Annotated in this window: 54 protein-coding genes (2 of these 54 running past the window's edge); 26 read left to right on the plus strand and 28 right to left on the minus strand. The window is 72.9% G+C overall.

Annotated features, from left to right (window positions below; translation table 11 throughout):
* Both ACZ5CW_RS12820 and polX read left to right on the plus strand, forming a co-directional pair.
* Window positions 1-1,704: the 3' portion of a pPIWI_RE module domain-containing protein gene (locus ACZ5CW_RS12820; protein ID WP_468600403.1), read on the plus strand. The gene continues 1,167 nt to the left of window position 1, outside the view; 1,704 of the gene's 2,871 nt are visible here — the last part of the coding sequence; the start codon falls outside the window, past its left edge; its stop codon occupies window positions 1,702-1,704.
* A gap of 263 nt (window positions 1,705-1,967) precedes the next feature.
* A complete protein-coding gene (polX, locus tag ACZ5CW_RS12825) occupies window positions 1,968-3,695 on the plus strand; it encodes a DNA polymerase/3'-5' exonuclease PolX (RefSeq protein ID WP_468600405.1) in 1,728 nt (575 codons plus the stop codon).
* 9 nt (window positions 3,696-3,704) lie between these two features.
* Here the strand turns inward: polX and ACZ5CW_RS12830 are convergent, their stop codons facing one another.
* The 3 genes from ACZ5CW_RS12830 to ACZ5CW_RS12840 are packed head-to-tail and all read right to left on the minus strand — an operon-like array spanning window position 3,705 to window position 6,474.
* The gene (locus tag ACZ5CW_RS12830; RefSeq protein ID WP_468600407.1) at window positions 3,705-4,835 is read right to left on the minus strand and encodes a CapA family protein; all 1,131 of its coding nucleotides are present in this window, start codon (window positions 4,833-4,835) and stop codon (window positions 3,705-3,707) included.
* A 10-nt stretch (window positions 4,836-4,845) separates the two neighbouring features.
* Window positions 4,846-6,150: a phosphoribosyltransferase family protein gene (locus tag ACZ5CW_RS12835; protein WP_468600409.1), complete on the minus strand. Its 1,305-nt coding sequence runs from the start codon at window positions 6,148-6,150 to the stop codon at window positions 4,846-4,848.
* A 12-nt stretch (window positions 6,151-6,162) separates the two neighbouring features.
* Entirely contained in the window at window positions 6,163-6,474 is a 312-nt protein-coding gene (locus ACZ5CW_RS12840) for a dsRBD fold-containing protein (protein ID WP_468600411.1), read from the minus strand.
* A gap of 172 nt (window positions 6,475-6,646) precedes the next feature.
* Between ACZ5CW_RS12840 and ACZ5CW_RS12845 the strand changes: the two genes are divergently transcribed.
* Window positions 6,647-7,030: a YchJ family protein gene (locus ACZ5CW_RS12845; protein WP_468600413.1), complete on the plus strand. Its 384-nt coding sequence runs from the start codon at window positions 6,647-6,649 to the stop codon at window positions 7,028-7,030.
* Window positions 7,031-7,107: 77 nt separating this feature from the next.
* Here the strand turns inward: ACZ5CW_RS12845 and ACZ5CW_RS12850 are convergent, their stop codons facing one another.
* Entirely contained in the window at window positions 7,108-7,809 is a 702-nt protein-coding gene (locus ACZ5CW_RS12850; protein WP_468600415.1) for a FadR/GntR family transcriptional regulator, read from the minus strand.
* A gap of 140 nt (window positions 7,810-7,949) precedes the next feature.
* Here ACZ5CW_RS12850 and ACZ5CW_RS12855 point away from each other — a divergent pair, with 140 nt between their 5' ends.
* From ACZ5CW_RS12855 to ACZ5CW_RS12870, 4 genes are read left to right on the plus strand one after another with little or no spacing between them, the layout of a single operon-like run.
* A complete protein-coding gene (locus tag ACZ5CW_RS12855) occupies window positions 7,950-8,468 on the plus strand; it encodes a gluconokinase (RefSeq protein WP_468600417.1) in 519 nt (172 codons plus the stop codon).
* 38 nt (window positions 8,469-8,506) lie between these two features.
* On the plus strand, window positions 8,507-9,904 hold the full coding sequence (locus ACZ5CW_RS12860; protein ID WP_468600419.1) for a GntT/GntP/DsdX family permease: 1,398 nt from the start codon (window positions 8,507-8,509) through the stop codon (window positions 9,902-9,904).
* Between the two features lie 13 nt (window positions 9,905-9,917).
* On the plus strand, window positions 9,918-10,679 hold the full coding sequence (locus ACZ5CW_RS12865; protein ID WP_468600421.1) for an SDR family oxidoreductase: 762 nt from the start codon (window positions 9,918-9,920) through the stop codon (window positions 10,677-10,679).
* Between the two features lie 14 nt (window positions 10,680-10,693).
* Entirely contained in the window at window positions 10,694-11,719 is a 1,026-nt protein-coding gene (locus ACZ5CW_RS12870) for an L-idonate 5-dehydrogenase (protein ID WP_468600423.1), read from the plus strand.
* Window positions 11,720-11,730: 11 nt separating this feature from the next.
* Here the strand turns inward: ACZ5CW_RS12870 and ACZ5CW_RS12875 are convergent, their stop codons facing one another.
* The 4 genes from ACZ5CW_RS12875 to ACZ5CW_RS12890 all read right to left on the minus strand — a co-directional run bounded on the left by ACZ5CW_RS12875 (window position 11,731) and on the right by ACZ5CW_RS12890 (window position 14,534).
* Window positions 11,731-11,901 carry a hypothetical protein gene (locus ACZ5CW_RS12875; RefSeq protein WP_468600425.1) on the minus strand — a complete coding sequence of 57 codons (171 nt, stop codon included), beginning with the start codon at window positions 11,899-11,901 and terminating at the stop codon, window positions 11,731-11,733.
* Between the two features lie 183 nt (window positions 11,902-12,084).
* Complete coding sequence (locus ACZ5CW_RS12880) at window positions 12,085-12,711, minus strand: cytochrome b/b6 domain-containing protein (RefSeq protein ID WP_468600427.1); 627 nt, start codon at window positions 12,709-12,711, stop codon at window positions 12,085-12,087.
* Complete coding sequence (locus ACZ5CW_RS12885) at window positions 12,695-13,423, minus strand: molybdopterin-dependent oxidoreductase (protein ID WP_468600429.1); 729 nt, start codon at window positions 13,421-13,423, stop codon at window positions 12,695-12,697. Before ACZ5CW_RS12885 ends, ACZ5CW_RS12880 begins: the two co-directional genes overlap by 17 nt.
* Before the next feature lie 136 nt (window positions 13,424-13,559).
* On the minus strand, window positions 13,560-14,534 hold the full coding sequence (locus ACZ5CW_RS12890) for a hypothetical protein (RefSeq protein WP_468600431.1): 975 nt from the start codon (window positions 14,532-14,534) through the stop codon (window positions 13,560-13,562).
* A 386-nt stretch (window positions 14,535-14,920) separates the two neighbouring features.
* Between ACZ5CW_RS12890 and ACZ5CW_RS12895 the strand changes: the two genes are divergently transcribed.
* Genes ACZ5CW_RS12895 through ACZ5CW_RS12910 form a run of 4 tightly spaced genes read left to right on the plus strand, consistent with a single transcriptional unit; the run spans window position 14,921 to window position 17,108 of the window.
* On the plus strand, window positions 14,921-15,817 hold the full coding sequence (locus ACZ5CW_RS12895; RefSeq protein WP_468600433.1) for a DMT family transporter: 897 nt from the start codon (window positions 14,921-14,923) through the stop codon (window positions 15,815-15,817).
* Between the two features lie 50 nt (window positions 15,818-15,867).
* On the plus strand, window positions 15,868-16,383 hold the full coding sequence (locus tag ACZ5CW_RS12900; RefSeq protein ID WP_468600435.1) for an NUDIX hydrolase: 516 nt from the start codon (window positions 15,868-15,870) through the stop codon (window positions 16,381-16,383).
* Between the two features lie 21 nt (window positions 16,384-16,404).
* Window positions 16,405-16,797, plus strand: a complete 393-nt coding sequence (locus ACZ5CW_RS12905; RefSeq protein WP_468600437.1) for a YidH family protein — start codon at window positions 16,405-16,407, stop codon at window positions 16,795-16,797.
* Window positions 16,785-17,108, plus strand: coding sequence for a DUF202 domain-containing protein (locus ACZ5CW_RS12910; protein ID WP_468600439.1), 324 nt, complete (start codon window positions 16,785-16,787; stop codon window positions 17,106-17,108). The genes ACZ5CW_RS12905 and ACZ5CW_RS12910 overlap by 13 nt, the downstream gene beginning before the upstream one ends.
* A gap of 4 nt (window positions 17,109-17,112) precedes the next feature.
* On the opposite strand, the gene ACZ5CW_RS12915 is transcribed toward ACZ5CW_RS12910, so the two are convergent.
* A complete protein-coding gene (locus ACZ5CW_RS12915; RefSeq protein ID WP_468600441.1) occupies window positions 17,113-18,063 on the minus strand; it encodes an NADP-dependent oxidoreductase in 951 nt (316 codons plus the stop codon).
* A gap of 113 nt (window positions 18,064-18,176) precedes the next feature.
* On the opposite strand from ACZ5CW_RS12915, the gene ACZ5CW_RS12920 reads away from it, so the two are divergent.
* The 6 genes from ACZ5CW_RS12920 (at window position 18,177) to ACZ5CW_RS12945 (ending at window position 24,524) form a co-directional block, all read left to right on the plus strand.
* The gene (locus tag ACZ5CW_RS12920; RefSeq protein WP_468600443.1) at window positions 18,177-18,476 is read left to right on the plus strand and encodes a hypothetical protein; all 300 of its coding nucleotides are present in this window, start codon (window positions 18,177-18,179) and stop codon (window positions 18,474-18,476) included.
* A gap of 162 nt (window positions 18,477-18,638) precedes the next feature.
* Window positions 18,639-19,661 (plus strand): phosphotransferase family protein, encoded by a 1,023-nt coding sequence (locus ACZ5CW_RS12925; protein ID WP_468600445.1) that lies wholly within the window; start codon window positions 18,639-18,641, stop codon window positions 19,659-19,661.
* Between the two features lie 6 nt (window positions 19,662-19,667).
* Window positions 19,668-20,882: an acyl-CoA dehydrogenase family protein gene (locus tag ACZ5CW_RS12930; protein WP_468600447.1), complete on the plus strand. Its 1,215-nt coding sequence runs from the start codon at window positions 19,668-19,670 to the stop codon at window positions 20,880-20,882.
* Window positions 20,883-21,021: 139 nt separating this feature from the next.
* Window positions 21,022-22,707 (plus strand): helix-turn-helix domain-containing protein, encoded by a 1,686-nt coding sequence (locus tag ACZ5CW_RS12935; protein ID WP_468600449.1) that lies wholly within the window; start codon window positions 21,022-21,024, stop codon window positions 22,705-22,707.
* Window positions 22,708-22,944: 237 nt separating this feature from the next.
* Entirely contained in the window at window positions 22,945-24,306 is a 1,362-nt protein-coding gene (locus tag ACZ5CW_RS12940) for a type III PLP-dependent enzyme domain-containing protein (protein ID WP_468600451.1), read from the plus strand.
* Window positions 24,307-24,317: 11 nt separating this feature from the next.
* Window positions 24,318-24,524 (plus strand): hypothetical protein, encoded by a 207-nt coding sequence (locus tag ACZ5CW_RS12945; RefSeq protein WP_468600453.1) that lies wholly within the window; start codon window positions 24,318-24,320, stop codon window positions 24,522-24,524.
* 18 nt (window positions 24,525-24,542) lie between these two features.
* Here the strand turns inward: ACZ5CW_RS12945 and ACZ5CW_RS12950 are convergent, their stop codons facing one another.
* Genes ACZ5CW_RS12950 through ACZ5CW_RS12960 form a run of 3 tightly spaced genes read right to left on the minus strand, consistent with a single transcriptional unit; the run spans window position 24,543 to window position 27,612 of the window.
* Entirely contained in the window at window positions 24,543-25,136 is a 594-nt protein-coding gene (locus ACZ5CW_RS12950) for a TetR/AcrR family transcriptional regulator (protein WP_468600455.1), read from the minus strand.
* A 26-nt stretch (window positions 25,137-25,162) separates the two neighbouring features.
* Entirely contained in the window at window positions 25,163-26,842 is a 1,680-nt protein-coding gene (locus tag ACZ5CW_RS12955; RefSeq protein ID WP_468600457.1) for a class I adenylate-forming enzyme family protein, read from the minus strand.
* Complete coding sequence (locus ACZ5CW_RS12960; protein WP_468600459.1) at window positions 26,839-27,612, minus strand: SDR family oxidoreductase; 774 nt, start codon at window positions 27,610-27,612, stop codon at window positions 26,839-26,841. The genes ACZ5CW_RS12955 and ACZ5CW_RS12960 overlap by 4 nt, the downstream gene beginning before the upstream one ends.
* Before the next feature lie 170 nt (window positions 27,613-27,782).
* On the opposite strand from ACZ5CW_RS12960, the gene ACZ5CW_RS12965 reads away from it, so the two are divergent.
* A complete protein-coding gene (locus ACZ5CW_RS12965) occupies window positions 27,783-29,003 on the plus strand; it encodes an exo-beta-N-acetylmuramidase NamZ family protein (RefSeq protein ID WP_468600461.1) in 1,221 nt (406 codons plus the stop codon).
* Window positions 29,004-29,085: 82 nt separating this feature from the next.
* Window positions 29,086-30,387, plus strand: a complete 1,302-nt coding sequence (locus ACZ5CW_RS12970; RefSeq protein ID WP_468600463.1) for a serine-threonine protein kinase — start codon at window positions 29,086-29,088, stop codon at window positions 30,385-30,387.
* Between the two features lie 18 nt (window positions 30,388-30,405).
* Here the strand turns inward: ACZ5CW_RS12970 and ACZ5CW_RS12975 are convergent, their stop codons facing one another.
* A complete protein-coding gene (locus tag ACZ5CW_RS12975; protein WP_468600465.1) occupies window positions 30,406-33,192 on the minus strand; it encodes a penicillin acylase family protein in 2,787 nt (928 codons plus the stop codon).
* Between the two features lie 209 nt (window positions 33,193-33,401).
* Between ACZ5CW_RS12975 and ACZ5CW_RS12980 the strand changes: the two genes are divergently transcribed.
* Together ACZ5CW_RS12980 and ACZ5CW_RS12985 are read left to right on the plus strand one after the other, a co-directional pair.
* Window positions 33,402-34,004 (plus strand): hypothetical protein, encoded by a 603-nt coding sequence (locus ACZ5CW_RS12980; RefSeq protein ID WP_468600467.1) that lies wholly within the window; start codon window positions 33,402-33,404, stop codon window positions 34,002-34,004.
* Between the two features lie 101 nt (window positions 34,005-34,105).
* Window positions 34,106-34,810 carry a 3-keto-5-aminohexanoate cleavage protein gene (locus ACZ5CW_RS12985; protein ID WP_468600469.1) on the plus strand — a complete coding sequence of 235 codons (705 nt, stop codon included), beginning with the start codon at window positions 34,106-34,108 and terminating at the stop codon, window positions 34,808-34,810.
* On the opposite strand, the gene ACZ5CW_RS12990 is transcribed toward ACZ5CW_RS12985, so the two are convergent.
* The gene (locus ACZ5CW_RS12990) at window positions 34,780-35,514 is read right to left on the minus strand and encodes a hypothetical protein (RefSeq protein ID WP_468600471.1); all 735 of its coding nucleotides are present in this window, start codon (window positions 35,512-35,514) and stop codon (window positions 34,780-34,782) included. The two genes, ACZ5CW_RS12985 and ACZ5CW_RS12990, sit on opposite strands and share 31 nt — an antisense overlap.
* Window positions 35,515-35,681: 167 nt before the next feature.
* On the opposite strand from ACZ5CW_RS12990, the gene ACZ5CW_RS12995 reads away from it, so the two are divergent.
* Window positions 35,682-36,749 carry an RNA ligase (ATP) gene (locus ACZ5CW_RS12995; RefSeq protein ID WP_468600473.1) on the plus strand — a complete coding sequence of 356 codons (1,068 nt, stop codon included), beginning with the start codon at window positions 35,682-35,684 and terminating at the stop codon, window positions 36,747-36,749.
* A 90-nt stretch (window positions 36,750-36,839) separates the two neighbouring features.
* On the opposite strand, the gene soxR is transcribed toward ACZ5CW_RS12995, so the two are convergent.
* Window positions 36,840-37,298: a redox-sensitive transcriptional activator SoxR gene (soxR, locus tag ACZ5CW_RS13000; protein ID WP_468600475.1), complete on the minus strand. Its 459-nt coding sequence runs from the start codon at window positions 37,296-37,298 to the stop codon at window positions 36,840-36,842.
* A gap of 104 nt (window positions 37,299-37,402) precedes the next feature.
* Here soxR and ACZ5CW_RS13005 point away from each other — a divergent pair, with 104 nt between their 5' ends.
* Complete coding sequence (locus ACZ5CW_RS13005; RefSeq protein ID WP_468600477.1) at window positions 37,403-37,864, plus strand: MaoC family dehydratase; 462 nt, start codon at window positions 37,403-37,405, stop codon at window positions 37,862-37,864.
* 70 nt (window positions 37,865-37,934) lie between these two features.
* On the opposite strand, the gene ACZ5CW_RS13010 is transcribed toward ACZ5CW_RS13005, so the two are convergent.
* The 3 genes from ACZ5CW_RS13010 to ACZ5CW_RS13020 all read right to left on the minus strand — a co-directional run bounded on the left by ACZ5CW_RS13010 (window position 37,935) and on the right by ACZ5CW_RS13020 (window position 40,160).
* Window positions 37,935-38,558, minus strand: coding sequence for a TetR/AcrR family transcriptional regulator (locus ACZ5CW_RS13010; RefSeq protein ID WP_468600479.1), 624 nt, complete (start codon window positions 38,556-38,558; stop codon window positions 37,935-37,937).
* Between the two features lie 103 nt (window positions 38,559-38,661).
* A complete protein-coding gene (locus ACZ5CW_RS13015) occupies window positions 38,662-38,949 on the minus strand; it encodes a YiaA/YiaB family inner membrane protein (protein WP_468600481.1) in 288 nt (95 codons plus the stop codon).
* Window positions 38,950-39,008: 59 nt separating this feature from the next.
* The gene (locus ACZ5CW_RS13020) at window positions 39,009-40,160 is read right to left on the minus strand and encodes an acyl-CoA dehydrogenase family protein (protein ID WP_468600611.1); all 1,152 of its coding nucleotides are present in this window, start codon (window positions 40,158-40,160) and stop codon (window positions 39,009-39,011) included.
* A gap of 90 nt (window positions 40,161-40,250) precedes the next feature.
* Here ACZ5CW_RS13020 and ACZ5CW_RS13025 point away from each other — a divergent pair, with 90 nt between their 5' ends.
* The 3 genes from ACZ5CW_RS13025 to ACZ5CW_RS13035 all read left to right on the plus strand — a co-directional run bounded on the left by ACZ5CW_RS13025 (window position 40,251) and on the right by ACZ5CW_RS13035 (window position 42,805).
* Entirely contained in the window at window positions 40,251-40,892 is a 642-nt protein-coding gene (locus ACZ5CW_RS13025; RefSeq protein WP_468600483.1) for a TetR/AcrR family transcriptional regulator, read from the plus strand.
* 55 nt (window positions 40,893-40,947) lie between these two features.
* The gene (locus tag ACZ5CW_RS13030; protein WP_468600485.1) at window positions 40,948-41,661 is read left to right on the plus strand and encodes an ArsR/SmtB family transcription factor; all 714 of its coding nucleotides are present in this window, start codon (window positions 40,948-40,950) and stop codon (window positions 41,659-41,661) included.
* Between the two features lie 169 nt (window positions 41,662-41,830).
* Window positions 41,831-42,805 (plus strand): DMT family transporter, encoded by a 975-nt coding sequence (locus tag ACZ5CW_RS13035; protein ID WP_468600613.1) that lies wholly within the window; start codon window positions 41,831-41,833, stop codon window positions 42,803-42,805.
* Between the two features lie 119 nt (window positions 42,806-42,924).
* Here the strand turns inward: ACZ5CW_RS13035 and ACZ5CW_RS13040 are convergent, their stop codons facing one another.
* The 10 genes from ACZ5CW_RS13040 to ACZ5CW_RS13085 form a co-directional block, all read right to left on the minus strand.
* Entirely contained in the window at window positions 42,925-44,007 is a 1,083-nt protein-coding gene (locus ACZ5CW_RS13040; protein ID WP_468600487.1) for a Zn-dependent alcohol dehydrogenase, read from the minus strand.
* A gap of 15 nt (window positions 44,008-44,022) precedes the next feature.
* The gene (locus ACZ5CW_RS13045) at window positions 44,023-45,411 is read right to left on the minus strand and encodes an aldehyde dehydrogenase family protein (RefSeq protein ID WP_468600489.1); all 1,389 of its coding nucleotides are present in this window, start codon (window positions 45,409-45,411) and stop codon (window positions 44,023-44,025) included.
* Between the two features lie 104 nt (window positions 45,412-45,515).
* Window positions 45,516-46,856, minus strand: a complete 1,341-nt coding sequence (locus ACZ5CW_RS13050) for an ABC transporter ATP-binding protein (protein ID WP_468600491.1) — start codon at window positions 46,854-46,856, stop codon at window positions 45,516-45,518.
* A gap of 229 nt (window positions 46,857-47,085) precedes the next feature.
* Complete coding sequence (locus ACZ5CW_RS13055) at window positions 47,086-47,772, minus strand: class F sortase (protein WP_468600493.1); 687 nt, start codon at window positions 47,770-47,772, stop codon at window positions 47,086-47,088.
* Entirely contained in the window at window positions 47,759-48,442 is a 684-nt protein-coding gene (locus ACZ5CW_RS13060; RefSeq protein ID WP_468600495.1) for a hypothetical protein, read from the minus strand. Before ACZ5CW_RS13060 ends, ACZ5CW_RS13055 begins: the two co-directional genes overlap by 14 nt.
* 102 nt (window positions 48,443-48,544) lie before the next feature.
* On the minus strand, window positions 48,545-49,780 hold the full coding sequence (locus ACZ5CW_RS13065; protein WP_468600497.1) for an MFS transporter: 1,236 nt from the start codon (window positions 49,778-49,780) through the stop codon (window positions 48,545-48,547).
* A 23-nt stretch (window positions 49,781-49,803) separates the two neighbouring features.
* A complete protein-coding gene (locus ACZ5CW_RS13070; protein ID WP_468600499.1) occupies window positions 49,804-51,240 on the minus strand; it encodes a CitMHS family transporter in 1,437 nt (478 codons plus the stop codon).
* A gap of 124 nt (window positions 51,241-51,364) precedes the next feature.
* Window positions 51,365-53,596: a molybdopterin oxidoreductase family protein gene (locus ACZ5CW_RS13075; RefSeq protein WP_468600501.1), complete on the minus strand. Its 2,232-nt coding sequence runs from the start codon at window positions 53,594-53,596 to the stop codon at window positions 51,365-51,367.
* 153 nt (window positions 53,597-53,749) lie between these two features.
* Window positions 53,750-54,367, minus strand: coding sequence for a TetR/AcrR family transcriptional regulator (locus ACZ5CW_RS13080; RefSeq protein WP_468600503.1), 618 nt, complete (start codon window positions 54,365-54,367; stop codon window positions 53,750-53,752).
* Between the two features lie 64 nt (window positions 54,368-54,431).
* Window positions 54,432-54,689: the end of a hypothetical protein gene (locus tag ACZ5CW_RS13085; protein WP_468600505.1), read on the minus strand. 294 nt of this gene lie beyond the right edge of the window; only the last 258 of its 552 coding nucleotides appear in the window; its start codon lies off the right edge, out of view; its stop codon occupies window positions 54,432-54,434.

The raw sequence follows: 54,689 nt of genomic DNA on the forward strand, positions 1-54,689 counted from the left end.
AGTGCGTACGCGCGGCCGCCCAAGAAGCAGCTCAAGAAGCTGACGTCCATTCCCAAGAACATGGAAGAGAAGGATCCCGAAGAGCGCGCGGTCATCCTGGACCAGCGTGAGCTGAACGCGGCCCACAACGCTCAGGTTCTGCGGGCACGCCTGGCCGAAGCCCTCGAAAGGGAAGACCTCACCGCGGTCGTGCTCCACCAGAACGATGCCATCCGCGATCAGATGATCGCAGCGGCGGAAATGGGGCTGGGGCTGGCCGGGCACCGGCACGCGCAAGGCCCCGATACCTGGGTGTGGGAGGCGGAGGAGCTGACCGTCCGGCTGCACGCGCGGCCCCTGGGCGCTCTCGGCGCACCGCTGGGAGGCGACAGCGTGCCGCGCCGGGGGCAGGAGCACGACAAGGCCATCGAGGAGCGCCGTATCGGTGTCGCGCGGGCCATGGCCGCCTTGCGGGAAGCCGTACCCGGGGTGCGGCTGGCCTTCGTGGAGCTCGACGGGCAGGATGCCTTCCGCCACGCCAAGCGACGGACCGACCCCAAGCACGCGATCCGCCTCGGCTGCGCGGACGCAGGCCTGGTGACCCAGTTCATCCGTCCACCAGACCCGGATGCGGAGACGGAGGAGGCTCTCGCCGATGCTGGTCTGCGTGCCGCCGCGGCCTGGTCGGACGGCCTGCGCCAGACCGGTATGCGGCTGGTGCCCCAGCACACGCTCGGTGACACGCTCATCCCCGCGAACCTGAACCAGGTGGCCTTCCACCTCGTGGAACGCCGCCTTGACGGGCCCACAGGCAAGCAGCAGTTCACGCCGATCGCGGTGCTCATCCGACCGGGCGCGAAATGCGTGCTGGGCAAGTCGGCCGACATGCACGCATGGGTGCCGTACCCCGAACTCCTCAAGTCTTTGACGGGAAGGGTCGAAGGCAAGAAGAACAGCGCGGAGCAGTCGGCCCTCATGGCGGCCTTCGTCAAGAAGACTCTCGCGCAGCTGCGCAGTACCCCGACGCTCGTTCTGACCCACGCCCAGGACGTCCGGAAGCGCTGGCCATGGCTGAGGAACGACGGGCTGGAACGGGACAGGCTCGGCCTCGACGGGGGTCCCGTTCAGCGGATCGGTCTGTACGGCAAGCAGCTTCGTATCGTTCGGATCGCCGATGGCAGCCGGGACGAAACGGCACAGTGCTGGGCCGAGGCGGAGGAACGCTCTCCCAAGTTGGAGGGCCAGCAGCGTGGGGGCATCGCGATGGGGCTGTGGCGGCCCGGAGTGCGGGGTGACTCGGACCGCGTCTTCTACAGCACGACCGGCAAGTCCGGCTCGCAGCCAAATCTCACCAACGACGACGCCAAACTCACTCCGCACACCAACGCCTCGGGCAACAACGCCTACCGGCCGACGGCGAACGCCTGGAATCCGGACCTCCTCGAACTGACCGTTGCGTGCCTTCAGCCCGGTGACGATGCGGAGGCATGGGCCGCATTCGTCCACCAGCAGCGTTTCAGCGAGGACTACCGTGCTGGTCGCGAGGGGTTGGCTCTGCCCTTGATCCTCCATCTCGCGCGACTCGCGGACGATTACGCTCTGCCTCACGAGATCGAGGAGGCTTTGGACCCGACGGAGCCCCAGGCTGCGGCCGCGCCGGACGACGCTCTGTCGGGCCAGCTGGCCTTCGACTTCGACCTCGATGACGGGGATGACGACGAATGAAGCTTCCCGCTGAGGAGTCGAGGGAGTCTCACCCCTCGTCTCCTCAGCGGGTAAGGCCCCTACTACCTCAGGGGCGTAGGTGCGGGTTCAATAAATGCATATGCATGTTCTCGGGGAGTGATCTTGCGGGCCGCGGGAACCTCAACATCAATTGGCTCTGTTGCGCCTGGTCAAGGGAACTCGTGAACGACCCACCAGCGAGGCCCCCGCTCTGCGGGGGCCTTTCGCGTGCCCCGGCGACCGGGGCTTCCTAGACTTGAGGGGTGGCTCGGCGCAACGAGGAGGTCGAGGCGCTCCTGCGGGAGTACGCCGACCTCGTCGCGATCACGGGAGGCGACGCCTTCAAGGCGCGCGCCTACGAGAAGGCGGCGCGTGCCATCGGCGGCCATCCCGCCGACATCGCGCGGATGGACGCCGAGGGGCTCAGGGAGATCCCGAACGTGGGCCGGTCGATCGCCGAGAAGGTGGTCGAGTATCTGAGCACCGGGAAGATGGCGGTGGTCGAGGAGCGCCGGGCCGCGATCCCGGCCGGGGTGCGGGAGCTGATCACGATCCCCACCCTGGGTCCCAGGAAGGCGCTGCGGCTCTACGAGGACCTGCGCATCTCGTCGGTGGACGAGCTGGCCGCGGCCATCGACGCGGACGCGCTGGCCGACCTGAAGGGCTTCGGCGAGAAGACGCAGGAGAACATCCGGCACGGCATCGAGCTGCTCCGGCAGGCGGGCGCCCGGGTGCCGCTGGCGTCGGCCCTGGGGACGGCCGAGGAGATCGTCGCCGCGCTGTCCGGGGTGCGGGGCTGCGAGCGCTGTGCCTACGCCGGTTCGCTGCGGCGTGCGCGGGAGACCGTCGGGGATCTCGACGTGCTGGTCGCGGCGGAGCGGTCGGCGCCGTTCATGGCGGCGCTGTGCGAACTGCCGGCCACCGCCGAGGTGATCGCGCGGGGCACGAAGAAGACGTCGGTGCGCACGGCCGAGGGGCTCCAGGTCGACCTGCGGGTGCTGCCGCCCGAGTCGTGGGGCGCCGGGATGCAGTACTTCACCGGTTCCAAGGCGCACAACATCCGTACCCGCACCATCGCGGTGCACCAGGGGCTGAAGCTGTCGGAGTACGGCCTGTTCGACACCGAGAGCGGGGAGGCGGTCGCGTCCCGGACCGAGGAGGAGGTGTACGCCCGGCTGGGGCTGTCGTGGATCCCGCCGACGCTGCGGGAGGACCGCGGGGAGATCGAGGCGGCGCTGCGCGGTGAGCTGCCCGAGCTGGTGACCGAGCGGGACATCCGTGGTGACCTGCACACCCACACCGACCTCACGGACGGGCTCGCCCCGCTGGAGGCGATGGTGGAGGCGGCCGCCGCGCGCGGTTACGCCTACTACGCGGTCACCGACCACGCGCCGAATCTGTACATGCAGCGGATGACCGAGGAGAAGATCCTCGCGCAGCGGGAGCGGCTGCGGGAGCTGGACGGCGCCCATCGCCGGATGCGGCTGCTGCACGGCACGGAGCTGAACATCGGCCCGGACGGAGAGGTGGACTGGCCAAAGGAGTTCCTGGCCGGTTTCGATCTGTGCGTGGCCTCGCTGCACTCCCACTTCGACCAGGGCCGCGCGGCCATGACCAGGCGGCTGGTGCGGGCCTGCGAGCACCCGTACGTCAACGTCATCGGGCATCCGACGACCCGGCTCATCGGCAGGCGGCCGGGGGTCGACGCCGACTGGGAGGAGGTGTTCGCGGCCTGCGCGCGCGCCGGCACCGCGCTGGAGGTCAACGCCCAGCCGGACCGGCTGGACCTGTGCGACGAGGACATCCTGCGGGCCAGGGCGTACGGGGTGAGGTTCGCGGTGGACTCCGACGCGCACTCCGTCCCGCACCTGGCGCAGCTGCGCTACGGCGTCGGCACCGCGCAGCGCGGCTGGCTCACCCGGGACGACGTGATCAACACCTGGCCGCTGACCCGGCTGCGCAGCTTCCTGCGCAAGGGCGGGCGGCGCTGACGCCCGGCCTCACAGCGGCGCGTCCGCCCGCAGGGGCCGTACCGTGAGTGTGCCGGTGTCCCCGTGCTCGACCCGGGTGCCGAGGGCGCGGGCGTGGCGGTCGAGGACGCCGCACAGCCAGGCGGTGTCCTCGGCACGGGCGTGCTCCAGGCGCAACCGGCGTGCCTGGAGCGGCACCATGCGTACACGGGTCAGCCGGCCGGTGCCCGGCTCGACCGACACCAGGTACAGCAGCCGCAGGTCGTCGCGGTAGCGCCGGTAGCCGCCGATGCCCTCGTAGTCGTCGACGAGGTCGCCGCAGCCGTACAGGACGAGCCTGCCCCGGTAGACCTCCGGCGGGCGCGGATGGTGCGAGGAGTGCCCGTGGACGACGTCGACGCCCGCGTCGACGAGCGCGTGGGCGAAGCGGACCTCGCCGCGGGAGACGGCGTAGCCCCAGTTGGGGCCCCAGTGGACGGACGCGACGACGATGTCGCCGGGCCGCTCGACCTGCCGCAGGCGGTCGGCGAAGTCCGCCGCGGCGGCCGCGGTCGGCGCGGCCACCAGGGCCACGCCGGGCCGTTCGGCGGTGGCGGCCCAGCTGGGCGGGATCCCGCTGGAGGGCATCCCGAAGGCGAAGACCAGGACGCGGCCGGCCGGTCGCAGCGGGACGACCGCCGGGCGGTGGGCCGCGACCGCGTCCCGGCCGGCTCCGGCGGTGCGCAGGCCGGCCGCCGCCAGGGAGTCCAGCGTCTCCTCGAGTCCGCGCGGCCCGAAGTCCAGCACGTGGTTGTTGGCGAGGACGCAGACGTCGGGCCGGGCCGCGGCGAGGCTGGGCAGGTTGGCCGGATGCATCCGGTAGTGGACGCCCTTGCCGGGCGCGAAGTCGCCGTCCTGGGTGACGGCCGTCTCCAGATTGATCACCCGTACGTCGGGCGCGGCACGCTCCAGGACGGGCAGGGCCTCGCCCCAGGGCCAGGTGTGGTCCACGGGCCGGGGTATCGGTCCGTTCGCGGCCTCCGCGAGGGCGACGTAGTCCCGGGCGTCGTGCACGTAGTCCTCCCGCAGGGCGGGAGCGCCGGGGTGCGGGAGGATCTGGTCGACCCCTCTGCCGAGCATGACGTCACCCGCGAGGCACAGGGTGACGGCTTCCTCCCGCATGGCTGCCGCACTAGACGTGCGCGGGTGCCATGTGGTCCGTGAACCAGTCGCGGGCCAGTTCGGTCACCCTCTCCAGCGTGCCGGGCTCCTCGAAGAGATGGGTGGCACGGGGGACCACCTCGAGCCGGTTCTCGCACCGGAGCCGGGCCTGTGCCTCCCGGTTGAGTTCGAGCACCAGCGGATCGGCGCCGCCGACGACGAGCAGGGTGGGTGCCGTGACGGCGGCGAGCCGAGGTCCGGCGAGATCGGGCCGGCCGCCGCGGGAGACGACCGCGGCGGGCCCCGCGGAGGGGTCGGCGGCGGCCCACAGCGCGGCGGCCGCGCCGGTGCTGGCGCCGAAGTACCCGACGGGGAGCCCCTCGACGTCGGGTTCCTCGCGCACCCAGCGGGTGGCGTCCAGCAGCCGGGCGGCCAGCAGCGCGATGTCGAAGACGTTGCCCCGGTCGGCCTCCTCGGCGTCGGTGAGCAGATCGAACAGCAGGGTGCCGAGCCCGGCCCGCTGCAGGCCCTCGGCCACGAACCGGTTGCGGGGGCTGTGCCGGCTGCTGCCGCTGCCGTGGGCGAAGGCCACGAGGCCGGTGGCGCCGTCGGGCACGGTGAGGTGTCCGCCCAGCCGTACGGCACCGGCCGTGACCGTCACCTCCCGGCCGGTGGATCCGGCGCCCGCGGTGCGCCGGTGGCGGCGTGCGGCCTGCCGCAGGCAGGCGGTGACCTCCTCGTCGTCGACCTGGGCGAAGTCGGCGTAGAACTGGCCGACGGCGGCGAAGTCCCACGGGGTGTCCAGGCAGACCAGCTCGTCGGCTTCCGTGCCCAGCCGGCGGGCGAAGCTCCTCGGGGCCACGGGGACCGCCAGCACGATGCGGGCCGCGCCGCGGGCGCGGGCGATCCGGCAGGCGGCCCGCGCGGTGGAACCGGTGGCCACTCCGTCGTCCACCACGAGGGCGGTCCGGCCGGCCACGGAGAGGGGGGCGGTCTCACCCCGGTAGCGCGCGGCCCGATCCAGCAGGACCCGGCGTTCGCGTTCCTCGACCCGTGCGAGGTCCGCCTCGCCGACCCCGGTCCCTCTGAGCACCTCGTCGTTGATCACGCGTACGCCGTCCTCGCCGATCGCTCCCATCCCCAGCTCCGGCTGGTACGGCACGCCCAGTTTCCGCACCAGGCAGATGTCAAGGGGGGCGTCGAGCGCCTCGGCGACCTCGGCGGCGACCGGCACACCTCCGCGCGGCAGCCCCAGCACCACCACGTCCTGGCCCCTGAGGTACTCCAGGCGGGCGCCGAGCCGCCGTCCCGCTTCGAGACGGTTCCTGAAGTGCACGGTGGGGCTCCTTCACTCCCGGGGCAGCCACAGCGGCGCCGGGCCCTCCGTCTCGGCGGCTCCCGTCGCCTTCATGTCCCCGTCGGCGGCCCGCAGCAGCATGCGGCCCATGGCGATGAGGGCACGTCCGGCGGCGAGTTCGTCGCCGATGTCCGGCATCGCCGGGTCGTAGGGGTTGCGGCGGGCCTCCGCGTGGCTCTCCATGACGTTGTCGCCGGTGTCCAGGATGATCCGGGCCGTGGTGTCCGGGTCGTGCTCGGACAGGTACAGGTTCAGCCGCCACTCCTTGACGGCCGGGGGACGGCTGCTCACGGGTCGGGTCATCGTCGGCCACCTCGCTCCGCGGGTCGTGCCGCGAGGGGCCGCCGGTCGTCGCCGGTCCGTCGCGGCTGGTCACGCGGTTCCCCGCGCCCCTGGGGGCGCGGCGACTGCGCCCCTTCCACTGTGCACCCGGTCCGAGGCGGACGCCTCCCCTGGTGGGGGCAGAATGAGGGCCATGACCACGCGCCTCTGCCCCTGCGGGCTCGCCCAGTCCTACGACGCCTGCTGTGGCCGCTTCCACGCGGGTTCGGCCGCCGCGCCGACCGCGGAGGCGCTGATGCGGTCGCGGTACTGCGCCTTCGTGAAGGGGGACGCGGGGTATCTGCTGCGGACGTGGCACCCCCGGACCCGGCCGGAGCGGCTGGACCTCGATCCCGGGATGAAGTGGACCGGTCTGGAGATCCTGGACGGCACCGACGGGTCGGCCTTCCACACCACGGGGACGGTGACCTTCCGGGCCTCCTACCGCGGCGGTTCGCTGCTGGAGCGGAGCCGGTTCGAGCGGGTGGAGGGGGCGTGGGTGTACGTCGACGGGGACTTTCCCGAGGAGCGCGGGTGACGACCGCCCCAGGTGTGCTGTCCGGACGGCACACCTAGGGGGCTTCGCCGGATCAGCCCGGGTCCGAACGAGACCGCCTAGGGCGCCAGGATGTCCAGTTCCTGGAGGGCGCCCACGGTGATCTCGCGGGTCAGTTCCTCCGCGCGGACCGCGTCGCCCGCGCGGACCGCCTCAGCCACCCGCACGTGCAGGGTGACGGCCGCCGGGTCGGGGTCCTCGAACATGACCTCGTGATGGGTGCGGCCGGTCAGGACCTCCGCGACGACGTCGCCGAGGCGGGCGAACATCTCGTTGCCCGACGCGGCGAGGATGACCCGGTGGAAGGCGACGTCGTGGACCAGGTACGCCTCCAGTCTGTGGCCGCGTGAGTTGGCCACCATGCCGAGCGCGCACTCGGTGAGTTCGGCGCACTGCTCGGCGCTGGCGTGCTTGGCGGCGAGGCCCGCGGCGACCGGTTCGATCGCGGACCGCAGCACGGTGAGGGAGCGCAGCTGGTGCGGGCGGTCGGCGCCGGCCAGACGCCAGCGGATGACCTGCGGGTCGTAGACGTTCCACTCGGCCTTCGGGCGGACGGTGACGCCCACCCGGCGGCGGGACTCGACCAGGTGCATGGATTCGAGCACGCGGACCGCCTCGCGCATCACGGAGCGTGACACCTCGAAGTGCTGGGCGAGTTCGTCGGTGCGCAGCACGCTGCCCGGCGGGTACTCGCCCGCCGTGATCGCGGGGCCGAGGGTGTCCAGTACGTGGCCGTGCAGCCCTCGGCCCGGTGTGCTCATGCACTCAGCGTACGGCCTGGATCACAGAGACAAAAAGTCAGACTTATATGTCACACACTCTTGAATTCGTCGTACCTAATGCGTTTCAGTGTGGCGACGCCGATGTGGCGTCGGATGTCGAGGAAGACAGCGAGGCAGTGATGCGTACCCCCCAGGTCCTCGTCGTGATGGGCGTCGCGGGGACGGGCAAGACCACGATCGGTCCCTTGCTCGCCGCGCGACTGGGCGTGCCGTACGCCGAGGGCGACGACTTCCACCCGAAGGCCAACATCGACAAGATGTCGGCCGGGATCCCGCTCGACGACAGCGACAGGTGGCCGTGGCTGGACGCCATCGGGCACTGGGCCCACGGGCGGGCCGGACTCGGCGGGGTGGTCAGCAGCTCGGCGCTGAAGCGGTCCTACCGTGACCGGCTCAGGGCCGTGGCTCCCGGAATCGTGTTCGTGCATCTCACGGGCGACCGGAAGCTGATCGAGGACCGGATGAGGGAGCGACGGGGGCACTTCATGCCGACGGCGCTGCTGGACTCCCAGTTCGCGACGCTGCAGCCCCTGGAGCCGGACGAGGCGGGCGTCGCCGTCGACGTCAGCGGCGGCCCCCAGGAGATCACCGAACGCGCCGTGCAGGCGCTGGCCGCGCTTTCCCTCGCATCCGAGTAACACCTCACCCCCGTCCCCCCGTTTCGCAAGGGAACCCCGTGACCAGACTCAGCGTCGAGATGCTGGCAGCGGACGCGCCTCCGCCGATCACCTCCGCCGGACACGCCCAGCTGGGCATCGCCGTCCTGGTGGGCATCGCCGTGATCGTCCTGCTCATCACCAAGTTCAAGCTCCATGCCTTCCTGGCCCTGACCATCGGGTCACTGGTGCTCGGAGCGGTCGCCGGAGCACCGCTCGACAAGGCGATCGTCAGCTTCACCACCGGGCTCGGCACCACCGTGGCCGGCGTCGGCGTCCTGATCGCGCTCGGGGCGATCCTGGGCAAGCTGCTCGCCGACTCCGGAGGCGCCGACCAGATCGTCGACACGATCCTCGCCAAGGCCGGCGGGCGCACCATGCCCTGGGCGATGGTGCTGATCGCCTCCGTGATCGGCCTGCCGCTGTTCTTCGAGGTCGGCATCGTGCTGCTGATCCCGGTCGTACTGATGGTCGCCAAGCGCGGCAACTACTCCCTGATGCGCATCGGCATCCCCGCCCTCGCCGGTCTGTCCGTGATGCACGGCCTGATCCCGCCGCACCCCGGCCCGCTGGTCGCCATCGACGCGGTCGGTGCCAACCTGGGCGTGACCCTGGCGCTCGGCATCCTCGTCGCCCTACCCACGGTGATCATCGCCGGTCCGCTGTTCTCGAAGGTCGCGGCCCGCTGGGTCGACGTCCCGGCCCCCGACCGGATGCTGCCGCAGCGCCCCTCGGAGGAGCTGGAGCGCCGTCCCGGCTTCGGCGCGACCCTCGCCACCATGCTGCTGCCGGTGGTGCTGATGCTGGCCAAGGCGCTGGTGGACATCGTCGTCGACGACACCGCCGACGCCACCCAGCGCGTCTTCGACCTCATCGGTTCCCCGCTGATCGCCCTGCTGGTCGCCGTGCTCGTCGGATTCTTCACGCTGGGCCGGCCCGCCGGGTTCAGCAAGGAGCGGCTGCAGCAGACCGTCGAGAAGGGTCTGATGCCCATCGCCGGCATCCTGTTGATCGTCGGCGCCGGCGGCGGCTTCAAGCAGACGCTGATCGACTCCGGTGTGGGCCAGATGATCCTGGACATCTCCAAGGACTGGTCGATCCCGGCGCTGCTGCTGGCCTGGCTGATCGCGGTGGCGATCCGGCTGGCGACCGGCTCGGCGACGGTGGCGACGGTCTCGGCGGCCGGTCTGGTGGCGCCGCTCGCGGCCGACATGTCGACCACCCACGCGGCCCTCCTCGTGCTGGCGATCGGTGCCGGCTCGCTCTTCTTCAGCCATGTCAACGACGCGGGTTTCTGGCTGGTGAAGGAGTACTTCGGGCTGAGTGTCGGACAGACCGTCAAGACCTGGTCGGTGATGGAGACGATCATCTCGGTGGTCGCCGGAGGCCTGGTCCTGCTGTTGTCCCTCGTGATCTAGGAGCGGTACGGCGATGACGGCTCACCCCCTCTTCGACATCGGCGGCCGTACGGCCCTGGTCACGGGCTCCAGCCGGGGCATCGGCCTCGCGCTGGCCCGGGGCCTGGCCGAGGCCGGCTGCACCGTCGTCCTCAACGGACGCGACGGCGACCGCCTGGCCGAGGCCGCGGCGGACCTCCCCGGTGACGTCCGCACGGCGGTGTTCGACGTGACCGACGGCCCGGCCGTGGCCGCCGGGATCGCCGACGTCGAGGAGCGGGTGGGCCCGCTCGACATCCTCGTCAACAACGCGGGCATGCAACTGCGCGCCCCGCTGCTGGAGTTCACCGACCCCGACTGGCACCGCATCCTGGACACCAACCTCACCAGCGCCTTCCTGGTCGGCCGGGAGGCCGCCCGGCGGATGACGGAACGCGGCCACGGAAAGATCATCAACATCTGCTCGCTGCAGAGCGAGGTGGTCCGGCCGGGCATCGCGCCGTACGCGGCGACCAAGGGCGCGCTGAAGATGCTCACCAAGGGCATGTGCGCGGACTGGGGACCCCATGGCGTCCAGGTCAACGGACTCGGGCCCGGCTACATCGAGACCGAGCTGACCCGGCCGCTGGTCGAGGACGAGGAGTTCAGCACGTGGGTGCGCGGGCGCACCCCGGCCGGCCGCTGGGGCCGTACCGAGGACCTCGTGGGCGGGCTGCTCTTCCTCGCCTCGCCCGCGGCGGACTTCGTCGGCGGGCAGGTGCTGTACGTCGACGGCGGCATGACGAGCGTGTTGTGAAAGGGGCGGCGGGCATGCTGGGTTGCGTGATCCACGGCGCGGGCGACCTGCGGGTGGCGGAGCTGCCGGCCCCCGAGCCGGGTCCCGGCGAGGCGCTGGTGGCCGTCCGGTACGGCGGGGTGTGCGGGTCCGATCTGCACTACTGGCGGCACGGCGGGGTCGGGGACTTCCGGCTCCGGGAGCCGATGGTGCTCGGGCACGAGGTGGTCGGCACGGTGGTCTCCTACGGTCCCGGGGCCACCGGTCCCGAACCGGGGACGGCGGTCGCCGTGCACCCGGCCACGCCGTGCGGGGTCTGCCCGGAGTGCGCCGACGGGCGGGCCAACGTCTGCCGCGACACACGGTATCTGGGCAGCGCGGCCCGCTTCCCGCACGTACAGGGCGGCTTCGCGGCCCAGGTGGCCGTACCGGCGCGGCAGTTGAGGGTCGTGCCGGACGGACTCGGGCTGCGGCGGGCCGCGCTCGCCGAGCCGATGGCGGTGGCGCTGCACGCGGTGCGGCGGGCCGGGGACGTGTCCGGCCGGCATGTGCTGGTGACCGGGGCCGGGCCGATCGGGTGCCTGGTGGTCGCGGCGGCGAAGGCGGCCGGTGCGGCGCGGGTGACGGTGACCGACCTGGTACCGCAGGCGCTGCGGTACGCGGCCGTCGCCGGGGCCGACACGCCCGTACGGGCCGACGACCCGGACGACTCCGGGTGGCCGCAGGAGGTGGACGTGGCCGTCGAGGCGTCGGGGGTGGCGGCCGGTCTCGACACGTGCCTTCGGCTGGTGCGGCGCGGGGGTGTGGTCGTCCAGCTCGGGATGCTGCCGCCGGGGCAGAGCCCGTTCGCCGGGAACCTGGTGGTGAGCCGGGAGATCGAGCTGCGCGGGGCGTTCCGGTTCGCCGCCGAGTTCGACGAGGCGCTGGAACTGCTGGCGGCCCGGGCGGAGTTCGACGGGCTGGTCAGTACCGTGGTGCCCGTGACGGATGCCGAGGGCGCGTTCGCGCTCGCCGCCGACCGGGCACGGTCGTGCAAGGTGCTGCTGGACTTCGCCGGCTGAGCCGCGCCCGCCTAGTGGACGATGCGGGCGACCGCCCCGTCCTCGGGGTTCCCGTACGCCGAGATGAGCTGCGCGTCGCTCATGCGGTCGACTTCCTCGCTTCGCCGGACGGGGAAGATCACGTGGGCGTCCTTGTCGGTCCAGTACTCGACGACGCGGAGGGTGTCGGTGGCTCGGCTCATCCTGTGCTCCCTTGTGGCGCGTGGGGTTCAGGGTGCTTCCTCGCCCGCCGAAGGGTCAACAGGAATCGGGGCTTCCATTTTCCTTTCTGGAAGCGTAGGTTCCGCTTACCCCGCGTCGGCGCCCCACGAGGCGCCGTCGGCCCGCCGGTCCCGGGACGGCGGGCCGCGCGGGGGCCAAAGCCATCAGGGACGCCACAAGGGGTGCTCCCGCTCCGCCCACTCCCTCGTCACCGTCCCCGTCCGCAGCCCCCTTCTCGCCTCCGGGTCACCGAGGGCCATGCCGATGTGACCCGCGAGGACCACGCCGATGGTCAGGGCCAGCCAGTCGTGGACGAACGTGGCCGAGGTCCGCCACATCAGCGGCGTGAGGCGGGTGAACCACATCATCAGGCCCGTGCCGAGCATGACCAGCGTCGCCCCGGCGATCCAGGCCGCGTAGACCTTCTGGCCGGCGTTGAACTTCCCGGCCGGGCGCGAGGCGTGCCGTCTGTCGCGGCGCAGGGCGGCGCGCAGCCAGAGCCGGTCGTGCGGGCCGAAGCGGTTCAGGAAGCGCAGGTCGGTGCGGAAGGCGCGGGAGGCGAGGCCCAGCAGGACGGGCACCGGCAGCGCGAGGCCCGCCCACTCGTGGACGCGGACGACCAGTTCGCGGCGGCCGACCATGACCGCCAGCTGCGGGATGTACAGGAACGCCGCGGTCACCACGCACACGCCCATCAGCGCCGCCGTCGTACGGTGCACCCACCGCTCGGCCCGGCCGAAGCGGCGGACCCGGGCGCCCGGCGGTGCCGTGGTCTCAGCTCGTAGGCTCATCGGTCCGTCCGTTCGAGCGGCCGACCCAGGCGTCGACGTCGTATCCGCGGTCCTCCCAGTAGCCGGGCGTGACCCGGTCGGTGACCGTGATCCCGGACAGCCATTTGGCGGACTTGTAGAAGTACATCGGGGCGACGTAGAGACGGACCGGGCCGCCGTGGTCGTGACCGATGTCCTTGTCCTGCATGCGCAGGGCGACCAGCACGTCCGGGCGGCGGGCCTGGTCCAGGGTGAGGCTCTCGGTGTAGGTGCCGTCGAAGCAGGTGAAGCGGAGCGCCTTGGCGGAGGGGCGGACCCCGGCGGCGTCCAGCAGGCGGGAGAGGCGGACGCCCTCGAAGGGGGTGCCGGGAACCCGCCAGCCCGTGACGCACTGCACGTCCCTGACCAGCCGGGTCCGTGGCAGGGCGCGCAGTTCGGCGAGGGTGTAGCCGCGCGGGTGGTCGACCAGTCCGTCGATGGTGAGGCGGTAGTCGGCGGCACTTCTGTGCGGGACGGAAGCGGCGACGGAGTAGTAGCGGAAGCCGCCGCCGTTGGGCAGCAGGCCGGTCAGACCCGTGGGGTCCTGGCCGGCGACGCTGCCGAGGAAGCCTTCGAGGCCGCGTTGGAGCGGGGGCGCGGCGATGACGCCGAGCGCGCCCAGGCCGAGGGTGCCGAGGAAGACGCGGCGACCGATCGGCCGGCCGTCCCGCTCCTCGGGTTGTTCGGGGTTCACGTGTTCATTCGAGCACTCGGGGCCCTGCGGGGCCAGGGATCGGGGTCGCCGGTCAGATTTTCGTCATCACTTCTCGTCTGCTCTCGTCCGCGTTCTGGCTCCACGTTCTTGTCCACGTCCCGAAGACCGCTTTTTCTCACTGGCCGAGCGCATGGACGCGGGCCGCGTGGAAGGCCGCCAGGGGGTCGCGGTGCGCGTACGACCAGGGTGCCGGGGTGGCGTGCTCGCCGATGCGCCGGAACAGGGCCGCCGCCTCGGCCGGGCGGCCGGCGCAGGACAGGGCGAAGGCGAGGTGGTTGAGGTCGAGGTGGCGGCGGGGGTGCTCGTCGTGCTCCCACTCCAGCCACCAGTCGAAGCCGGCACGCAGGATCCGGCGGGCCCGGGGCCCGGTCCAGTGCCCGGAGGCGGCCGGGTCGGCCGGGGCGAGGCCGGTGGCGGCGAGGACCCGGTAGCGCTCGGCGTACGCGACGACCGGCAGGACGGCCAGCGGGGAGTCGGCGGGCGCCTCGGCGGCCGCCTGCTCGGCGAGGTCGTACACCTCGTGCGCCTCGGCCCGGCCGCCCGGGGGCCGTTCGGCGAGGCGGGCGATCAGCAGGTGGTGGGCGTGGTGGTGCTCGGGGTGGCGGCGGCGCAGCTCGGCGAAGGCGCCGAGGACCTCGCGCTCCGGGCCGAGGGCGCGGGCGAGCAGCAGCAGGCCGAGCCAGGGGGTGGGGTCGGCGGGGGCGAGCGCGGCGGCCGTGGCGCAGGCCTCGCGGGCCCGGTCGGGGTCCTCCTTGCCGCGCCGGGCACGCCGGACGAGAGCCAGGGCGTACAGCGCGGCGGCGTCGGCGGACCCGGGCTCGGCCCGCACCCAGTCCTGCGCCCAGGCGGCGGCGTAGGGCTCCCGCGCGAGCACGGCGAGGCGGTGGCCGCGGCGGTCCCAGTCGTCGCCGGTGTGCAGCAGCAGGGAGCGGGCGGCCTGCCGGCGGCCCTGCGCCAATGCGGCCCGGGCGGTGCGCAGCTCCGCGTCGTCGAGGGCGTCGTCGAAGGCGCCTCGGCCGTCCGGGGCGGTGTCGCCGGGCGGATCCGTGGGGGCCCGGCGAGCGCCGAGCAGAGGCGGGATTGGGGGCACCGCGGGTCTTCCTGTTTCTCGGGCTGCCATCGGCCGATCACTCACAGCAAACCCGGAGCCAAGGATCACGTCAAGCGGAACCGGAGTGTTGCTGGCTTCAACTTCCGTGCCAGGAGGGGCACTTGGGGAACCGGCGGGCGGGCCGGCGGTCCCTGTTCAGCGGTTCCGGGTGGATTTGTGTGGCGTAGGCCATGGCGCCGGGCGGCCCGGCCACGGACGATGACCGGACGGTCCCGCCGCCACCCCCGATCCGACCCGCGACCGACCGGGCAGCGTGACCGAGTCAACCGCCCGTTCCGGGTACTCTCCGGGTCAATGCCGTCCCGGGAGCACTACAGTCGGCCACTGCGCGTCCGTGGTCCGGCCGGATGATCGAGGTACGCAGCGTGTCCGTTCCGGTACTCCTTCTCTCCGTGGGTGCGGCCTGCTGTCTGGGCTTCGGGTTCGTGCTCCAGCAGAACGCCGCCCAGCGGGCACCGCTCAACGACTTCCTCTCTCCCCGGCTGCTGCTCGACCTGATGCGGGTGCCGCGCTGGCTGGGCGGCCTCGGTCTGATGGTGGCCGGCATGGTGCTGGGCGCGATCGCGCTCGGCAAGGGGGAGATCTCCCTGGTCGAGCCGCTGCTCGCCACCAATCTGCTGTTCGCGCTCGCCCTCTCCCGTCATCAGACCAGACAGCCGCTGGGCCGCCAGGGCTGGGCCGGACTGCTGCTGCTCGCGGGAGGGGTGAGCGCGTTCATCACGGCGGGCGAACCGCGTGGCGGCAGCGCCATCGGCGATCCGCTGCGGCACTGGCTGATCATCGGTGCCATGGTGGGCGCGGCGCTCGTGCTCACCGCGTACGGCAAGCGCTCCCGGCTGAGCTGGGGCCCGGTGCTGCTGGCCACCGCCGCCGGACTGCTGTACGGAGTGCAGGACGCGCTGACCCGGGTGAGCGGCACCCGCTTCTCCGAGGGCGGCCTCACGGAGCTGTTCACCGGCTGGCAGCCGTACGGCGTGCTGGCGTGCGGGGTCACCGGGCTGATCCTGGTGCAGAGCGCGTTCGAGACGGCGCCCCTGCGCATGTCGCTGCCCGCGCTCACCGCCGCCGAGCCGCTCGCCGGGATCCTGTGCGGGGTGGGCTTCCTCGGTGACCGGCTGCGCACCGACACCGGGGCGCTGGCCTGGGAGGCGGCCGGGCTCGCGGCCGTGGTCGCGGGCATCGTGCTGCTCGGACTGCACCCGGCGATGCCCTGCGGTGCGACGGAGGCCGAACCCCCGGCCCGAAACCTGCAGCGGCGCTGAGCGGGGCCGCCCCCGGCACCGGCGCCGCGGGCGCCTGCTTGGATGAGGGCATGAACCCCGCTGACGAGATCCTCGACATCGTCGACGAGAACGACCAGGTCGTCGCCCAGTACCCGCGCGGCGAGGCGTACGCCCTCGGGCTGCGCCACCGCTGCGTGTTCATCCAGGCCCGGGACGCGGCCGGCCGGCTCTTCGTGCACCGGCGCACGGCGACCAAGCTGGTGTTCCCGGCCCTGTACGACATGTTCGTCGGCGGGGTCGTCGGGGCGGGCGAGTCCTACGACGAGGCGGCCCTGCGGGAGGCCGAGGAGGAGCTGGGCGTGAGCGGCCTTCCCCGGCCGGCCTTCCTCTTCAAGTTCCTGTACGAGGACGGGGCCGGGAACAGCTGGTGGTCGGCGGTGTACGAGGTCCGCTGCGAGCTGCCGGTACGGCCCCAGACGGAGGAGGTCCAGTGGTACGACTTCCTGTCCGAGGAGGAGGTCGGGCGGCGGCTCGGGGAGTGGGAGTGGGTGCCCGACGGGCTGGCCGCGTACGAGCGGCTACGGGCGTGGCGGGCCGGCCGGTGAGGCGCCGGTAGGGTCCTCGGCGTGAGCGAATTCGTACGGAACATCCGGCTGTGGTTCGCGCCGGAGCAGGTGCGGGAGGAGGGTGGCACGCCCGACTACCGGTTCTCGCTGGCCAACGAGCGCACCTTTCTCGCCTGGCTGCGGACCGCGCTGGCGCTGATCGGCGGCGGATTCGCGGTGGACCAGTTCCTGCCCGACCTGCGCTGGGCATGGCGGGTCGGTCTCGCGCTCGCGCTGCTGGGGGCCGGTGTGCTGTGTTCCCTGCGCGCGGTGAACCACTGGGTGCGCTGCGAGCGGGCGATGCGGCGCGGCGAGGACCTGCCCGCGTCCCGGTTCCCGGCGCTGCTGAGCCTGGTCGTCGCGGTGGTGGCCGTCGCGATGGTCGTCGTGGTGCTGGTCGGATGGGAGGGGTGAGCGCCGAGGACCGGGATCCGGGGCTGCAGCCGGAGCGGACCCGGCTGGCCTGGCGCCGTACGACCCTGTCGGCCACGGTGGCCGCGGTACTCGGCGTGAAGGCCGCGCTGCACGGCGGGCTGACGGCCGTCGGCCTCGTGATGTGCGCCCTGTGCTGTGCGCTCTGGCTCGGCTTCCTGACGGTGGCCCACCACCGGATCCGCGCCCTGGCGGCCGGGGCCCGGCCGCCCGCCCTCGCGCCGCGGCACGCGACGGCCGCGGTGCTGTGCGCCGTGGCGACGGCGGTGTGCGCGGCCGTCCTCGTCCTCTGACGGGCTACGCCGGGCCGCCTTCGGTCCTCCGGTCCACCGTCACCACGATCTTCCCGCGGGTACGGCCCTCCTGGTTCAGCCGGTGCGCGTCCGCCGCCCGCTCCAGCGGGAACGCCTCCTGGACGTGCACGGACACCACCCCCCGCTCGGCCAGCTCGGAGAGTTTCCCCAGGTCCTCGGCGTCCGGCCGGACGAACCAGTAGCGACCGCCGTGACTCACCACCTCCGGGTCGGCGATCGACGCCAGGCGGCCCTCGGAGGCGAGCAGCGCGGCGGAGGCCTTGAGGGTGTCGCCGCCGATGGTGTCGAAGACCGCGTCCACGCCCTCCGGGGCGAGTCCGCGCACCCGTTCGGCCAGGCCCTCGCCGTAGCTCACCGGCTCGCCGCCGAGGCCGCGTACGTAGTCGTGGTTGCGCTCGCTCGCGGTGCCGATCACCCGGGCACCGAGGTGGGCGGCGATCTGCACGGCCAGGGAGCCGACGCCGCCGGCCGCCGCGTGCACCAGCACGGTCTCGCCGCGCCCGACCTCCAGCGCCTTGACGAGCACCTGGTAGGCGGTGAGCCCGGCCAGCGGGAGTCCGGCGGCCTCCTCGAAGGAGAGGTTGCGCGGCTTGCGGGCGAGCGTGCGGACGGGCGCGGCGACGTACTCGGCGAAGGTGCCCCGGGACAGGAAGTCCTCACGGACGTACCCGATGACCTCGTCGCCGACGGAGAACTCCGTGACCGAGGCACCGGGCCGCACGACCACCCCGCTGACGTCCCAGCCGGGGACCACCGGGAACACGGCGTCCAGGAGCGCGTCGAGATAGCCCTCGCGGCACTTCCAGTCGACCGGATTGACGGCCGCCGCACGCACCTCGACCAGCACCTGGTCGGGGCCGACCTTGGGGTCGCGCACCTCGCCGTACTCCAGCACCTCGGGTCCGCCGTAGCGGCGGTAGCTGATGCCTTTCATGCCCACGACCCTCCGGGGTACTCGGGCGCCACGCAACCGGGATGCCCTGATATGCACCTTTCCCGTGGCAGCCTGACCGTCGTCAGCACCCCTGTACCCCGAAGGCGAGCACCATGACCACCCTTCACCAGGAACACACCGAGCACGGGACACACAGCCACGGTCCGGACTGCGGGCACCCGGCCGTGCCGCACGGCGACCACCTCGACTACGCGCACGACGGCCATCTGCACCGGGAGCACGAGGGCCACTGGGACGAGTGCGAGCCGGCCGGGCACACCGCGCACACGGGCCATGAGCACGTGCACCACGACGAGTGCGGGCACGCACAGGTGCGGCACGGCGACCATGTCGACTATCTGCACGACGGACACCGGCACGCCGAGCACGGCGACCACTGGGACGACCACTGACCCAGCCGGAACGACGGCTCCCCGCCAGCGCGCCGGGGGGCCGTCGGCCTATGGTGGCTCCGGTCACGTTTCGCGTCTCGTTCGGCACATGCACTGGACGACATACCGACCGGTCGGCATCATGAGTCGGGTGATTGTCAACCCGTTCGTAGGAGTGCTGATATGAGCGCCGACCACCCGCCCGGACTCGACCTGGACCGGCTGCGCGCCCTGCTCGACCGCGCGCGCCCCGGTCTGGTGAACGGCCCCCTGACCGGCCGGCTGATCGAGGGCGGACGGTCGAACCTCACCTACGCGCTCTCCGACGGCACCTCGAAGTGGGTCGTACGGCGGCCCCCGCTCGGCCATGTCCTCGCCACCGCCCACGACATGAAGCGCGAGCACCGGGTGATCAGCGCCCTGCATCCGACCCGGGTGCCGGTCCCGCGGCCGGTGCTGCTGTGCGAGGACGAGGAGGTGCTCGGGGCGCCGTTCTACGTCATGGAGTTCGTCGCCGGCACCCCGTACCGCACCGCCGATCAGCTCGCGCCGCTCGGTGCGGAGCGCACCCGGGACGCGGTGCTGTCCCTGGTCGACACCCTCGTGGAACTGCACGCGGTGGACCCCGCCGAGGTGGGCCTCGAGGACTTCGGCCGCCCGGAGGGCTTCCTGGACCGGCAGCTGCGCCGCTGGGGCAAGCAGCTGGACGCCTCCCGCAACCGCGACCTGCCCGGCATCGACGAGCTGCACGCGGCCCTGGGCCGGGAGCTGCCCCGCTCCCCCGCCCCCACGGTCGTGCACGGCGACTACCGCCTCGACAACGTCCTGATCGGGGACGACGACCGGATCAAGGCGATCCTCGACTGGGAGATGTCGACGCTCGGCGATCCGCTGACCGACCTGGGCCTGCTGGTGATGTACAGCCAGCCGCTCGGCACGCCCGACTCCCCCGTCTCCACCACCGCCGAGGCGCCGGGGCACCCCACCCCGCAGGAGCTGATCGAGCGGTACGCCGCGCGCTCGGGGCGCGACGTCTCGGCCGTCTCCTGGTACACGGCGTTCGCCTGGTTCAAGCTCGCCGTGATCCTGGAGGGCATCCACTACCGCTACACGCTGGGCCAGACGGTCGGGCAGGGCTTCGACCGCATCGGCGACCTCGTGCCCGTCTTCATCGACCACGGACTGACCACTCTTCAGGAAGGCTGACCGCACATGGACTTCGCGTTCGACGCGCGCACCGAGGAACTGCGCGCCAGGCTCCTCGCCTTCATGGACGAGTACGTCTACCCGGCCGAGGCCGTCGCCGAGGAGCAGCGGGCCGCGCTGGCGTCGCCCTGGGACACCCCGGCCGTGGTCGGGGAGCTGAAGGCGGAGGCCCGCAGGCAGGGCCTGTGGAACCTCTTCCTCCCCGACGCCGAGCACGGCGCCGGGCTGACGAACCTCCAGTACGCGCCGCTCGCCGAGATCACCGGCCGCTCCCCGCACCTCGCGCCGACCGCGACGAACTGTGCCGCGCCCGACACCGGCAACATGGAAGTGCTGGCGCAGTTCGGCGACGAGCGGCAGAAGAAGCAGTGGCTGGAGCCGCTGCTGGCGGGCGAGATCCGCTCGGCGTTCGCGATGACCGAGCCGGAGGTCGCCTCCTCCGACGCCACGAACATCACCACGCACATCGAGCGGGACGGCGACGAGTACGTCATCACCGGCCGCAAGTGGTACATCTCCGGGGCGATGAACCCGGACTGCACGATCTTCATCGTGATGGGCAAGACGGACCCGGACGGCGCGGACATCCGGCGTCAGCAGTCCATGGTCCTGGTGCCGCGCGACACCCCGGGCGTGAGGGTCGAGCGCGCCATGCAGGTCTTCGGCTACGAGGACCACTCGCACGGCGGCCACGCCGAGGTGGTCTTCGACCACGCGCGCGTGCCGGTGTCGAACCTGATCGGCGAGGAGGGCGGCGGCTTCGCCATCGCCCAGGCAAGGCTGGGCCCCGGCCGGATCCACCACTGCATGCGGCTGATCGGCATGGCCGAGCGGGCGATCGAGCTGATGTGCCGGCGGAGCGTCTCCCGTACCGCGTTCGGCAAGGCGCTGGCGCAGCAGGGTGTGGTGCAGAACTGGATCGCCGACGCGCGGGTCACCGTGGAGCAGCTGCGGCTGCTGGTGCTGAAGACCGCCTGGCTGATGGACACCGTCGGCAACAGGGGCGCCCACACGGAGATCCAGGCCATCAAGATCGCCACCCCGCGCGCGGTGGTCGGCATCCTGGACCGCGCGATCCAGCTGCACGGCGCGGGCGGCGTGAGCCAGGACTTCCCGCTCGCCGAGCTGTACGCGAGCGCCCGCACCCTGATGCTCGCCGACGGTCCGGACGAGGTGCACCAGCGGTCGCTGGCACGCCGGGAGCTGAAGAAGTACCTCTGAGAAGGCACCGGCAGGGGGCGGCCTTCGCGGAGGGCCGCCCCCTGTGTCTCCCCGCGCCGTTGAGCGTGCGGCCCGTCTGTGATGTCGTACCTCTTCCGGAACCTGCCCGGGGGCCGGCGGAGCGTCGAGTGGGGGAAGCATGACGGACCTGCGGGAGCACCCGGAGTGGAGCAGGGCCGGGGAGTCCCGGGTGACCTTGGAGCGGCTGCTGTCCGTCGTGGGCCCGGGGGTCCTGGAACTGGATGCGGCACCGGAGGGGCTGGCGGTGCACGTGGGCGGCGTCGGCGTACTGGACGTGCTGGACCCCGAGATCAGGCCGGGGGTGCTGTTACTCGCGGTCGGCGTCGACGCGAAGTCGGCCCAGGCGCTGGACGTCGTGCGCCGGGCCGGTGCCGCGGGAGCCACCGGAGTGGTGTTCGGCCCCGACCGTCCCGAGGGGGCCGGCGCCGCGCTGCGGTCGGTCGCCGAGGAGGCCGGCGCCGCGGTGCTGTTCCGCACCGCCTGGTGCCCGTGGGACCAGTTGGTGGGCGTACTGCGGGCCGGGCTGGCCTCGGCGGGGGTGCCGCCGGTGCCGGCGGCGGCCGGGCCGGCTCTGGGGGATCTCGACGGGCTCGCCGATGCGGTGGCCGCCCTGGTCGGCGGCTCGGTGACCATCGAGGACACGGAGTCCCGCGTCCTGGCGCACTCGTCGACCGAGGAGAACGTGGACGAGATGCGCCGGCTGACCATCCTGGGGCGGCGCGTGCCGCCCTGGCGGGTGGCCGCCATGCGGGAGGCGGGGCTGTTCCGCGCCCTGTGGACGACGGACGACGTGCTGCACCGGCGGGCCCAGGGGGACAACCCGGAGCGCCTGGTGTGTGCCGTCCGGGCGGGCGGCGAGGTGCTGGGGTCCGTCTGGGTGGCCGCGGTCGCCGGCCGGCCGCTGGCCCCGAACGCGGCGGAGGCCCTGCGCGCGGCGTCCCGGGCGGCCGCCGCCCACCTGCTGCACCACCGCACCCGCGGCGCCGACAGCCGTCAGGTGGAGGACGCGGCGCGGGCGCTGCTGGAGGAGCGGGGGTCCGCCGAACTCCTGGCCGAGCGCATGGCGTTGCCGGCGCAGGAGCCGTGCGCCGTGCTGGCGGTGGGGCTCGGCGGCAGCGCTCCCGAGCGGGCGCCGGCCGAGGACCCCTCGAGAATGTACGGCCTGCTCAGCCTGCACTGCACGGCGCTCGGCCACCGGATGGTGGTCGTGCCGGCGGGCGGCAGGGCCCTGGTCCTGGTGGGCGCGCTGGACCGGGACCCGCAGGCGGCCCGTGAGCAGGTGACGAAGCTCGGGACGTCGCTGGCCGCACAGCTGACGGCCGCGACCGGCAGACAGGTGGGAGTGGGACTGGGCGAGGTGGTCCCCGCGCTGGCCGCGGCGGCCGGGTCGCGCCGGGACGCCGAGCTGGCTCTCCGGGCCCTCACCGGCGCTGAGGACGGCCGCACCGTGGCACGCGTCGAGGACGTGGCGGACACGATCGGCATCCTGGAGGTGGTCGAGGCGCTGCGGGACGTGCGGCTGCCGCCGGGGACATCGGTGGAACGGCTGGCCGCGTCCGACGCCGAGCAGGGCGGACGTCTCGTGGAGACCCTGCGGGCCTACCTCGACCACTTCGGAGACGTGTCCGCCGCCGCCCGCAGCCTCTCGCTGCACCCCAACAGCCTGCGCTACCGGCTGGGCCGGATCGCCAAGGTCTCCGGGCTCGACCTCGACAGCCCCGACGCCCGTCTGCTGGCACAGCTGCAACTGCGGCTGGGGGAGCACGGCCCGGGTCCGAGGCCGGGACCACCGGCGGGGCCGTGACGGCCGTGACGCCGCCGGCCGGTCCGTCGTTCGTCCGCACCAACGACGGGCGCCTTTCTCGTCGGCGCCCACAACGGCGCGGCCCGCGCGGTGCGGCGGTGCCGTCCGGCGACGGCCGGGGCAGGGACACCTCTGCCGAATCGACGAAGACGGCCGGCGGGCCCGGGGACCAGCCTGGGACTGTGCCCGGGGACCACTCCCCCGGGCCCCCGCGATCCCGACTTCGGAAGGCTCACCATGACCGCTGTGTCCCCCGCCGCCGCGCGGCGTGAACGCATCCTGCAGGAGGCCGTACGGCAGGGGCTGCTGGACCCGGAAGAGGCCCTGCCGGCCGCCTTCGTCGACCTCGACGGGGTCGCGGCCACGGTCGGTGCCCTGCGCGACGCCTTTCCCGGCGCGCCCGAACTGCCGGGCGTCCTGCACACGTTCGCCGCGAAGGCCAACTGCCTCGTGCCCGTGCTCGCGGAGCTGGAAGGGCTCGGCATGGGCTGTGAGGTCGCGACCGCGGGCGAGCTGGCCAGGGCGCTGGCGGCCGGCTTCCCCGCCGAACGGATCGTGTTCGACGCTCCCGCCAAGACCCGGGCGGAGCTGGAGCGGGCCCTGGCCCTCGGGGTGGCCGTCAACGCGGACAACTTCCAGGAACTCGAGCGCATCGCGCAGGTACTCGCGCGCCGCCCCTCGACGTCACGGATCGGGGTGCGCCTGAACTGCCAGATCGGCGGTGGCAGCATCGCCGCGATGAGCACCGCCACGAGCACCTCGAAGTTCGGGATCCCGCTGGCGGACCCGGGCAACCGGGAACGGCTGATGCGGGCGTTCGGCGAGCACCCGTGGCTGACCTGGGTGCACACGCACACCGGCTCCCAGGGCTGCCCGCTCGACCTCATGGCGCGCGGGGTGGCGCAGGCGGTGGACTTCGCCGACCAGGTCGAGGCGGCCTTCGGCCCGGGCCGGATCGAGGGCATCGACATCGGTGGCGGGCTTCCCGTCAACTTCGCCGACGACGAGGTCACGCCCACGTTCGCGGCGTACGTCGAACAGTTGCGGGCCCACGCCCCGATGCTCTTCGAGGGCCGGTACCGGGTCGTCACCGAGTTCGGCCGCTCCCTCCTCGCCAAGAACGGTTTCCTGGCCGCGTACGTCGAGTACACCAAGAGCGCCGGGGGCCGCCCGATCGCCGTCACCCACGCGGGCGTGCAGGTCGCCACCCGGACCGTGTTCAACCCGGACGCCTGGCCGCTGCGGATCGAGGCGCACGACGGTCACGGCACGGCCCGGCGGGAGCGGCCCGTGCGCCAGGACGTCGCGGGTCCCGCCTGCTTCGCCGGCGACCTGCTGGCACGCGACCGCGCGCTGCCGTTGCTCCGGCCCGGCGACCTGGTCGTCGTCCCGGACACCGGCGCCTACTACTTCTCGACGCCGTTCCACTACAACAGCCTGCCCGAACCGGCGGTGCACGGCGTCCGTGTGCTCGCGGACGGCCGGACCGACTTCACGCTCATCCGTCCCGCGCAGGACCCGTGGCAGCTGTCGGACCGGGACGGCGTGCGCACGCCGTCCCGGGAGCCGGCGGGCGCCCCGGCCAGCGGCGCCAGGTGAGGAGCCCGAACGTGTCCCAGCCCGACCGTACGCGGCCCGAACGGGACGGGCCGCTCCTCACTCAGCGCGCCGCTCTGGTGTTCCTGCTGGCCGTGCTGGCGGGCGTCGGTGCCACCGTCCTGGCAGCGCTGGCGGGCAGTCCGTGGCCGGCCGCGGTGAGCGTGGGCTGCGGCGCGGCCGCCCCGGCCGTCCTGTTCTTCAGGGAGATCATCGGCTAGTCGGCGGGGCGGGCCCCCTTAAGGCCGCAGGGCCCGCAGCAGCAGGTCGGCGAGGTGGTCGGCGACCTGCTGGGGGGTGAGGGGGCCGTCCGGGCGGTACCAGGTCGACAGGTGGTGGACCGAGCCGAAGTGGTAGTCCACGACCAGGTCGGCCGGGGTGGCCGTGGAGAAGACGCCCGTCTTCTGGCCCTCCTCGATGAGCGCGCGGAAGCGTTCGTGATAGCGCCGGCGCTCGGCGCGGACCTGCTTGTTCTTCTCCGGGCTCAGCTGGTGCATGGAGCGGAAGAAGATCATCGCGTCGTCGAGGTGGTCGATCGTCGAGACCACGACGTCCGCCGCCGCGGCTCTGAGCCGCTTCTCGACCGGCTCGTCGGCACCCGCGTACGCGTCGAGGCGCTCCATCTGGACGCGCAGCAAGCGGGCGTACACCTCGTGCAGGAGGTCGTCCTTGGAGCCGAAGTAGTGGTACAGCGCCCCCTTGGTGACGCCGGCCGCCTCAACGATCTCCTGCACGGAGGTACGGTCGTAGCCCTGCTCGGCGAAGAGCCGGGTGGCGGCGGCCAGCAGCCGCTGCGGAACAGGCGTCCCGTCTCCGTCCGTCGTCCTGGGCACTGCCGCCACCTGCCTTTCCTCGTCGCCTACTGACCGGCGTCGCTGTCGTCGTGCGCGCGGGAACGCAGTTCCCGACGGAGGATCTTCCCACTCGCCGTCTTGGGCAAGTCGGGCAGGATCTCCACCTGGCGCGGATATTTGTAGGCGGCCAGTCTCTCCTTGCAGTACACCGCGAGTTCATCCGGGTCCGTCTCGGCGCCGGGACGGAGGCTGATGTAGGCCTTGACGGTCTCCCCGCGGTAGCCGTCGGGGATGCCGACGACGGCCGCCTCGCGCACCGCCGGGTGGGTGTACAGGACGTCCTCGACCTCGCGCGGCCACACCTTGAAGCCGGACGCGTTGATCATGTCCTTCTTGCGGTCGACGACGTACAGCCAGCCCTGTTCGTCCATGAGGCCGATGTCGCCGGTGCGCAGCTCGCCGTCCGGGAAGGTCTCGGCGGTGGCCTCGGGGCGCCGCCAGTAGCCGGGGACCACCTGGGGCCCGCGTACGACGATCTCGCCCTGCTCGCCGAACGGCACCTCCTCGCCCTGCTCGTCCACGATCCGCACCAGCGTGTCCGCGCCGGGCAGGCCCACGGACAGCGTCCCGGAGGCGGGGTCCACGGGTGCCTCCAGGCCGGGCGGGACGGAGGCACAGGGAGCGGTGCACTCGGTGAGGCCGTAGCCGACCCGGATGTACGGCCCGAAGCGCTCCCGGAACCGCTCCACCAGGGCCGGGGGCACCGGGGCGCCGCCCGAGGAGATGTTCACGAAGGAGTCGAAGTGCTCGCGGGTGACGTCCGGGTGGGCGGCGAGCGCCATGTAGGCGGTGGACGGCCCGACCGTGTAGTGCGGGCGGTGCTCGGCGAACGCCTCCAGGACGACCCCGGGCTCGAAGCGGTAGGTGAGCACCAGGGTGCCCGCGCTGTTCAGGCAGGCGCCGAACTGGCAGACCATGCCGGTGATGTGGAACAGGGGCGCGAGCGCGTAGTAGACGGGGGCCTCGGGCAGGCCGAGCCCGGTCCGCTGCCGCTCGGCGTTGTGCATGATGTTGCCGTGCGTGTTGGTGGCGCCCTTGGGGGTGCCGCTGGTGCCCGAGGTGTAGCTGATCAGCGCGATGTCGTCCGGGCGCGGTGTGCGGCCCTCGGGGGCCTTGCCGCCCTGCCGGGCGACGGCCACGAGGTCGTCGGCGTCGGGAGCCTGCGGCAGTCGCTCGAAGGTCAGCACGCGCGGGTCCTCGCGCGTCTGGAAGTCCCGCTCGCAGCCGGTCAGCACGATCCGCACCGGCGAGTCGGCGGCCGTGTCCCTGAGGTAGGCCTCCCAGGCCCGGTCGGAGCAGATCAGCGCCGTCACCTCGCCGTCCCGCAGGACGTGCGCCACCTCGGCCGACTTGTACATGGGGTTGACCGGGACGACGGTCGCGCCCGCCTTCCAGGCACCGAGGAGGGCCAGGACGAAGTGCGGGGAGTTCTGCAGCAGCACGGCGACCCGGTCGCCGCGCTCCAGCCCGCGCGCGGCGAGGTGGGCGGCGACGGAGTCGCTCAGCTCGTCCACCTCGCGGTAGCTCAGCCGGGCGTCGAAGTAGGCGAGGAAGGTCCGCTCGGGCGCCTCGGAGACCGCGGCACGCAGGGCGTGCACGAGCGAGTCGGCGGGGTCCACCGGTGCGCGCTGGGCTTCGTCGAGGAGGGCCAGCCAGGGCCGGGCCGCGTACCGGGAGGCGGTCACCGGGCGGCCTCCCACTTCTGCTGGAGCTGGTTCATGCCGGCCAGCCAGCGGTCGGGGGTGGCGGCCCGCGCCTGGTAGTACTCGGCGACCTCGGGGTGCGGCAGGATCAGGAAGCGGTCCGTCGCGATGCCCCGGAACAGGGCCTCGGCGACGTCCTCGGGCTCGATCGCGGTCGGCTGGAGCACCAGGTCGCCGGCGCTGCCGGTGGCGGCCAGCATGTCGGTACGGACGCCCTGGGGGCAGATGGCGTGCACCTTGACGCCCCGGTGGCGGTACGTCAGCGACAGCCACTCCGCGAAGGCCAGCGCGCCGTGCTTGGTCACGCTGTAGGAGGGGGCGCCGATCATGGTGAGGAGCCCGGCGGCGGAGACGGTGGAGACGAACCGCCCGCTGCCCCGCTCGAGCCAGTCCGGCAGCAGCGCGTGGGCGGCGCGGACGTGTGCCATGACGTTGACGTCCCAGGACAGCGCCCAGGACTCCTCGTCGAGGGACTCCCCGGCACCCGCGTCCTCGAAAGCGACGCCGGCATTGGCGCAGTAGACGTCCACGGTCCCGCCGAGCGCCTCGCGGGCGTCGCCGACGATCGCGGAGGCGTCGCCCGGCACGGCGATCCCGCCGATCTCCTCGGCCACCGCCTTGGCCTTCACGGCGTCCAGGTCATTGACGACCACCCGGGCGCCCTCGGCGGCGAACCTGCGGGCCAGCGCGGCCCCGATCCCCCCGCCCGCCCCGGTGACGACGACTCCCGCATCCTGCACGGCTTCCACCATCGGTCTCCTTCGACACGACATTCGCGCGGCGCGCGCCGGCTCTGACCCGGCCAGACTAACCGGTCGGTATGTGTGAAGGAAGGGCGACTGCACCAACCTCTAGGGGCGCGGGGAACTGCGCGAGCGACCCCACTCGGCCGGCACCTTCCGCACCCACGGAGGACCACCCCATGCACCTGTCCCGACGGAACCTACTCGCATCGGCCACTCTGGCGGCCGCCCCCCACACGCCCGGGCACCGCGAACACCTGCGTACCGGCTTCGAGAGACTCGCGGCCGACGGCTACTCCGCTCTCGGCGGCAAGCGTATCGGCATCGTCACCAACCCCACCGGCATCACCCGGGACGCCCGCCACGTCGTCGACGTCATGCACGCCGACCCCCGCGTGCAGCTGACCGCCGTCTTCGGCCCGGAGCACGGCTTCCGCGGCACCGCCCAGGCAGGCGGTTCCGAGGGCCGCCACGACGACCCGGCGACCGGCCTGCCGGTCTACGACACGTACCTCAAGAGCGGCCGCCCGCTCGCCGACGTCTTCACCGCCTCCGGCGTCGACACGGTCGTCTTCGACATCCAGGACGTGGGCGCCCGCTTCTACACGTACATCTGGACGCTGTACGACTGCATGGAGGCGGCCCAGCTCGCCGGCAAGGAGTTCGTCGTCCTCGACCGGCCCAACCCGGTGACCGGACGCGCCGCCCAGGGACCGGTCCTGCACAAGGAGTTCGCCACCTTCGTCGGCCGGCAGCCCATCGCGCAGGCGCACGGGATGACGGTCGCCGAACTGGCCCGGCTGTTCAACGGGGAGTTCCTGACCACGCCCGTGCCCCTGGAGACCGTCCTGATGACGGGCTGGAGGCGCGACCACTTCCACGACGCGTCCGGACTGCCCTGGGTGCCACCGAGCCCGAACATGCCGACCCCGGACACGGCGTTGGTGTACTCCGGTACCTGCATGTTCGAGGGCACCAACCTCTCGGAGGGGCGGGGCACGACCAGGCCCTTCGAACTCCTCGGCGCGGAGGGCCTCGACGGGCGCTGGGCCGCCGCCGCGAACGGACTCGGACTGCCCGGCGTCCGGTTCCGGGAGGCGTACTTCGCGCCCACCTTCTCCAAGTTCCAGGGCAAGACCGTCGGAGGGGTGCAGATCCACGTCCTCGACCGGGCCGCCTACGACCCCGTGCGCACCGGGATCGCGCTGCTGGTGACCGCGCGGAAGGTCTGGGACGGCTTCGCCTGGCGGCCGGACGACTGGATCGACAAGCTCACCGGCTCCACCCGGGTCCGCACGATGATCGACGCGGGCGCCGGCACCGACGAGGTGACCGGCGCCTGGCAGGAGGAGCTGGCCGCGTTCCGGCGGATCCGAAAGGAATATCTCCTCTACAGGTGAGCGTGGTGTATGGCCAACCCCGCCCCACGGCAGGACGATGCGTCCGCAACGCATCGTTTCCGGGGGGACGAGGGAGCCTGGCATGGCGGATCCTGGGATGAGCGTGACTCCCTACTGGGAGCTGACCTTCGACGCGGACGGGGACGTGGACCGGCCCGAACGCGACCGGCTGGTGGCGCGGGTCGCGGACCATGGCGTCCGTGACCTGATCGTCTTCGCGCACGGCTGGAACAACGACCGCTCGGGCGCGACCGCGCTGTACCGCCGTTTCTTCGCACCGATCCCGGAACTCGCCCCCGAGGCGCGTCTCGGGTACGTGGGCGTCGTCTGGCCGTCGATGCGGTTCAGCGACGAGCCGATCCCGGACCTCCCCAGGTCCGTGGCGGCCGTGGAGGCGGAGGCGGCGCCGCGCCCGGCGCTGGACAAGGCCACCCGGCGCGCGCTGCTGGAGACCTTTCCGGGCCGGACGACCGTGCTCGACCAGCTGGCCCGGCTGCTGGACGAGCGGCCGGACGGCGACCGGGGGCTGACGGAGTTCGGGCGGCTGGTGCGGCTGCTGGTGGACGGGGAGCGGCGGCCCGCCGCGGCCGACACGGAGGAGGAGGGCGAGCCGGCCGTGTTCACGCGGGACCCGGTGGCCGTCTGCGGGGAGTTCGCCGAGGCGCTGGCCGCACTCGGCTCCCCCGGGGTAACGGCCCGGTTCGGCATCCCGAACCCGTGGGACGGCGCCAAGGAGCTGCTTCGGCAGGCGACGTACTACACGATGAAACGGCGGGCCGGCACGGTCGGCGAGCACGGACTCGGGCCGCTGATCGGGCAGCTGGCGGGCGCCGCACCCGGGGTACGGGTGCATCTGGCCGGGCACAGCTTCGGCGGGCGGCTGGTGGCGTTCGCGCTGCGCGGGCTGCCGGGCGGGGTGCGCGCGGTGAAGTCGGTGACGCTTCTCCAAGGCGCCTTCTCGCACTACGCGTTCGCGGCCCGGCTGCCGCACGAGCCGGACCGGGCGGGTGGGCTCAAGGACCGGCAGCGGCGGATCGACGGCCCGCTGGTGTGCTGCTACTCGCGCTTCGACTCGGCGCTCGGCACGTTCTACCCGCTGGCCTCGCGGCTGTCCGGGGACGACCGGTCCTGCGTGGGCAGCGAGATCGCGGCCGTACTGGGCCCGCAGTGGGGCGCCATGGGGCACGACGGGGTGCAGGCGGTACCGGGCACCACCCGGCTGGACCTCGCGGCGGCTCTGGGCGGACGGCTGCCGGCGTCGGGGTGCGTGAACGTGGACGCGGCGGCCGTCGTCCGGCGCGGGGGCCCGCCGACCGGGGCGCACAGCGACATCGTGCACCCCGAACTGGCGCGGGTGGTGCTGGCGGCGGGCCGCATCGCGTGACCCGCCGCCCGCGTCACCTCAGCGGTGCGAGGTGAACTCCACGACCTGCTGGAAGGTCGGCCGGTTCTGCCAGCTGATCTTCCCGTGCTTGATGCCGCCCAGGGTGCGCTGGGCGATCGAGTCGGCGCACCACTGGTCGCCCGCCGAGCACTGGTCGTCGCCCGGGTAGACCTGGGCGGCGGTCAGGCCGGCCGCCTGCTTCAGGGTGCTGATCAGAGCGTCCCGGCAGGCGCTGAGGCTGCCGCCGCCGCAGTACTTCCGGGACAGCCCGCCCTGCACGTTCTCCCCGAGCACCGCCCGTATGTCCTTGTCGACATAGCTCCACCAGCCGTACTGGAAGGAGCTTCCGGCGTGCGAGCCGGTCGGGCCGTGCCCGGCCGACGGCGCCTCGTCGGTCGGCAGGTTGGCGGTGAAGGCGCTGTACAGGTCGCTGCCGAGTCCGGGCTCGAACTCCGCCTTGACCAGCAGCGGCCACCAGGCGTCCAGGACGCGGATCGCGTCGGCGTTCGCGTACGTCTTCGAACCGGCCGACGTCTCCGTGCGCCTGGCGCCCGCGGTCAGCCACGCCTGGAGCTTGCTCACCGCCGCCGCGGCCGTGGAGTCGGTCACCGGCGAGGAGTTGACCACCTTGAGCAGCTCGGGCAGCACGTCCTCGGCGCGCAGATCGGCGAGGGCCGCGTCCGCCATGGCCCTCACCAGTTGGGCACGGGTCACCCCACCGGCGGCGACCAGCTTCTTCACCCGGTCGTCCAGCAGGTTGCCACGGTGCACGGAGCCGTCGCCCCAGGACGCGGTCGTGTAGTCCTTGGCCTGCTTGTTGTTCCAGGAGACGTAGTAGTCCTGGTCGACGGAGCGGGGGTGGGCGGAGGCCGGGGTGTAGTCGGCCGTGTTGCCGGCCGGGTCCCAGTTCCGCCACTCGTACGCCGGCTGCGCCCACACCGGGAACTCCGCGTCGACACCGCTCGCCCGGACGGGGTTGTCACCGCTGTTGTAGTACGCGGTGTGCTGGGAGTCGGCGTAGAACCAGTTGAAGGTGTAGTTGATGTGCTGCGCCGCGCTCTGGAAGTCCCCCGGACCCTTGACGAAGTCCGGGTCGTTCAGCATCTGGAAGCCGATGATCGAGTCGGCCTCGTGCAGGTACGAGGAGCGCAGGGCGGTGTAGGCGACCTTCTTGCCGCCGACGGTGGCGCGGTACTCCACCGGCCCGTACTTCGTGCGCCACGCGCGCATGGTGTACGACCCCGCCGCCGTGCCGTCGGCCACGGTCGGCTTCCAGGCGTTCTTCTGCTCGATCTTCTCCATGGCGGTGCAGGTGCCGTGGTACAGGTAGTGGTAGTCGTCCTGGCACAGCTCGACCGCGTAGGTGTCGATGATGTCCTGGCCGGAGGTGGTCGCGCTCCAGGAGTAGTCCTGGCCGCGGCCGAGTTCGACGTACATGCTCAGGCCCGCGAAGGAGGCGCCGCGGGCGCTGATGCCCGGGCCCTGGATCTCCTGCAGCATGAGCAGTTGCGGGGCGAAGTAGCCGGTCTGCGGTCCGAAGACGGCGACGGGGTGGCCGCTCGCGGTGTGCTTGCCGCTGACCACCAGGGCGTTGGACATGCCGCGCCTGGCCGAGCCGAGTGTCGTCCTGGCGGCCGTGGCGGACGTGCTCTTCGCGGCCGCCGTGCCCGCGCTGCCGGTGCGGTCGTGAACGAGCGGTTCCTGGGTCACCGAGCCGGCGTCGGGCAGGGCCTCGCCCTGGGCGTCGGCGGGCTTGGCACCGTACGGGAAGCTCTGGCCGTCGTGGACGGTGAGGACGGCCTCGGGGTCGTTGCGCTCGCGGAAGGACTCCCAGACCTTGGTGCCCTCCTCGACGCCGTACTTGGCCTGGGCGGCGATCAGGGACAGGGCGTTGTCGACCTCGCCGCCCCCGCCGGAGCCGAACAGCGAGCCGATCACGGAGGCCAGCGCCACGAGGTCGGTGACCTTGAAGTGGTCAATGGTGCCGGCGTTGGTGATGGAGTCCTTGTGACCGGTCAGGACGTACTCGCCGGGGAAGTAGCGGCCGCTGTCGGAGGCGTCGATGTAGGCGTTGACGCCGTCGAGGTAGGCCTTGACGTCGGCGAGGGCCTGCTGGCCGCGGGCGCCGTTCTTGGCCACGGCGTTGTCGATCTGCGCCTGGAGGTCGGCCTCGGTGTAGGGCGCGTTGCGGTAGAACTGCTGCTCCAGCCCCTGGTTGGCGGGCGCGCCGCCCGCGAACGAGGTCAGTTGGCCGCGGCCCACGTGCCGGAAGACGTCCATGAGCCACAGCCGGTCCTGTGCCGCCGCGTACCCCGCGCCGAACTCGGTGCCGTACCGGGTGGTGCCGGTGATGTGCGGCACACCGGTCTTCTTGTCGCGGACGATCGTGACGTCGCCGCGGCCGGCCGGCTTCTCGGTGGAGGCGACCTGGTCGGAGGGGACGCCGAACGAGGCGTCGTTGAAGAAGGTGTTGATCGTCGTGTCGGTCAGGCCCGGGTAGCCGGTGGCGAGACCGGCGTACGGGCCGAGCTGGTCCTCGGCGTGCGCGGGCTGGGTGCCGAAGGCCTGGTTGAGCAGGATCTGCGCGAGGGTGGCGTTGCCGTTCTCGCCGGGCGGCAGGATGTCCGAGCACTGCCCGCCGCAGTGGTCGGCGGCGGCGGTCGCGTCCGCTACCACCGCGGTCGGGGAGAGCGGGGAGAGAAGACCGGCTGTCAGGACGCATACGGACGCCGTCTTCAGGAACCCGAAGAGACGGCGGGACGTTCTCACTCTGTCAAAGGCGATACGTGGGGTTCGCCGTGGCATGGCAGCTCCTAGCGACAGGGGTGGGCGAACGTTACCGCCGGTATCCCCAGCTTTAAAGATGAACATGCGTCACTTTTTTCAAGTGCGCGAGCAGAGCGCCGAGAAGAGATGGAGCCGAATCGCCTGTCGATACGTCTATTCGGCGACGTCCGTGCGATGACGCCGAAGTGACCGAAGTGCAGGTGCAGGTGTGACGGAGGTGCAGGGCGATGGCAGGATTCCGGAGTCTGGCGAGACAGGTACGCGATCCGGGCTGTGACCTGGCGCTGCGGCGGTACTCGCTGCGCAAGTGCCTTGAGAAGTTCGCTCCTTACGGGCATCGGGCGACCTGGGACCATCTGTGCTCCCGGGCGGGGTTCGGCCCCGAGGACCGCTCCCCCGAACCGGCGCGGCTCGTGGCCGCACTGGAGGAACTGGAGGAGGCGCGGTCGGTCTGGCTCGCGTACGAGTCGGAGTTCACCGAGCGACGCAAGAAGGAGAAGCACGACGGGCTGCGCCGGCCGGGCACGGTGGACGACTGGCACCGGCTGACCTGGGGCGGGTTCGGGGTCGCCTGGTGCGACGATCCGCGGGTCCACCCGGACGGGCCCCTGGCCGAGGTGCTGCGCCGGCTGATCGCCGCCCTGGAGCGGGCGCCGGGCTCCGCCTGCCCGGTGTGCGACGGGGAGCGCCTGGTCTGGCGGTACGGCCTGGACCACGAGCCGTCGTCCGGCCCGGTCTGCACGGACTGCGGGATCCTGGTGCCGCGGCCCGTGCTCACCCACCGGGCGCTGGAGTACGCCCGGCGGGAACGGCTGCTGATGTCGGCCTGACCGAGGGGGGGTTCACCGGCGGGGTGCGCAGGGGATGCCGCACCCCTACTGCGAGCCGACCGAGCCGTGCCGTTGCCGGTGGCGGCTGACACCATCGAGGCATGGTGCAGGTGTGTCTCAACGGGCGCCGCTCGGCAGCCGACGGCGCGGGAGTACCGATGTCCCCCGAGGAGCTGGCACGTTCCGCGGCCGAGGCCGTCGCGGCCGGGGCCACCTCCGTCCATGTCCACCCGAAGACTCCGTGCGGCCACGACAGCCTCTCCCCGCGCGTGCTCGCGCCGGCGCTGGAGGCGATACGCGCGCAGGTCCCGGTCCCGGTCGGGGTGACCACCGGCGCCTGGGCCGAGCCCGACCCGGCGGCCCGGCTCGCCCGGGTGCGCGACTGGTCGGTGCGGCCCGACTTCGCCTCGGTCAACTGGCATGAAGCGGGCGCCGAGGAGATCGCCGCGCGGCTCCTCGACATGGGTGTGGGGGTCGAGGCGGGCATCTGGTCGGGCACGGACGGTGCGGCCCGGTTCGCGGCCTCACCGCTCGGGCCGGGGGTGCTGCGAGTGCTGGCCGAGGTGACCGACACCGATCCGGCGACCGCCGGGGCCTCGGCGCGCGCCCTGCTGGCCGAGCTGGGCGCGGCGGCCGGCCGTCCGGTCCTGCTGCACGGCGAGGAGGGCGGCACCTGGCCGGTGCTGCGGCTGGCCGTCCGGCTGGGCCTTGCCACCCGCATCGGCCTGGAGGACACGCTGGTCCTGCCGGACGGCCGACCGGCCGCGTCGAACGCTCAGCTGGTGGCGGAGGCGGTGTCCCAGTAGGGGTGCTCCCAGCGGTCGTCGTCGGGCAGCACGAGGACGAGGGACCGCATGGCGAGGTCGCGCTCGCCCAGGGCGTGCAGGCGGACCGCGCCCGGGCCGGACAGCCAGGTGCGCAGCTCCGCGATGCCCGCGGCCTCGCTGTCGTCGTACCACCAGCTGAACGGGGAGGAGTCGGACAGCAGGTCGTAGAGCCAGACGTCGGCGCAGTGCACGAGGTGCGCGTCGGCGGCCGGGCCGCGGACCCAGTCGTCCAGGAAGGGGGTCACGGTCCTCGCGATGGTGACGCAGGTGTCGAAGACCTCGGCCACGTCGTACGGCGGGTCGGGTGTCGCCAGCACGTCCCGCCACCAGGCGCGCAGGAAGGCGTCGATCGCGGCGGCCTGCTCGGCCGGCCAGGAGCGCCAGTCGACCCGGGACAGCCCGTGGGCTCCGTAACCGATCGAGCCCAGGGTGCCCTCGGCCATCGCCCGTGCGGCCTGCGGCAGCAGGCGGCGCATCGCGGTCGCGTGGTCGTCGAAGTGGTCGGGCACCTCGAAGAGGTAGTACTGCACGACGTCCGTGGGCACGCGCACGGAGGGCGTGCGCAGATACGCGGTCTCCTCGGGCACGTGGCAGTAGCCGCAGCCGGACTCGTGCGGGTTCGCGAAGCCGTCGAAGACCGTGTCGATGTCCGCCAGGGCGGCGTCGAGGGCGGGTGAGGACATGGGAGTACGTCCCGTCGTGACTCCGTGCGCGACGTCGCCGCCGGCCGAAGATCGCGACGTTAGCAGACCCGAATCCGCTCGCTCCAGCGCTTTCCCGTGCGGAGAGTTGGAGGCCATGAGACCTACCTGACGGGCACCGATCCGCCCGTACGACCGAGGAGTCGCCGATGTCGACGCTGCGCGTCACCGCCGAAGTGCTGACCGTCCACGAGCATCCGAACGCCGACGCGCTCGAGCTGGCCCAGGTGGGCCTGTACCGGGCGGTCGTCGCCAAGGGGGCGTATCGCACCGGGGAGGCCGCCCTCTACATCCCGGAGCAGGCCGTGCTCCCGGCCGGGCTGATCGAGGAGCTGGGGCTGACCGGGCGGCTGGCGGGCGGGGACGCGAACCGGGTCAAGGCGGTGCGGCTGCGCGGCGAGTTGTCGCAGGGCATCGTGTGCCGGCCGAAGGCGCTGGCGGACCTCGACCTGATGCGGGCGGCGGCCGAGGGGACCGACTTCGCACAGCTGCTGGGCATCACCAAGTGGGTGCCGCCGATCCCGCCGACGATGGACGGGGACGTGGAGCCGGCGCCGGACCTGCTGCCCTGGGTCGACATCGAGAACGTCCAGCGGTACCCGGACATCTTCACTCCCGACGAGCCGGTCGTGCTGACGGAGAAGCTGCACGGTTCGGCGTGCCTGCTGACGTATGTGGCCGACGAGGGACGGGTGTACGTGTCCTCCAAGGGCTTCGGGGCCAGGTCCCTGGCGTTGCGGGAGGACCCGCGGAACCTGTACTGGCGGGCGGTGCGCGGGCACGGGGTCGCCGAGGTGGCGGCGCGGCTCTGCGAGCGGCTGGGCGCGCGGCGGCTCGGCATCTTCGGGGAGGTGTACGGGGCCGGGGTGCAGGACCTGGCGTACGGGGCCGACGGGCGGCGGGACACGCTCGGGTACGCGGCGTTCGACGTCTCGGCGGAGGTGGACGGCGCCGTGCGCTGGCTGGACGCGGGGGCGCTGCTGGAGGGGGAGCTGCCGGTGGTGCCCCGGCTGTACGCGGGGCCGTACGACATCGCGCGGGTGCTGGAGTGCGCGAGCGGGCGGGAGACGGTGTCCGGGCGGGGGCTGCATCTGCGGGAGGGTGTGGTGATACGGCCGGCCGTGGAGCGGTACAGCGCGGTGACGGGGGGCCGGGCCATCGCGAAGGCGGTCAGCCCGGCGTACCTGACGCGCAAGGGCGGCACCGAGTACGAGTGAGGCCGGGCCGCGGACGACGGGGCGCCTCGCGCTGTCCGGCTCGGCCGGGGCGGGCTCGCCCGACCCGCTACGGTCGTGGCCGGGCGGCGGTCAGCGCCCCTCCACCATGAGACGCGAGCCCGCGCGCCTCTCGCCGAGCACATCGCCCGGGTTGGACAGCACGCACGTGTCCAGCGACAGGCAACCGCAACCGATGCAGTCGGTGAGGTGGTCGCGCAACCGGTTCAGCTGCTTGATGCGCTCTTCCAGTTCCGACCGCCACCTCTCCGACAGCCGCGCCCAGTCCTCACGGGTCGGCGTCCGTTCCTCGGGAAGCTCGGCCAGGGCGTCACGGATCGTGGCCAGGGGAATGCCGACCCGCTGGGCCGCCCGGACGAAGGCCACCCGGCGCAGGGTGTCACGGCTGTAGCGGCGCTGGTTGCCGGACGTGCGGCGGCTGCTGATCAGGCCCTTGGACTCGTAGAAGTGCAGGGCGGAGACGGCGGCGCCGCTGCGCGCGGACAGCTGGCCGACGGTCAGCTCGTGGATGTTCGTGGGAATCTGGGGCACCTCTCAGAGATTACCTACCTCGCGGTCCTGCCATCCGTTGACATCGACCTTCCACCCGACCATGCTAAGCAGTTGCTTAGACATGCGAGCGAGAGGCCGGGAACATGGCAGAACCGAGGACCTTCACCTCCCCCGACGAGCTGAAGGCGGCCGTGGGCGAGCAGCTGGGGTACACCGACTGGCTGGAGGTCGACCAGAAGCGGATCGATCTGTTCGCCGAGGCCACCGGGGACCACCAGTGGATCCACGTGGACCCGGAGAAGGCCGCCGCGGGACCGTTCGGGACCACCATCGCGCACGGCTACCTCACCCTGTCCCTGCTCCCGCTCTTCGGGCCGCAGCTCATCAAGGTCGAGGGCGTGACGATGGGCGTCAACTACGGCACGAACAAGGTCCGCTTCCCCGCCCCCGTCCCGGTCGGCTCCCGGCTGCGCGCCACCGCGAGCATCACCGGCGTCGAGGACGTGGCCGGCGGTGTCCAGGTCACGGTGGCCTTCACCGTGGAGCGCGAGGGCGGCGACAGGCCGGTGTGCGTCGCGGAGTCGGTGGCCCGGTACTACCTCTGATTCCCGGTACCGCCTCGGGTTCCCGGCACCGCGCCTGGTTCCCGGGGCCGCCCCTGAACGCCGGGGCGCCCTACCTGGCGCCCACCATCCGCAGCACGAGGTCGGCGTAGAGCGCGCCGACCTCCTCGGGGGTGCGCGGGCCGTTCACGTTGAACCAGCGGGCCACGTCGATGCACAGCGACAGCACGGCGAGCGTGGTGCCCTGGACGTCCAGCACGTCGAACTCGCCCGCGGCCACGCCGTCCTCGACGATCCCGCGCACCTCGGCGTCCACCTGATGGCGCAGCGCGACGATCTCGGCGCGGGCCTCGGGGCCGAGGGCGTCGAGTTCGTACTGCACGACCCGGGCGGTGGTGCGCCGCCCGGCGTGCCAGCGCACGAAGGAGCTGACGGCGTCGGCGAGCCGCTCCTTGGCGCTGCCCTCGCGGCGGGCCGCCGTGCGCAGGATGTCGAGGGCCTTGTCGTGGCCGATGCGGCTGATCCGGTGGAGCAGCTCTTCCTTGGTCTTGTAGTGGATGTAGAGCGCGGCCGGGCTCATGCCGGCGCGACCGGCGATGTCCCGGGTCGTCGTCGCGTGGTAGCCGCGCTCGGCGAAGGCCTCCACGGCGGCGACGAGGAGTCGCCGGGCCGCGTCAGGGGTGACCTCTTCCCACGGCTCCACTTCGCCGCCGGTCGTCTCCTCCGCCGTACTCATCGCTCGCTGGCCCCTCTCGCTGGCAGAACCCCCACCATACCGCCGACGGTGAGCGAGCGCTTAGCGTGACCGCTCACCGACCTCACGGAGTCACGTCAGGTGCTCACAGCTTCTCGTAGGGGTCGTGCTCGGCGAGGAGCTTCTCCAGACGGGCCTGGTCGACGCGGCTGACGATCTGCCCGGCCTCCTGGCGGTCCCGGATGACCTTCGCCAGAGTGAAGGCGGACGTGACGAGGTAGAGGACGGCGATCGCGAGGAAGCCGCGGACCCAGGCATTGGCGTCGAGCCGGAAGATGCCGATGGCGGTGGCCGCCATGGCGACCGCGAAGGAGGCGACGGCCTGGCCGTAGAAGGCCGCCGTGCTCTGCTGCTTGACCGGTGTGTCACTCATGGCTCACAGCATCGGCGGACGTGGCGCGTGCCACATCCGCCGAGATACTCAGGAGGTACTCAGAACGCCGACACCCCCGTCAGGGCACGCCCGATGAGCAGCTTCTGGATCTGGCTGGTGCCCTCGTAGAGCGTCATCACCCGGGCGTCGCGCAGGAGTTTGCCGACCGGGTACTCGTCGATGTAGCCGTAGCCGCCGAAGACCTGCAGGGCGTTGTTGGCGGCGCGGACGGCGGCCTCCGAGGCGAACAGCTTGGCCTTGGAGGACTCGACGGCGAACGGCCGGCCGCGGTCGATGAGGTCGGCCACCCGCCAGGTCAGCAGCCGGGCCGCGTCGACGTCGACCGCGATGTCGCTGATCAGCTCCTGCACCAGCTGGTGACGGGCGATGGGCTTGCCGAACTGCTCGCGCTCACCGGCGTACCCGACGGCCGCGTCCAGCGCCGCCTGGGCGATGCCGACACAGCCCGCGGCCACCGACATCCGCCCCTTGGCGAGCGCGGACATCGCGACGGAGAAGCCCTTGCCCTCCTCGCCCAGCATCGCCGAGGCGGGCACCCGGACGTCCTCCAGAACCAGTTCGGCGGTGGCCTGGCCGCGCAGGCCGAGCTTGCCGTGGACGGCACGGCGGGTCAGGCCGGGGGTGTCGGTGGGCACCAGGAAGGCCGAGACGCCCTTGTGGCCGGGGGCGTCGGTGGAGCGGGCGAAGAGCAGGACGACGTCCGCCCACGTCCCGTTCGTGATGAACATCTTCGTGCCGTTGATGACGTAGCCGTCGCCGTCGCGGACGGCCCGGGTGGTGAGGTTGCCCGCGTCCGAGCCGGTGCCCGGCTCGGTGAGACCGAAGCAGCCGACGTGATCGCCGGCGGTCAGCCCCGGCAGCCAGCGCCGCTTCTGCTCCTCGCTCCCCCAGGCGGCGACCGACTTGGCGACCAGCCCCAGGGACACGGAGACGATTCCGCGGACCGAGGAGTCGCCGCGCCCCAGTTCCTCGGTGACCAGGCAGTACGCGAGGTGGTCGCCACCGGAGCCGCCGTACTCCTCGTCGACGGTCAGGCCGAGGAAGCCCACCTCGCCGAGCTTCTTCACGATGCCCCGGTCGACCTCCTCGGCGCGGTCCCAGGCGACCACGTGCGGGCCGATCTCGCGCTCCACGAAGTCCCGGGCGAGCTGCCGTACGGCCACCTGCTCGTCACTGAGCCCCAGGTTCACCACGAGATCACCCCACACCAGACTGTTCTTGAAAGCCGTACCTTTAAATTAGCACTGCTAGTTTCCGGCCGCAGCCCTACTATGTGCGCCATGGCCCGACCGCGCAAGCCCCTCCTCAGCACCGACCGGATCGTCGAGACGGCCCGGGAACTCGTGGACCGGGAGGGTCTGGCGGCCGTCTCCACCCGCCGGCTCGCCGCCGAGCTGGGGGTGAGCGGGCCCTCGCTCTACAACCACTTCCGCACCAAGGACGAGATCCTGGAGGCGGTCGCGGACTCGGTGAGCGGGCTGGTGGACCTGTCGATGTTCGAGGACGGCCGCGAGTGGCGGACCGCGCTGCACGACTGGGCCGTGTCCTACCGGACCGCGCTGCGCGACCACCCGAACATCGTCCCGGTCCTCGCCCGCGGCCCCGGCCGCCGCCCCGCCGCCCTGCGGCTGGCCGACGCGGTGTACGGCGCGATGGTCGACGCGGGCTGGCCGCCGGCGCAGGCGACCTCCATCGGCGCGCTGATGCGGTACTTCATCATGGGCTCCGCGCTCGGTTCGTTCGCCGGGGGCTTCGTGGACGACGCGAGTGCCTACGACCCGGCCGACTACCCCCATCTGGGGCAGGCCCATCTGCTCGCCGAGCAGCAGGAGAAGATCGACGAGCGGGCCTTCGAGGCCGGTCTGACGGCACTGCTGGACGGGCTGGCGCAGCAGTACGAGCAGGTGCGGCAGACCACGTGAGGCCGCCGGCGACGCTTCGGCCGGCACCGAAACGTCGAGGGCCCATGCTGGACGCATGACCGCCAAGGACTCCCGGGCCGCCTCCCTCGCCTCCCTCGCCGCACTGGTCGCCGACGAGACACGGGCCGCGTGTCTGCTGGCCCTGCTCGACGGGCGGGCCTGGACCGCCGGGGAACTGGCCCGGCACGCGGGGGTCGCCGCGTCCACGCTGAGCGAGCACCTCGGCAAGCTGGTCGCGGGCGGACTGCTCACGCAGGAACGCCAGGGCAGACACCGCTACGTCCGGCTGGCCGACGCGCGCGTGGCGCAGCTCGTCGAGGATCTCGCGGCGCAGGTGCCCGAGACGGCTGTACGGCGGCCTCCCCGTACGCTGCGGGAGTCGAGCGCGGGCTCCGCGATGGCCCGGGGCCGCACCTGTTACGACCATCTCGCCGGGCGGCTGGGCATCGCGGTCACGGACGCGCTGACCGGGCGGGGGCTGCTGCGGCAGGACACCGGGTTCGCGCTGACGGACGCGGGCCTGGAGTGGTTCGGCACGGTGGGGATCCCCCTCGACCGCGCGGGGCGCCGTCCGCTGGCCCGTGCCTGCCTCGACTGGACCGAGCGGCGGCCCCATCTCGCCGGCGCGGCGGGAGCGGCGTTGTGCCGGCACGCCCTGGACGCCGGATGGTGCGTACGGATCGGTTCCGAGCGGGCGGTCAGGACGACGCCGGCGGGGGAACGGGCGCTGTCGTCGCTGCTGGGCATCGACGCGGAAGCGTTGCGTTGAGTGCGGCCTGCGGGGTGGCGGATGCCGGCGGGGTGGCGGGGTTCCGCCGTCCGCCGGGTGCCCGTCCGCCGGGGCCGCGCGGTTCCCCGCCCTCCCGCGGGCCGCTCCCGTCACCCTGTCCGATTTCCGCCAGCCGGCGCCGAGACCGCTGCCTAGCCTCAGGAGCATGATGAGCACCACCGGGAACCGCCCCCGCATACTCGCCACCGGCGCCGCCGCCGTCACCGTGCTGCTGTGGGCCTCGGCCTTCGTGTCGATCCGCAGTGCGGGCCAGGCGTACTCCCCCGGCGCACTGGCCCTCGGCCGGCTGGTGTCGGGTGCTCTCGCCCTGGCCGTCATCTGGGTCGTCCGCAGGGAAGGACTGCCTCCGCGGTCCGCCTGGCGCGGGATCCTGCTCTCGGGGCTGCTGTGGTTCGGGTTGTACATGGTCGTCCTGAACTGGGGCGAGCAGCAGGTGGACGCGGGCACGGCGGCGCTCGTCGTGAACGTCGGCCCGCTGCTGATCGCCCTGCTGGGCGCCCGGCTGCTCGGCGATCCGATGCCGCCGAGGCTGCTGGCGGGAATGGCCGTGTCCTTCGCGGGCGCGGTGACCGTGGGACTGTCGATGTCGGCCGGCGGCGGATCCTCCGTGCTCGGCGTGCTGCTGTGTCTGCTCGCGGCCGTCGCGTACGCCTGCGGGGTCGTCGCGCAGAAGCCCGCCCTCGGGCAGGCCGGCGCGCTGCAGGTGACGACGTTCGGGTGTCTCGTCGGTGCCGTGGTCTGTCTGCCGTTCGCCGGGCAGCTGGTGGACGAGGCCGCCCACGCCCCGCTGTCCGCGACCCTGAACATGGTCTACCTGGGCGTCTTTCCCACCGCGCTCGCTTTCACGACCTGGGCCTACGCCCTGGCCCGTACGACCGCCAGCCGGATGGGGGCGACCACGTACGCGGTGCCGGCCCTGGTCGTCCTGATGTCGTGGTCGGTGCTCGGGGAGGTACCGGGGCTCCTCACGCTCGCGGGCGGCGCGCTGTGCCTCGCGGGTGTCGCGGTGTCGCGGTCGCGGTCCCGGAAGGCCGAACGGGCCGTGCCCCCGGAGACGGCCGGCGCCACGGCCCGCGGGCCGGCCGGAGTCGGCGTGCACGCGCCCGGCCGGCAAGAACCCTGATCGACGGCAGGGCGGTCACGGCGAGGGCGACGTCGTAGCCGGACACCGCCGTCGCCGTGCCCGCCGCCCCCGGCAGCCCCCGGCCTCGCGGGGAGGCCGGGGCATGCGGGAGGCAGGTCCTAGAAGACCACGAGCGCCCGGCCGCCCTTGCCCGCGAGCATGTTCTCGAAGGCCGCTGGGATGCCCTCCAGGGCGATCCGTTCCGTGACCAGCGCGGACAGGTCCAGGCGTCCCTCGCGGACGTGTGCGGCGAGCACGGGCAGGTCGCGGGCCGGGTCGGTGTTGCCGTAGACGCAGCCGGACAGGGTGCGGCCCCAGTGGAAGATCTCCAGGGCGTTGAAGGTGACCTGCTGGTCCTTGCCGCCGATGCCGACCACCGTCGTACGGCCGCCGCGGCGGGTGGAGTCCCAGGCCGCGCGGATGGTGACGGCGCGGCCCACGCACTCGATCGAGACGTCGACGCCCTGCTTGCCGGTGAGGGCGCGGATCTCGCGCGGGGTGTTCTCGGAGGCGAGGACGTAGTCGGTGGCGCCGGCCGCGCGGGCCAGTTCCTCCTTCTCGGGCGAGACGTCGACGGCGATGATCCGGGACGCGCCCGCGATCCGGGCCGCTTGCAGGGTGGCGAGGCCGACCCCGCCGACGCCGAACACCGCGACCGTCTCGCCGGCCCGCACCTTCGCGGAGTGGTGGACCGCGCCGTAGCCGGTGAGGACGGCACAGCCGAGCAGGGCCGCGTCGGTGAGCGGGATGCCCTCCGGGAGGGGCAGCACACAGGCCGCGGAGACCACCGTCTCCTCGGCGAAGGCGGCGACGTTGAGACCGGGGTGCAGGTCGGTGCCGTCGGTGGTGCGGGCGTAGACGTCACCGGCACCGGCCAGGGCGTTGGCGCACAGCCAGACCTCGCCGAGCGCGCAGGCGTGACAGCTTCCGCAGGAGGGCGCCCAGTTGAGGACGACCGGGGCGCCGGGCGCGACATGGGTGACACCCTCCCCCACGGCGACGACCGTGCCGGCGCCCTCGTGGCCGAGGACGGCCGGGACGGGCACCCGCATGGTGCCGTCGGACAGGGACAGGTCGGAGTGGCAGACACCGGCGGCGGCGAGGCGGACGCGGACCTGCCCGGGGCCCGGGTCGGGCAGGTCGATGCCGGTGATCTGCAGGGGGGCGCCGATGGCGGGCAGGACGGCGGCTCGTACGGCCATGACTGACGGACTTCCTTAGAACTGGAGGGACTTGGTCTGGAGGTACTCGGCGAGGCCGTGCGTGCCCAGTTCCCGGCCGACGCCGGACTGCTTGTAGCCGCCGAAGGGAGCGAGGGGGTTGAACCGGCCGCCGTTGATGTCGACCTGGCCGGTGTCCATGCGGCGGGCGAAGGCGACCGCCTCGGCCTCGTCGCCGGCCCAGACCGCGCCGGCGAGGCCGTACACGGTGCCGTTGGCGATGCGCAGGGCGTCCTCCTCGTCCTCGTAGCGCAGGAGACAGAGGACGGGGCCGAAGATCTCCTCCTGGGCGACGGTCATCTCCGGGGTGACGTCGGCGAAGACGGTCGGGCTGACGAAGTAGCCCTTCTCGTGCGGGGCTTCGGGGCCGCCGGCGACCAGGCGGGCGCCCTCGGCCACGCCCTTCTCGATGTAGCCGCACACCCGCTGCCGCTGCTTGGCGTTGACGACCGGACCGATGCGGTCGCCGTACTTGGCGGCGGCCGCGGCGGCCAGTTCCACCGCCTCGTCGTACTGGTCGCGGTGGACCAGCATGCGGGTCCAGGCACTGCACGTCTGGCCGGAGTTGGACATCACGTTGGCGACGCCGACGCCCACCGCCCTGGCCAGGTCGGCGCTCGGCAGGATGACATTGGCGGACTTGCCGCCGAGTTCGAGGGCGACCTTCTTGACGGCCGCGCCGGCCACCGCGCCGATCTGCCGGCCGACCGCCGTGGAGCCGGTGAAGGAGACCAGATCCACGCCCGGGTGTTCGGCGAGGGCCTGTCCGGCGACCGGGCCGAGGCCGGTGACCAGGTTGAACACGCCCGCCGGTACGCCCGCCTCGTGCACGGCCTCGGCGAACAGCTGGGCGGTGAGCGGGGTGTCCTCGGCGGGCTTGAGGACGACCGTGCAGCCCGCGGCGAGTGCCGGGGCGACCTTGGCGACGATCTGGTGGAGGGGGTAGTTCCAGGGGGTGATCGCGCCGACCACCCCGATCGGCTCGTGCAGGACGGTGGAGTTGCCGACCTTCTCCTCGAAGGAGTGTCCGGCGGCCAGCTCGGCGTAGGAACCCGCGACCGCGATCGGCACGCCCACGTGCACGGCCTGGGAGAACGCGAGGGGGGAGCCGAGTTCGGCGGTGACCGTCTCGGCGATCTCGTCCTTGCGGGCCACGAGCACGTCCCTCAGGGCGCTCAGGCGCGCTGCCCGCTCGGCCGGGGGCGTGGCGGCCCAGGCGGGAAGGGCGGTGCGCGCGGCGCGTACGGCGGTGTCGACGTCCAGGGCGCCGCCTGCCGGGACGCGGGCGATGACCTGCTCGTCGGCCGGGTTGACGACCTCGATCGCGTCCCTGGTCTCGGCGGGGCGCCAGGCGCCGTCGATGTACAGGGCGTCGTGTGCCTTCATGCTGCTTTCCTCCCGGCGGGGCTGCGTCATCCGGCACACAAACTAGCGGTGTTAGTTTTCGGGCGCCAGGTGTTCCAGGACATCATCGCCGCACCGGCGGACGCTCACTCGTCCAGGTCGGGCAACCGGTCGGGGGACGGGCAGATGCGGTCGCCGTGCCGGTCGAAGACGAAGAGGTGGGCGAGGTCGACGAGGAGCGGGACCTGCATGCCGTGGCGCAGCCGGATGTCCGGCGTGGTGCGCACGACCAGGTCACCGGGGAGCCGGCCCTCCGGGGGCACGGGTTCGGGTTCGGCGTCGGCGGGACGGTCGAGCACCACCACGGGGCCGGCGCGCAGGGAACCCGCCCGCTCCCGCAGCCGGTCCAGCGCCGTCGGGCCTTCCCGGCGGCGCCGGCGGGTGGCGCGGGCGGCCGGGCGCGGGGCCTCCAGCTCGGGTACGAGGGCGGGCCTGGAGCCGGTGTCGAAGTGGACGAGGACCTCGTGCCCCTGGAACTCCACGTGCTCCACCAGCCCGGTGAGCGGCACCTCGCCGGGCCGGGCGGAGCTGTGCCCGGCGATGCGCACGGCCTCCGAGCGCAGCCCGACGATGACCTCACGCCCCTGCTGCACCCGGAGCAACTGGTGGTCCAGGCACAGCGGTTCGGGCAGTCGCAGGGCCTGCTTGCCGAGGCTGACGGTCATGGCGCCGTCCAGCGGGGCGCGGACCAGGCCGCACAGCAGGTTGATGCGCGGGGTGCCGATGAAGGCGGCGACGAAGACGTTGCGGGGCAGGGCGTAGACCTGGCGCGGGGTGCCGATCTGCTGGAGGACCCCGCCGCGCAGCACGGCCACCCGGTCGCCGAGGGACATCGCCTCGGCCTGGTCGTGGGTGACGTGGACCGTGGTGACCCCCAGTTCGCGGGTCAGCCGGGACATCTCGGCGCGGAGGCGGTTGCGCAGCTTGGCGTCGAGGTTGGACAGCGGCTCGTCCATCAGGAACGCGGAGGGGTGGCGGGCGATGGCCCGGCCCATCGCCACCCGCTGCCGTTCGCCGCCGGAGAGCTGGCCAGGAAAGCGGTCGAGCAGGTCCTCGATGCCCAGCATGCGGGCGGTGGCGGTGACCCGCGGGCCCGGGTCGGCGCCGGGCGCCTCGATGCGCAGCGGGAAGCCGATGTTGTCGCGGCTGGTCATGGTCGGGTAGAGGGCGAAGTTCTGGAAGACCATGGCGATGTCCCGCTCGGAGGGCTGCCAGTCGTTGGCGTACGCGCCGTCGAGCAGCAGCTCGCCCTCGTCGATCTCCTCCAGACCGGCGATCATCCGCAGCACGGTGGACTTCCCGCAGCCGGAGGGCCCGAGCAGGACCAGGAACTCGCCGGGCGCGATGTCCAGCGAGAGCCGGTCCACCACACGCGGGCCGCGGGCGTAGGACTTGCTCACGTCGTGCAGAGAGATGGCGCGTGTCATGACTGCTGCCCCCGGGGGCTGTCCGGAGCGCCGCTGCTCCGTGGTCCGAAGACCCCGTGCGGCTCGTACGGGGCCTGTGGGTCACGGAAGTTAACGGAATGCGGTCGGCCGGGGAAGACATGGCACGGCGGGGGACGTGCCGGCGCAGGCGGCGGAGAAAGCGGACGACGAGGTTCGGGCCGGCGGGCGCCGGGGACGGTGGTGCGGGGACGGCGCCCGCACCGGCCGGTCACTTCGTCGCGGTCAGGTGGGCGAAGACCACCACGTTGCTGGTGTAGCCCGTCCGCCGGCTGAAGAGGCCACCGCAGGTGATCACGCGCAGCTCCGGGCGCCGGGTCGGACCGTAGACCTCGCTGTCCGGGAAGCCGGTCTTGTCGAAGACCTTCACCCGGTCCACGGTGTAGACGGCGGTGCGCCCGTCCACCCGCCCGACCTCGATGCGCTTGCCGCGCTCGACCTGGGCGAGCGCGGCGAACACGGCACTGCCGGTCGAGGTGTCGCGGTGTCCGACGGCGACCGCGGTGCCGGGCTCGCCCGGAGTCGGGCCGCCCTCGTACCAGCCGACCAGCTTCGGCTGGTCGACGGGCGGGGTCTCCAGCTGCCGGTCGCGGTCGAGCCGGAGCCCCGTGATCGGGGCGTCGACCCCCAGCGAGGGGATGCGGAAGGACGTGGGCCGGGACCGGGACAGCGGGCGGGGCGGGGGCCCCTCCGCGTCCGGACCGCGCCCGTCCGCACGGGCGGAGTGCGAACCGGCGGCCGCCGCCGGGCCGTCCGGCCGGCCGGGCGCAGTCGGCGTGCCGTGTCCGCCGCACCGCGTCCCCACCGTCACCAGGACGACCGCGAGCAGGGCCGTCCTGGCGAGGCGGTAGGCGCGGGTCCGGTGCCAGGGCCTGCGTCTGCGCCTACGCGGCACCATGGGGCCGCCGGCGGATCAGCCGGACGTACACGGCGGCGCAGACCGCGACCAGGCCCACCGCCGCCGCGGCGGTGACCGGCGAGTAGGCGGCGGCCGTGTCGACGAGACCGCCGCCGCCCGCGTGCACGCCGCCCTTCGGGGGTTCGTGGTCGCCGCCCTGGCCCCAGGCCCCGTTCTCCTGCTGGTGGTCCTCGATCTGTCCGCCCGGACCCTGTGCCCCGTCGTGCTGGCCGTCGTGGCAGTTGACGCGGAACACCTTCTCCTTCACGGCCGGGGGTGCCCCCACGGTCCAGGTGATCTTGTACTGGCCGTCCGCCAGCCCCAGCGGGTCGGTGTGTCCCGCACCGCCGGCGAGCAGGATGGTGCCGGTCACGGTGGCGGCGGTGGGCAGCGGGGGCTGCGGCGTGATGGTGTACGCGATGGCGTCCAGGGTGTCGAAGTTGACGGCCTCGAGCCAGAACTTGCAGACCACCGGGTCGTCCTTCGCCGATCCGCCGAGCGACGTCACGGTGGGCACGCGCGCGTTGTGGATCCTGATATCGCCGTTCTCCCCCACGGCCACGGCGTTCGGCGCCGCCACCCATGACGCGCCGGCCGCGGCGAGGGCGGTGAGGACGACTGCGGCGCCCGCGCGGGAGCCGACGGCACGTGGGAGTGTCTGGGTGGGCATGCGCGCTCCTCCGAGTTCAGACGATTTTCATACAAATCGCTCTTTCGCCTGGACTCTGCGTCATGGGCCACGCGGCCCCCGGTATCGACGCCCGGCGCGTCGTCAGATATCGCTCGTGCGGCGCAATCCCGGACGCTTCGGCAGCTCCCCCGCCACCCGGCCGGCCCCCTCCCGGGGGCTCGGCGACCGCAGCGCGACGCCCGAGGACACCAGCAGCAGGGCGCCCAGCATCACGAACGGCGCGGCCACGCCCGCCAGGCCCGCGACCAGGCCGGCGGCGGCCGGGGCGGCGACCTGGCCGAGCCGGTTGCCGGTCAGGCGCAGCGCGAGCGCGGTCGAACGGGCGTCCGCCGGGGCGGCCTGGACGACCGTCGTCATCGACAGCGGCTGCCCGACGCCGAGGCAGAAACCGAGGGCGGTGAGCATCAGGCCCAGCACCCACACCGGCACCGGCAGCGCGACGCCGGCGCACAGCACGGCCGCCAGGAGGCAGGTCACGGTGAGCAGCGCCGGCCGGCCCAGCAGCCGGAGCAGCGGGGTGAGGACGAGCCGGCAGGCGATGGTGGCACCGGCGCGCAGGCTGAGCAGGACACCGACCACCGAGGGCGCGATGCCCCGGTGCTCGCCGACCACCGGGAGATAGGCGGTGAGGATGTCGGTGGCGGACAGCACGGACAGGCTGATGAGCATGCCCGCGGGGACGCCCCGGGCACGCAGGATCCCGCCGACCGGCACCCGCTCGCCCCGCGGCGGGCGGGAGCGGACGGCCCCGCGGTCCTCGATGCGCCACAGCGAGGTGACGGCGACCGCCGCGCCCGCGCCCGCGACGACGAGGGCGAGCGCGCTGCTGCCGGCCATGTCGGGGCCGCCGATCAGGGCACCCGCCGCGATCGGGCCGACGAGCTGGCCGAGGGAGGCACCGATGGTGAAGTGCCCGAAGTTGCGGTCCTGTTCGTGCGGGGCGGACCGGCGGGCCACCAGGGACTGGGCGCCGATCACGAAGCAGAGATGGCCGAGTCCCATCACTCCGCTCCACAGGGCCATCGCCCCGAGGGAGTTCACGACGCCGCTGAGGGCGCAGCCGCCGGAGATGAGGACGACGCCCACGGGGAGCAGCGGCGCGCAGCGGCCGTGATCGGTGCGGCGGCCGAGCGGTACGGCGGCGAAGAGCGGGAGCAGCGCGTACACACCGGCGATGACGCCGACCGCCCGCTCGTCGGCGCCCAGCGCGAGCGCCCGGTAGGAGACCGCGGGCCGGGCCATCGACACCGCCCCCTGCGCGAAGCCGAAGGCGATGACGAGGCGGAGCAGCCAGCCGCGGTTTCCACCGGGCGCCATGAGGAACGTCCTTACCGAGGTGGTCAGATGATGCCGAACAGGATTCCCGCGCCGAGGACCACCAGTGAGGTGAGCGCGGCCCACTTCACCACGAACCTCGTGTGGTCCCCGAACTCGACCTTGGCCATGCCGACCAGGACGTACACGGCCGGGACGAGCGGGCTGGACATGTGCAGCGGCTGGCCGACGATCGAGGCGCGGGCGATCTCCAGCGAGGAGACCCCGTGCGCCTGGCCCGCCTCGGCGAGCACCGGCAGGATGCCGAAGTAGAAGCCGTCGTTGGACATGAAGTACGTGAGCGGGATGCTCAGCACGCCCGTGACGAAGGCCATGTGCGGGCCCATGCCGTCGGGGATGTTGTCGACCAGCCAGGAGGCCATGTGGTCGACCATGCCGGTGCCCTGGAGGACGCCGGTGAAGACGGCGGCGGCGAAGACCATGCCGGAGACGTTGAGGACGTTCTCCGCGTGCGCGGCGATGCGGGCCTTCTGGTCGGGCATGTGCGGGAAGTTGACGGTCAGGGCGAGCGCGGCGCCGAGCAGGAACAGCACCGGGATCGGCAGCCACTCCATGATCATGGCGGTGAGCAGGACGACCGTGAGCAGCGCGTTGAACCAGTACAGCTGGGGGCGCAGGGTGGGGCGGTTCGGGTCGAGCCCCTGGAATCCCCCGTCCTCGGGCCGGTCGGGCAGACCCGCGTCGGTGCCGGAGCCACCGGTGCCGTTCGCGGCCTCGCCGGTGCCGGTGCCGGTGCCACCGCCGTGCCGCACGCCCGTACCGGAGCCGGCGCCGGCGCCGAGCAGCACCGTCTCGGTCTCCTCCACCAGCGCCTGGTCCAGCGTGAGCACGCCGAGCCGCTTGCGCTCGCGGCGGCCGAGGACGTAGGCGAGGGCGAGGACGAACACCAGGCCCATGGCCAGCGCCGGGATCATCGGCACGAAGATGTCGCTCGCGTCGACCTTGAGCGCGGTGGCGGCACGGGCGGTCGGGCCGCCCCACGGCAGGGTGTTCATCACGCCGTTGGCCATGGCGGCCACGCCGGTCATCACGACCAGGGACATCTTCAGGCGCTTGTAGAGCGGGTACATCGCCGAGACCGTGATCATGAAGGTGGTCGAGCCGTCGCCGTCGAGGGAGACGATCGCGGCGAGGACCGCGGTGCCGACGACGATGCGCAGCGGGTCGGCCTTGCAGAACCTCAGGATGCCCCGCACGATCGGGTCGAAGAGGCCGACGTCGATCATCACACCGAAGTAGACGATCGCGAACATGAGCATCGCCGCGGTGGGGGCGAGGCCGGTGACGCCGTCGATGACGTAGTCGCCGAGCTTGGCACCCTTGCCGACGAACACGCAGAACAGCGCGGGAATCAGCACGAGCGCCGCGATCGGCGACATCTTCTTCAGCATGATCAGGACCAGGAAGGTCGCGATCATGGCGAAGCCGAGGATGGTCAGCATGAGTGGATACCTAACGTTCGCCCTTGAACATCCCACCTGGGTGTCGGCGGTGCGTTGACGTTAGGTCCCGTCGTCCGGCGTTAACAAGATGTTGACGTGCGAGCAATAAGCGCAAAATTCCAGGTCACAGGCTTGCGGTGAGCTGGACCGGTACGCCGTTGAGGACCGCGTTGCCCGACAGGGGGTCGAGCAGGCTGCCGTCGAGGAGCTGGTTGACGTTGACGCCGGGGGCGGTGGAGGCGTGCCCCAGCCGGGTCCCGGGGCGGTCGTGGCCCCAGCCGTGCGGCAGGCTCACCACCCCCGGCCGGACGCCGTCGGTGACCTCGGCGGGGGCCACGACCTCTCCCCCGGCGCCCTTGACGCGCACGTCCTCCCCGTCGCGCACGCCGAGCCGGTCGGCGTCCTCGGGGTGGATGTGCAGGGTGCAGCGATTGCTGCCTCCGGTGAGGGCGGGCACGTTGTGCATCCAGCTGTTGTTGGAGCGCAGATGGCGGCGGCCGACGAGGACGAGGCCCTCGGGGCGCTCGTGCAGGGCCTGCCGGAGGCGGGGCAGATCGCCGGCGATGGGCTCCGGCAGCAGCTCGACGTTGCCGCTGCGGGTCCTGAGCGGCTGCGGCAGGCGCGAGCGCAGCGGGCCGAGGTCGACGCCGTGCGGGTGGGCGAGCAGTTCGGCCAGGGTCAGCCCGCCGGGCCGTGCGCCGAAGCCGTCGCCGTACGGACCGAGCCGCAGCATCATGTCGAGCCGCCGCTCGGGGCCGTTGTCGCCGGTGAGCTGTGCGGCGAGGGCGCGCGGGTCACGGCCGTGCACCGGTGAGTGCTCGTCCCGCACGGCCTTGTCGAGGGTCTGGTCGATGACCATGGCGTCGACGGCGGCCGGGTCGGTGCCGTGCATGCCGCTCGCCGCCAGGACCAGCCGGGCGAGGATCTCGCTCTCGGCCATGCGGCCGGGCTCCAGCGGGACCGGGGGCCGGGTGTAGCGGACCTGGTTGCGCACGGCGAGGGTGTTGAAGGCGAAGTCGTGGTGCGGGCTCTGGGAGGGCGGGGGCGGCGGCAGGACGACGTGGGCGTGGCGCGAGGTCTCGTTCAGGTACGGGTCGACGCTGACCATGAAGTCCAGGGAGCCCAGGGCCTTGTCGAGGCGGTCGCCGTCCGGCGCGGAGAGCACCGGGTTGGCGGCGACGACGATCAGCGCGCGCACCGGCTCGCCCTCGTCGGTCGCGGTGTCGATCTCCTCGGCGAGCGCGGACAGGGGCAGTTCGCCCTTGGCCTCGGGGAGGTGCCGTACCCGGGAGTGCCAGCGGCCGAGGGCGAAGCCGCGTCCGGGGCCCGCCGGGCGGGGCGCCCTGCCGGTGGCGGCCTGCGGGAAGAGGGCGCCGCCTGGCCGGTCGAGGTTGCCGGTGAGGATGTTGAGGACGTCGACCAGCCAGCTCGCCAGGGTGCCGTGCGGGACGGTGCAGCTGCCGATGCGGGCGTAGACGGCGGCGGTGGGCGCGGCGGCGAGTTCGCGGGCCAGGGTGCGGATGACCGCCGCGTCCAGGTCGCAGGCCGCGGCCACCGCCTCGGGGGTGAAGTCCTCCAGGGCGTCGCGGAGTTCCCCGACCCCCTGGACGTGCGGGGCGAGGTCCCCGAGGTCGACCAGGTCCTCCTCGAACAGGACGGTCGCCATCGCGGCCAGCAGCAGGGCGTCGGTGCCGGGGCGGATCGCCAGGTGCCGGTCGGCGAGCTTGGCGGTGCGGGTGCGGCGCGGGTCCACGACGGTGAGCCGGCCGCCGCGGGCCTTGAGCGCCCTGAGCTTGCCGGGGAAGTCGGGGGCGGTGCACAGACTCCCGTTGGACTCCATCGGGTTGGCGCCGATGAGGAGCAGGTGGTCGGTGTGGTCCAGGTCCGGCACCGGTATCGCGTGGGCGTCGCCGAAGAGCAGCCCGCTGGAGACGTGCTTGGGCATCTGGTCGACCGTGGAGGCGGTGAACAGGCTGCGGGTGCGCAGGGCACCGAGCAGGACCGGCGGGTAGAGGGCGCCGGCCACGGTGTGCACGTTGGGGTTGCCGAGGACCACGCCGACGGCGTTCGGGCCGTGCCGCTCCAGGACCGGGCGCAGGCCGGCGGCGACGGCGTCGAAGGCCTCCTCCCAGGTGGCCTCGCGCAGGGTGCCGTTCTCCCGGACGAGCGGGGTGCGCAGCCGGTCGGGGTCGCCGTCCACGGCGCCGAAGGAGGCGCCCTTGGGACAGATGAAGCCCTTGCTGAAGACGTCCTCGCGGTCACCGCGGGCGCCGGTGACGCGGGTGCCCTCGATGGTGAGGGTCAGCCCGCAGGTGGCCTCGCACAGGGGGCAGATTCGCAGGGCGGTGCGGGACACGGGTCCTCCTGGAGGATCGGCGGGGGCCGAGCGGGCGCGGACGGGCACGACGAACTCAGGGGGGGAGCATACCGACCGGTATGCATGGAGGGGAGGGTCCGCGGCGAAATGAGCGGGGAGCGAGGAGGAGCCCGGGATTCGGTCGAGCGCGGTTCAGTCGAGCACGCGCCCGAGGTACGCCCGCAGCAGCGCCCGCGTCTCGTCGATGATCGCCTCGTCGCCCTGCGGGTCCAGCCGGAAGGCCAGCTGGACCAGGCTGTCGGCACTCTCCACGGCGACCAGGAAGACCCGGCGCAGTTCCTCGTCGGGGGTGCGGCCGAGATAGCCGGAGAGCAGCTTGGTGAGCCGGTCGGAAACCCGGGTGTTCGGCTCGGCCCGGCGCGCTCCGACCGGGATCTGGTTGCCGAAGTCGACCAGGGAGAAGCCGGGCGCGGTGCGTTTCATGGCCAGGTACTCGTCCAGGACGGCGTCCATCGCGGCCCGCCAGTCACCCTGGCGGGCCTCCTTCAGCCGCTCGGTGACGCGTTCGGTGTACCACTCGAGGTTGCGCTGGGCGAGGGCGTCCGCCATCTGCCGTTTGTTGCCGAAGAACCGGTAGACCGAGCCGATGGGTACGCCGGCGCGCAGCGCGACCGCGCGGGTGCTCAGGGCGTCGTAGCCGACCTCGTCGAGGAGTTCGGCGCACGCGTCGAGGATTCTGGTCAGCCGTTCGGCGCTGCGCCGCTGGACGGGCGCGCGGCGGAGGGATGTCGCGTGGGGCACGGGCTTCATGATGCCTCTCCGCCGGGGTCCGGTGAACCTCGCCCGACAGTACGGAGAAGAGTGGCCGTTGCACTCACTCGCCGGCGAAAGGAGTCTCGGTCCCGGTAGGGGGCTGCGCCGCCCCCGCCTCCGCGTCCGACACCGTGATGTCGGCGGTGCTCTGCACGGGCTCGCCGCGCACGGCCCACACGGTGCCGTCGTCCGCGTACAGGCGCGCGGTGACATGGTGGGTGCCGCGCGCGACGAGGCGGTCGGGCAGGTGGTACTCGGGCAGGCGCAGCCGGGCCACCCGGCGGCCGTCGACGAAGAGGTGGGCGAGCCCGCGCCCGGT

It is taken from the genome of Streptomyces sp. NPDC031379 (assembly GCF_055569615.1).

What these genes read in the sequence shown, in the direction of transcription:
- ACZ5CW_RS13025 (WP_468600483.1), top strand. Translation starts at nt 40,251, where the DNA reads ATGGCCCGACCGCGCAAGCCCCTCCTCAGCACCGACCGGATCGTCGAG.
- ACZ5CW_RS12930 (WP_468600447.1), top strand. Translation starts at nt 19,668, where the DNA reads ATGGACTTCGCGTTCGACGCGCGCACCGAGGAACTGCGCGCCAGGCTC.
- ACZ5CW_RS13035 (WP_468600613.1), top strand. Translation starts at nt 41,831, where the DNA reads ATGAGCACCACCGGGAACCGCCCCCGCATACTCGCCACCGGCGCCGCC.
- ACZ5CW_RS12845 (WP_468600413.1), top strand. Translation starts at nt 6,647, where the DNA reads ATGACCACGCGCCTCTGCCCCTGCGGGCTCGCCCAGTCCTACGACGCC.
- ACZ5CW_RS13055 (WP_468600493.1), bottom strand. Translation starts at nt 47,772, where the DNA reads ATGGTGCCGCGTAGGCGCAGACGCAGGCCCTGGCACCGGACCCGCGCC.
- ACZ5CW_RS12935 (WP_468600449.1), top strand. Translation starts at nt 21,022, where the DNA reads ATGACGGACCTGCGGGAGCACCCGGAGTGGAGCAGGGCCGGGGAGTCC.
- ACZ5CW_RS12985 (WP_468600469.1), top strand. Translation starts at nt 34,106, where the DNA reads ATGGTGCAGGTGTGTCTCAACGGGCGCCGCTCGGCAGCCGACGGCGCG.
- ACZ5CW_RS12830 (WP_468600407.1), bottom strand. Translation starts at nt 4,835, where the DNA reads ATGCGGGAGGAAGCCGTCACCCTGTGCCTCGCGGGTGACGTCATGCTC.
- ACZ5CW_RS13065 (WP_468600497.1), bottom strand. Translation starts at nt 49,780, where the DNA reads ATGGCGCCCGGTGGAAACCGCGGCTGGCTGCTCCGCCTCGTCATCGCC.
- ACZ5CW_RS13005 (WP_468600477.1), top strand. Translation starts at nt 37,403, where the DNA reads ATGGCAGAACCGAGGACCTTCACCTCCCCCGACGAGCTGAAGGCGGCC.
- ACZ5CW_RS12940 (WP_468600451.1), top strand. Translation starts at nt 22,945, where the DNA reads ATGACCGCTGTGTCCCCCGCCGCCGCGCGGCGTGAACGCATCCTGCAG.
- ACZ5CW_RS13030 (WP_468600485.1), top strand. Translation starts at nt 40,948, where the DNA reads ATGACCGCCAAGGACTCCCGGGCCGCCTCCCTCGCCTCCCTCGCCGCA.
- ACZ5CW_RS12925 (WP_468600445.1), top strand. Translation starts at nt 18,639, where the DNA reads ATGAGCGCCGACCACCCGCCCGGACTCGACCTGGACCGGCTGCGCGCC.
- ACZ5CW_RS12995 (WP_468600473.1), top strand. Translation starts at nt 35,682, where the DNA reads ATGTCGACGCTGCGCGTCACCGCCGAAGTGCTGACCGTCCACGAGCAT.
- ACZ5CW_RS12975 (WP_468600465.1), bottom strand. Translation starts at nt 33,192, where the DNA reads ATGCCACGGCGAACCCCACGTATCGCCTTTGACAGAGTGAGAACGTCC.
- ACZ5CW_RS13010 (WP_468600479.1), bottom strand. Translation starts at nt 38,558, where the DNA reads ATGAGTACGGCGGAGGAGACGACCGGCGGCGAAGTGGAGCCGTGGGAA.
- ACZ5CW_RS12990 (WP_468600471.1), bottom strand. Translation starts at nt 35,514, where the DNA reads ATGTCCTCACCCGCCCTCGACGCCGCCCTGGCGGACATCGACACGGTC.
- ACZ5CW_RS13070 (WP_468600499.1), bottom strand. Translation starts at nt 51,240, where the DNA reads ATGCTGACCATCCTCGGCTTCGCCATGATCGCGACCTTCCTGGTCCTG.
- ACZ5CW_RS12910 (WP_468600439.1), top strand. Translation starts at nt 16,785, where the DNA reads ATGGGAGGGGTGAGCGCCGAGGACCGGGATCCGGGGCTGCAGCCGGAG.
- ACZ5CW_RS12900 (WP_468600435.1), top strand. Translation starts at nt 15,868, where the DNA reads ATGAACCCCGCTGACGAGATCCTCGACATCGTCGACGAGAACGACCAG.
- ACZ5CW_RS12915 (WP_468600441.1), bottom strand. Translation starts at nt 18,063, where the DNA reads ATGAAAGGCATCAGCTACCGCCGCTACGGCGGACCCGAGGTGCTGGAG.
- ACZ5CW_RS12865 (WP_468600421.1), top strand. Translation starts at nt 9,918, where the DNA reads ATGACGGCTCACCCCCTCTTCGACATCGGCGGCCGTACGGCCCTGGTC.
- ACZ5CW_RS13040 (WP_468600487.1), bottom strand. Translation starts at nt 44,007, where the DNA reads ATGGCCGTACGAGCCGCCGTCCTGCCCGCCATCGGCGCCCCCCTGCAG.
- ACZ5CW_RS12960 (WP_468600459.1), bottom strand. Translation starts at nt 27,612, where the DNA reads ATGGTGGAAGCCGTGCAGGATGCGGGAGTCGTCGTCACCGGGGCGGGC.
- ACZ5CW_RS12980 (WP_468600467.1), top strand. Translation starts at nt 33,402, where the DNA reads ATGGCAGGATTCCGGAGTCTGGCGAGACAGGTACGCGATCCGGGCTGT.
- ACZ5CW_RS12840 (WP_468600411.1), bottom strand. Translation starts at nt 6,474, where the DNA reads ATGACCCGACCCGTGAGCAGCCGTCCCCCGGCCGTCAAGGAGTGGCGG.
- ACZ5CW_RS12875 (WP_468600425.1), bottom strand. Translation starts at nt 11,901, where the DNA reads ATGAGCCGAGCCACCGACACCCTCCGCGTCGTCGAGTACTGGACCGAC.
- ACZ5CW_RS12880 (WP_468600427.1), bottom strand. Translation starts at nt 12,711, where the DNA reads ATGAGCCTACGAGCTGAGACCACGGCACCGCCGGGCGCCCGGGTCCGC.
- ACZ5CW_RS13080 (WP_468600503.1), bottom strand. Translation starts at nt 54,367, where the DNA reads ATGAAGCCCGTGCCCCACGCGACATCCCTCCGCCGCGCGCCCGTCCAG.
- ACZ5CW_RS13060 (WP_468600495.1), bottom strand. Translation starts at nt 48,442, where the DNA reads ATGCCCACCCAGACACTCCCACGTGCCGTCGGCTCCCGCGCGGGCGCC.
- ACZ5CW_RS12970 (WP_468600463.1), top strand. Translation starts at nt 29,086, where the DNA reads ATGGCGGATCCTGGGATGAGCGTGACTCCCTACTGGGAGCTGACCTTC.
- ACZ5CW_RS12850 (WP_468600415.1), bottom strand. Translation starts at nt 7,809, where the DNA reads ATGAGCACACCGGGCCGAGGGCTGCACGGCCACGTACTGGACACCCTC.
- ACZ5CW_RS13015 (WP_468600481.1), bottom strand. Translation starts at nt 38,949, where the DNA reads ATGAGTGACACACCGGTCAAGCAGCAGAGCACGGCGGCCTTCTACGGC.
- ACZ5CW_RS12965 (WP_468600461.1), top strand. Translation starts at nt 27,783, where the DNA reads ATGCACCTGTCCCGACGGAACCTACTCGCATCGGCCACTCTGGCGGCC.
- ACZ5CW_RS12855 (WP_468600417.1), top strand. Translation starts at nt 7,950, where the DNA reads ATGCGTACCCCCCAGGTCCTCGTCGTGATGGGCGTCGCGGGGACGGGC.
- ACZ5CW_RS12920 (WP_468600443.1), top strand. Translation starts at nt 18,177, where the DNA reads ATGACCACCCTTCACCAGGAACACACCGAGCACGGGACACACAGCCAC.
- ACZ5CW_RS12870 (WP_468600423.1), top strand. Translation starts at nt 10,694, where the DNA reads ATGCTGGGTTGCGTGATCCACGGCGCGGGCGACCTGCGGGTGGCGGAG.
- ACZ5CW_RS13045 (WP_468600489.1), bottom strand. Translation starts at nt 45,411, where the DNA reads ATGAAGGCACACGACGCCCTGTACATCGACGGCGCCTGGCGCCCCGCC.
- ACZ5CW_RS13050 (WP_468600491.1), bottom strand. Translation starts at nt 46,856, where the DNA reads ATGACACGCGCCATCTCTCTGCACGACGTGAGCAAGTCCTACGCCCGC.